At 64.6% G+C, this 53546-nt stretch carries 60 protein-coding genes and 1 pseudogene; 30 read left to right on the top strand and 31 right to left on the bottom strand.

The genetic code is table 11. The features are described from left to right. A partial coding sequence (locus Q8K99_04885; protein ID MDP2181889.1) for a PIN domain-containing protein occupies nucleotides 1-453 on the bottom strand: 453 nt, incomplete at its 3' end. Then, a complete protein-coding gene (locus Q8K99_04880) occupies nucleotides 454-615 on the bottom strand; it encodes a hypothetical protein (protein ID MDP2181888.1) in 162 nt (53 codons plus the stop codon). Nucleotides 616-754: 139 nt separating this feature from the next. Here Q8K99_04880 and Q8K99_04875 point away from each other — a divergent pair, with 139 nt between their 5' ends. Continuing rightward, nucleotides 755-1156, top strand: coding sequence for a hypothetical protein (locus tag Q8K99_04875; protein ID MDP2181887.1), 402 nt, complete (start codon nucleotides 755-757; stop codon nucleotides 1154-1156). A 222-nt stretch (nucleotides 1157-1378) separates the two neighbouring features. After that, nucleotides 1379-2668 carry an adenylosuccinate synthase gene (locus Q8K99_04870; protein MDP2181886.1) on the top strand — a complete coding sequence of 430 codons (1290 nt, stop codon included), beginning with the start codon at nucleotides 1379-1381 and terminating at the stop codon, nucleotides 2666-2668. 41 nt (nucleotides 2669-2709) lie between these two features. On the opposite strand, the gene Q8K99_04865 is transcribed toward Q8K99_04870, so the two are convergent. Beyond that, complete coding sequence (locus Q8K99_04865) at nucleotides 2710-3015, bottom strand: hypothetical protein (protein MDP2181885.1); 306 nt, start codon at nucleotides 3013-3015, stop codon at nucleotides 2710-2712. A 246-nt stretch (nucleotides 3016-3261) separates the two neighbouring features. On the opposite strand from Q8K99_04865, the gene purD reads away from it, so the two are divergent. The 12 genes and pseudogenes from purD to hisG all read left to right on the top strand — a co-directional run bounded on the left by purD (nucleotide 3262) and on the right by hisG (nucleotide 13078). Next, nucleotides 3262-4548 (top strand): phosphoribosylamine--glycine ligase, encoded by a 1287-nt coding sequence (gene purD, locus Q8K99_04860; GenBank protein MDP2181884.1) that lies wholly within the window; start codon nucleotides 3262-3264, stop codon nucleotides 4546-4548. Between the two features lie 6 nt (nucleotides 4549-4554). Beyond that, nucleotides 4555-5931, top strand: coding sequence for a coproporphyrinogen III oxidase family protein (locus Q8K99_04855; protein ID MDP2181883.1), 1377 nt, complete (start codon nucleotides 4555-4557; stop codon nucleotides 5929-5931). After that, nucleotides 5928-6995 (top strand): hypothetical protein, encoded by a 1068-nt coding sequence (locus tag Q8K99_04850; GenBank protein MDP2181882.1) that lies wholly within the window; start codon nucleotides 5928-5930, stop codon nucleotides 6993-6995. Before Q8K99_04855 ends, Q8K99_04850 begins: the two co-directional genes overlap by 4 nt. After that, entirely contained in the window at nucleotides 6988-7449 is a 462-nt protein-coding gene (purE, locus tag Q8K99_04845; GenBank protein ID MDP2181881.1) for a 5-(carboxyamino)imidazole ribonucleotide mutase, read from the top strand. The genes Q8K99_04850 and purE overlap by 8 nt, the downstream gene beginning before the upstream one ends. A gap of 40 nt (nucleotides 7450-7489) precedes the next feature. Further along, on the top strand, nucleotides 7490-7945 hold the full coding sequence (locus Q8K99_04840) for a prepilin-type N-terminal cleavage/methylation domain-containing protein (protein ID MDP2181880.1): 456 nt from the start codon (nucleotides 7490-7492) through the stop codon (nucleotides 7943-7945). A 1-nt stretch (nucleotide 7946) separates the two neighbouring features. Then, the gene (locus tag Q8K99_04835; GenBank protein MDP2181879.1) at nucleotides 7947-9170 is read left to right on the top strand and encodes a TIGR00300 family protein; all 1224 of its coding nucleotides are present in this window, start codon (nucleotides 7947-7949) and stop codon (nucleotides 9168-9170) included. Nucleotides 9171-9390: 220 nt separating this feature from the next. Next, a pseudogene (locus tag Q8K99_04830) lies at nucleotides 9391-9963 on the top strand (peptide-methionine (S)-S-oxide reductase). 16 nt (nucleotides 9964-9979) lie between these two features. Beyond that, nucleotides 9980-10387 carry a peptide-methionine (R)-S-oxide reductase MsrB gene (gene msrB / locus Q8K99_04825; protein MDP2181878.1) on the top strand — a complete coding sequence of 136 codons (408 nt, stop codon included), beginning with the start codon at nucleotides 9980-9982 and terminating at the stop codon, nucleotides 10385-10387. 95 nt (nucleotides 10388-10482) lie between these two features. After that, complete coding sequence (locus Q8K99_04820) at nucleotides 10483-10767, top strand: hypothetical protein (GenBank protein MDP2181877.1); 285 nt, start codon at nucleotides 10483-10485, stop codon at nucleotides 10765-10767. After that, entirely contained in the window at nucleotides 10764-11450 is a 687-nt protein-coding gene (locus Q8K99_04815; protein MDP2181876.1) for a hypothetical protein, read from the top strand. The genes Q8K99_04820 and Q8K99_04815 overlap by 4 nt, the downstream gene beginning before the upstream one ends. A 41-nt stretch (nucleotides 11451-11491) precedes the next feature. Then, nucleotides 11492-12166 (top strand): ribose-5-phosphate isomerase RpiA, encoded by a 675-nt coding sequence (gene rpiA / locus Q8K99_04810; protein MDP2181875.1) that lies wholly within the window; start codon nucleotides 11492-11494, stop codon nucleotides 12164-12166. A 39-nt stretch (nucleotides 12167-12205) separates the two neighbouring features. Further along, nucleotides 12206-13078 (top strand): ATP phosphoribosyltransferase, encoded by an 873-nt coding sequence (gene hisG / locus Q8K99_04805; GenBank protein ID MDP2181874.1) that lies wholly within the window; start codon nucleotides 12206-12208, stop codon nucleotides 13076-13078. Between the two features lie 34 nt (nucleotides 13079-13112). Here hisG and Q8K99_04800 read toward each other — a convergent pair whose 3' ends face one another. Both Q8K99_04800 and Q8K99_04795 read right to left on the bottom strand, forming a co-directional pair. After that, a complete protein-coding gene (locus Q8K99_04800) occupies nucleotides 13113-14021 on the bottom strand; it encodes a LysR family transcriptional regulator (GenBank protein ID MDP2181873.1) in 909 nt (302 codons plus the stop codon). Between the two features lie 291 nt (nucleotides 14022-14312). Then, nucleotides 14313-16631, bottom strand: a complete 2319-nt coding sequence (locus Q8K99_04795; GenBank protein MDP2181872.1) for a winged helix DNA-binding domain-containing protein — start codon at nucleotides 16629-16631, stop codon at nucleotides 14313-14315. A 109-nt stretch (nucleotides 16632-16740) separates the two neighbouring features. Between Q8K99_04795 and Q8K99_04790 the strand changes: the two genes are divergently transcribed. From Q8K99_04790 to Q8K99_04780, 3 genes are all read left to right on the top strand, one after another. Beyond that, nucleotides 16741-17571, top strand: a complete 831-nt coding sequence (locus Q8K99_04790; protein ID MDP2181871.1) for an aldo/keto reductase — start codon at nucleotides 16741-16743, stop codon at nucleotides 17569-17571. 98 nt (nucleotides 17572-17669) lie between these two features. Further along, complete coding sequence (mscL, locus tag Q8K99_04785; GenBank protein ID MDP2181870.1) at nucleotides 17670-18110, top strand: large-conductance mechanosensitive channel protein MscL; 441 nt, start codon at nucleotides 17670-17672, stop codon at nucleotides 18108-18110. Between the two features lie 61 nt (nucleotides 18111-18171). After that, nucleotides 18172-18633 carry a hypothetical protein gene (locus Q8K99_04780; GenBank protein ID MDP2181869.1) on the top strand — a complete coding sequence of 154 codons (462 nt, stop codon included), beginning with the start codon at nucleotides 18172-18174 and terminating at the stop codon, nucleotides 18631-18633. On the opposite strand, the gene Q8K99_04775 is transcribed toward Q8K99_04780, so the two are convergent. The 3 genes from Q8K99_04775 to Q8K99_04765 form a co-directional block, all read right to left on the bottom strand. Further along, nucleotides 18622-19380 (bottom strand): MBL fold metallo-hydrolase, encoded by a 759-nt coding sequence (locus tag Q8K99_04775; GenBank protein MDP2181868.1) that lies wholly within the window; start codon nucleotides 19378-19380, stop codon nucleotides 18622-18624. The two genes, Q8K99_04780 and Q8K99_04775, sit on opposite strands and share 12 nt — an antisense overlap. A 347-nt stretch (nucleotides 19381-19727) precedes the next feature. Continuing rightward, nucleotides 19728-20300, bottom strand: a complete 573-nt coding sequence (locus Q8K99_04770) for a rubrerythrin family protein (protein ID MDP2181867.1) — start codon at nucleotides 20298-20300, stop codon at nucleotides 19728-19730. Between the two features lie 114 nt (nucleotides 20301-20414). Next, nucleotides 20415-21278, bottom strand: coding sequence for an MBL fold metallo-hydrolase (locus Q8K99_04765; GenBank protein MDP2181866.1), 864 nt, complete (start codon nucleotides 21276-21278; stop codon nucleotides 20415-20417). 65 nt (nucleotides 21279-21343) lie between these two features. Here Q8K99_04765 and Q8K99_04760 point away from each other — a divergent pair, with 65 nt between their 5' ends. After that, the gene (locus tag Q8K99_04760) at nucleotides 21344-22468 is read left to right on the top strand and encodes a patatin-like phospholipase family protein (protein ID MDP2181865.1); all 1125 of its coding nucleotides are present in this window, start codon (nucleotides 21344-21346) and stop codon (nucleotides 22466-22468) included. 86 nt (nucleotides 22469-22554) lie between these two features. On the opposite strand, the gene Q8K99_04755 is transcribed toward Q8K99_04760, so the two are convergent. After that, nucleotides 22555-24144, bottom strand: coding sequence for a glutamate synthase-related protein (locus Q8K99_04755; protein MDP2181864.1), 1590 nt, complete (start codon nucleotides 24142-24144; stop codon nucleotides 22555-22557). 108 nt (nucleotides 24145-24252) lie between these two features. Between Q8K99_04755 and Q8K99_04750 the strand changes: the two genes are divergently transcribed. Then, entirely contained in the window at nucleotides 24253-25581 is a 1329-nt protein-coding gene (locus Q8K99_04750) for a glutamine synthetase family protein (GenBank protein MDP2181863.1), read from the top strand. 9 nt (nucleotides 25582-25590) lie between these two features. Here Q8K99_04750 and Q8K99_04745 read toward each other — a convergent pair whose 3' ends face one another. Next, nucleotides 25591-26703: a PLP-dependent cysteine synthase family protein gene (locus Q8K99_04745; protein ID MDP2181862.1), complete on the bottom strand. Its 1113-nt coding sequence runs from the start codon at nucleotides 26701-26703 to the stop codon at nucleotides 25591-25593. Nucleotides 26704-26960: 257 nt separating this feature from the next. Here Q8K99_04745 and rsgA point away from each other — a divergent pair, with 257 nt between their 5' ends. Then, nucleotides 26961-28046, top strand: coding sequence for a ribosome small subunit-dependent GTPase A (gene rsgA / locus Q8K99_04740; GenBank protein ID MDP2181861.1), 1086 nt, complete (start codon nucleotides 26961-26963; stop codon nucleotides 28044-28046). 24 nt (nucleotides 28047-28070) lie between these two features. On the opposite strand, the gene Q8K99_04735 is transcribed toward rsgA, so the two are convergent. Next, nucleotides 28071-29648 (bottom strand): fused MFS/spermidine synthase, encoded by a 1578-nt coding sequence (locus Q8K99_04735; GenBank protein ID MDP2181860.1) that lies wholly within the window; start codon nucleotides 29646-29648, stop codon nucleotides 28071-28073. Between the two features lie 173 nt (nucleotides 29649-29821). Here Q8K99_04735 and Q8K99_04730 point away from each other — a divergent pair, with 173 nt between their 5' ends. The 3 genes from Q8K99_04730 to Q8K99_04720 all read left to right on the top strand — a co-directional run bounded on the left by Q8K99_04730 (nucleotide 29822) and on the right by Q8K99_04720 (nucleotide 32031). Next, complete coding sequence (locus tag Q8K99_04730; GenBank protein ID MDP2181859.1) at nucleotides 29822-30508, top strand: CDGSH iron-sulfur domain-containing protein; 687 nt, start codon at nucleotides 29822-29824, stop codon at nucleotides 30506-30508. A gap of 133 nt (nucleotides 30509-30641) precedes the next feature. Next, nucleotides 30642-31754 carry a cytochrome c3 family protein gene (locus Q8K99_04725; GenBank protein ID MDP2181858.1) on the top strand — a complete coding sequence of 371 codons (1113 nt, stop codon included), beginning with the start codon at nucleotides 30642-30644 and terminating at the stop codon, nucleotides 31752-31754. Between the two features lie 43 nt (nucleotides 31755-31797). Further along, entirely contained in the window at nucleotides 31798-32031 is a 234-nt protein-coding gene (locus Q8K99_04720) for a hypothetical protein (GenBank protein ID MDP2181857.1), read from the top strand. Here Q8K99_04720 and Q8K99_04715 read toward each other — a convergent pair. Continuing rightward, nucleotides 32028-32360, bottom strand: a complete 333-nt coding sequence (locus Q8K99_04715; GenBank protein MDP2181856.1) for a hypothetical protein — start codon at nucleotides 32358-32360, stop codon at nucleotides 32028-32030. The genes Q8K99_04720 and Q8K99_04715 overlap by 4 nt on opposite strands. 40 nt (nucleotides 32361-32400) lie before the next feature. Continuing rightward, nucleotides 32401-32886: an adenosine-specific kinase gene (locus Q8K99_04710; protein MDP2181855.1), complete on the bottom strand. Its 486-nt coding sequence runs from the start codon at nucleotides 32884-32886 to the stop codon at nucleotides 32401-32403. Between the two features lie 140 nt (nucleotides 32887-33026). Here Q8K99_04710 and Q8K99_04705 point away from each other — a divergent pair, with 140 nt between their 5' ends. After that, nucleotides 33027-33533 (top strand): flavodoxin domain-containing protein, encoded by a 507-nt coding sequence (locus Q8K99_04705; GenBank protein MDP2181854.1) that lies wholly within the window; start codon nucleotides 33027-33029, stop codon nucleotides 33531-33533. Continuing rightward, a complete protein-coding gene (locus tag Q8K99_04700) occupies nucleotides 33530-33835 on the top strand; it encodes a hypothetical protein (GenBank protein MDP2181853.1) in 306 nt (101 codons plus the stop codon). The genes Q8K99_04705 and Q8K99_04700 overlap by 4 nt, the downstream gene beginning before the upstream one ends. Before the next feature lie 15 nt (nucleotides 33836-33850). On the opposite strand, the gene Q8K99_04695 is transcribed toward Q8K99_04700, so the two are convergent. The 4 genes from Q8K99_04695 to Q8K99_04680 all read right to left on the bottom strand — a co-directional run bounded on the left by Q8K99_04695 (nucleotide 33851) and on the right by Q8K99_04680 (nucleotide 37957). Then, the gene (locus Q8K99_04695) at nucleotides 33851-35653 is read right to left on the bottom strand and encodes a hypothetical protein (GenBank protein MDP2181852.1); all 1803 of its coding nucleotides are present in this window, start codon (nucleotides 35651-35653) and stop codon (nucleotides 33851-33853) included. Between the two features lie 78 nt (nucleotides 35654-35731). Further along, nucleotides 35732-36739 carry a DUF4065 domain-containing protein gene (locus tag Q8K99_04690; protein MDP2181851.1) on the bottom strand — a complete coding sequence of 336 codons (1008 nt, stop codon included), beginning with the start codon at nucleotides 36737-36739 and terminating at the stop codon, nucleotides 35732-35734. Continuing rightward, entirely contained in the window at nucleotides 36739-37104 is a 366-nt protein-coding gene (locus Q8K99_04685) for a hypothetical protein (GenBank protein MDP2181850.1), read from the bottom strand. The genes Q8K99_04690 and Q8K99_04685 overlap by 1 nt, the downstream gene beginning before the upstream one ends. Nucleotides 37105-37165: 61 nt before the next feature. Further along, a complete protein-coding gene (locus Q8K99_04680) occupies nucleotides 37166-37957 on the bottom strand; it encodes a nitroreductase family protein (GenBank protein ID MDP2181849.1) in 792 nt (263 codons plus the stop codon). Between the two features lie 244 nt (nucleotides 37958-38201). On the opposite strand from Q8K99_04680, the gene Q8K99_04675 reads away from it, so the two are divergent. Together Q8K99_04675 and Q8K99_04670 are read left to right on the top strand one after the other, a co-directional pair. Further along, nucleotides 38202-38735, top strand: coding sequence for a hypothetical protein (locus Q8K99_04675; GenBank protein MDP2181848.1), 534 nt, complete (start codon nucleotides 38202-38204; stop codon nucleotides 38733-38735). Between the two features lie 72 nt (nucleotides 38736-38807). Next, complete coding sequence (locus tag Q8K99_04670) at nucleotides 38808-39311, top strand: DinB family protein (protein MDP2181847.1); 504 nt, start codon at nucleotides 38808-38810, stop codon at nucleotides 39309-39311. 47 nt (nucleotides 39312-39358) lie between these two features. On the opposite strand, the gene Q8K99_04665 is transcribed toward Q8K99_04670, so the two are convergent. Both Q8K99_04665 and Q8K99_04660 read right to left on the bottom strand, forming a co-directional pair. Further along, on the bottom strand, nucleotides 39359-39727 hold the full coding sequence (locus tag Q8K99_04665) for a hypothetical protein (protein ID MDP2181846.1): 369 nt from the start codon (nucleotides 39725-39727) through the stop codon (nucleotides 39359-39361). Between the two features lie 12 nt (nucleotides 39728-39739). Continuing rightward, the gene (locus Q8K99_04660) at nucleotides 39740-40219 is read right to left on the bottom strand and encodes a GyrI-like domain-containing protein (protein ID MDP2181845.1); all 480 of its coding nucleotides are present in this window, start codon (nucleotides 40217-40219) and stop codon (nucleotides 39740-39742) included. A 365-nt stretch (nucleotides 40220-40584) separates the two neighbouring features. On the opposite strand from Q8K99_04660, the gene Q8K99_04655 reads away from it, so the two are divergent. Then, the gene (locus Q8K99_04655; GenBank protein ID MDP2181844.1) at nucleotides 40585-42195 is read left to right on the top strand and encodes a diguanylate cyclase; all 1611 of its coding nucleotides are present in this window, start codon (nucleotides 40585-40587) and stop codon (nucleotides 42193-42195) included. Nucleotides 42196-42208: 13 nt separating this feature from the next. On the opposite strand, the gene Q8K99_04650 is transcribed toward Q8K99_04655, so the two are convergent. The 12 genes from Q8K99_04650 to Q8K99_04595 form a co-directional block, all read right to left on the bottom strand. Then, a complete protein-coding gene (locus Q8K99_04650) occupies nucleotides 42209-42685 on the bottom strand; it encodes a hypothetical protein (GenBank protein ID MDP2181843.1) in 477 nt (158 codons plus the stop codon). A 46-nt stretch (nucleotides 42686-42731) separates the two neighbouring features. Then, complete coding sequence (locus Q8K99_04645) at nucleotides 42732-43952, bottom strand: ABC transporter permease (GenBank protein ID MDP2181842.1); 1221 nt, start codon at nucleotides 43950-43952, stop codon at nucleotides 42732-42734. Beyond that, nucleotides 43952-44731, bottom strand: a complete 780-nt coding sequence (locus Q8K99_04640) for an ABC transporter ATP-binding protein (GenBank protein ID MDP2181841.1) — start codon at nucleotides 44729-44731, stop codon at nucleotides 43952-43954. The genes Q8K99_04645 and Q8K99_04640 overlap by 1 nt, the downstream gene beginning before the upstream one ends. After that, complete coding sequence (locus tag Q8K99_04635; GenBank protein ID MDP2181840.1) at nucleotides 44724-46019, bottom strand: efflux RND transporter periplasmic adaptor subunit; 1296 nt, start codon at nucleotides 46017-46019, stop codon at nucleotides 44724-44726. Before Q8K99_04635 ends, Q8K99_04640 begins: the two co-directional genes overlap by 8 nt. 124 nt (nucleotides 46020-46143) lie before the next feature. After that, nucleotides 46144-46833 carry a response regulator transcription factor gene (locus Q8K99_04630; GenBank protein MDP2181839.1) on the bottom strand — a complete coding sequence of 230 codons (690 nt, stop codon included), beginning with the start codon at nucleotides 46831-46833 and terminating at the stop codon, nucleotides 46144-46146. Nucleotides 46834-46843: 10 nt separating this feature from the next. After that, nucleotides 46844-48088 carry a sensor histidine kinase gene (locus Q8K99_04625; GenBank protein ID MDP2181838.1) on the bottom strand — a complete coding sequence of 415 codons (1245 nt, stop codon included), beginning with the start codon at nucleotides 48086-48088 and terminating at the stop codon, nucleotides 46844-46846. A 76-nt stretch (nucleotides 48089-48164) separates the two neighbouring features. After that, complete coding sequence (locus tag Q8K99_04620) at nucleotides 48165-48500, bottom strand: AzlD domain-containing protein (protein ID MDP2181837.1); 336 nt, start codon at nucleotides 48498-48500, stop codon at nucleotides 48165-48167. Then, entirely contained in the window at nucleotides 48497-49198 is a 702-nt protein-coding gene (locus tag Q8K99_04615; GenBank protein ID MDP2181836.1) for an AzlC family ABC transporter permease, read from the bottom strand. Before Q8K99_04615 ends, Q8K99_04620 begins: the two co-directional genes overlap by 4 nt. Before the next feature lie 105 nt (nucleotides 49199-49303). Next, nucleotides 49304-49681, bottom strand: a complete 378-nt coding sequence (locus Q8K99_04610; protein MDP2181835.1) for a hypothetical protein — start codon at nucleotides 49679-49681, stop codon at nucleotides 49304-49306. Nucleotides 49682-49773: 92 nt separating this feature from the next. After that, nucleotides 49774-50139, bottom strand: a complete 366-nt coding sequence (locus Q8K99_04605; GenBank protein ID MDP2181834.1) for a DUF86 domain-containing protein — start codon at nucleotides 50137-50139, stop codon at nucleotides 49774-49776. Next, nucleotides 50123-50704: a nucleotidyltransferase domain-containing protein gene (locus tag Q8K99_04600; protein ID MDP2181833.1), complete on the bottom strand. Its 582-nt coding sequence runs from the start codon at nucleotides 50702-50704 to the stop codon at nucleotides 50123-50125. Before Q8K99_04600 ends, Q8K99_04605 begins: the two co-directional genes overlap by 17 nt. Nucleotides 50705-50771: 67 nt before the next feature. Further along, nucleotides 50772-51809, bottom strand: coding sequence for a hypothetical protein (locus Q8K99_04595; GenBank protein MDP2181832.1), 1038 nt, complete (start codon nucleotides 51807-51809; stop codon nucleotides 50772-50774). Nucleotides 51810-52054: 245 nt separating this feature from the next. On the opposite strand from Q8K99_04595, the gene Q8K99_04590 reads away from it, so the two are divergent. Both Q8K99_04590 and Q8K99_04585 read left to right on the top strand, forming a co-directional pair. Then, nucleotides 52055-53251 carry an ATP-binding protein gene (locus Q8K99_04590; GenBank protein MDP2181831.1) on the top strand — a complete coding sequence of 399 codons (1197 nt, stop codon included), beginning with the start codon at nucleotides 52055-52057 and terminating at the stop codon, nucleotides 53249-53251. Between the two features lie 22 nt (nucleotides 53252-53273). After that, a partial coding sequence (locus Q8K99_04585; GenBank protein ID MDP2181830.1) for an adenylosuccinate lyase occupies nucleotides 53274-53546 on the top strand: 273 nt, incomplete at its 3' end.

Below are 53546 nucleotides of genomic sequence, written 5' to 3'. Positions count from 1 at the left end.
GTACGTCAGGCAGGCGGCGTTGTCGGGGAACCAGCGAAGGAACTCACCCCACATCCGTGGGTAGTCTCTGCCGGCTACTGGGTTTCCACGCTCCTCGTCCACCACTACATCTTGGGGCGGTGGAGCTAAATGGATACCCCCCTCGCCGGTCACAAGGATGTCGGCGCGCGACACAATCGCAGCGAGCAAGACGGGACGGTCTTTGGCGGGCAGTTCTGGGTCGTCTTCGATCTCGAAGTCCGCGGGCTCCATCGGCAAGACCTTGAGCGCTGCGATCAAGCGCTCGAGGTGCGCGGCTGCGTTCGGTGCGGGAGCGTTGCGACGCGCCTCGGCGAGTACATGCGGTGACGCCAGCAGCCGCACATCCGCGATGGTCCAAAGCTCGGCGAGCCTGGAGTCGGGTTTCAGCGCCGCCGAAACCAGGATGTTGGCGTCAAGGAAGAGCCGTTCCACCTACGGCTCCGGTCGCGGCTGGTGCGGGATGGTGTCCGGGTCGAGCCCCATCGTCCGGACCTCGTCGAGTGCTTCATCGAATTCGGCTGCGGTCACTGCATTGTTCAGCAGGAACTCGGCCCCGCGCCCGGGTGTGTAGATCTCGACCTCGAGTATGCCCAAGCATGTTCATATGAAGATATGGTCAATCGTCACCGACGGTCTGGGGACAAAGAAGCGGTCGCGGAAGCTGAAATTCACATGCAACTGGAGTAGCTACGAGTAGGATGTGCAAACGTGGCGTTGGAAGTGGGTTCTGGTCGTGTCCGAGAGGGTTGCCTGGGGCCTTGCTGACTACCTTGGAACACTGGGTGTGGCGGTACCGGTACTTGCGCTGGCTGCTGCTGCTGGGCTCATTGTCGCGCGCAAGCGCAGGGTGCTATTCGCGTGGCTGGTTGCTCCGGCGACAGCAGCAGCGCTTCTCATCGGCTACGGGGTTCTCATGGAAGGGACGCCGATCAGAGAGAGCCTGTTCTCTGCTGCACTTGGACCGATTGAGTGGCTACTCGTATGGATGCCTCTGGGTGCGATGCTGATCTACCTGGCTGTCGCTGGCACGAAGGTGAGGTCGGCGGCTCTTGTCGGCATCGGCCTGGCCGTTCTGATTATCGATGTCGGCCTGCTCACGATACTGATCGCTGCGTTGAGTTCGTCGGCCACCTGACGAGCTGGTGATTCGTTGCCGACGTCGATGAACCGATGGCCCGATGAACCTGTGAACCTGTCCGCGCCCCGCGACTAGCGCGAAACGCCCTCGTCAGGCATACTTACCCGGGCGTCCGCCGTCGTGCGGGCGCAGTGCGCGTCGCCGGGCCCGGACGGCGCGACCGGTCCGGGAGCGGCGGCGAGGGTCCGCGGGATCGATTACAACAGGGAGCCTCACACCATGGCCGGAATAGTTCTTGTCGGCGCCCAATGGGGCGACGAGGGCAAGGGCAAGATCACCGACCTCATTGCGGACGATTTCGACTACGTCGTGCGCTTCCAGGGCGGAAACAACGCAGGCCACACCGTCATTCACGGTGGGCGCACGCTGAAGTTACACCTCATCCCGAGTGGCATCATGTATCCGCACATCACGCCGGTCATCGGCAACGGGTGCGTCATCGACCCCAAGGTGCTGCTCGAGGAGATGGATCAGCTCGAGGCCGACGGCCTGTCCACGCACAAGCTCCTCATCAGCTGCAACGCGCATATCATCATGCCGTATCACCGCGATCTCGACGGGGCGAGCGAGCGTCGCCTAGGCAAGCTCGAGATCGGCACCACCCGTCGCGGCATCGGCCCGGCGTACCAGGACAAGGCCTCGCGCATGGGCCTGCGCATCCAGGACCTCACCGACGAGCACATCTTCCGCAAGAAGATCGAAGCCGCGCTCCACGAGAAGAACGACATCCTCGAGAAGCTCTACGGTCTTCCCACCTACACGGTAGACCAGATCGCCGAGGAGTATCTGGAGTACGCCGAGCGCATCAAGCCGCACATCGCGGACACTTCGCTTGCGATCAACACGGCGTTGCGTGCCGACCAGTGGGTGCTTTTCGAGGGTGCCCAGGGCGTCATGCTCGACATCGATCACGGCACGTACCCGTTCGTGACCTCCTCGAGCCCTATCGCCGGCGGTGCCTGCACGGGCGCCGGCGTAGGCCCGAGGGTCATCGACCGGGTTCTCGGGATCGCGAAAGCCTACATCACGCGTGTCGGGTCGGGCCCGTTCCCGACTGAGCTCGGCGACGAGGTCGGTCGCCACCTCATCGAGGTTGGTCACGAATACGGCACGACGACCGGGCGGGAGCGCCGTGCCGGCTGGTACGACGCGGTCATCGTTCGCTACGCGGTGCAGGTCGCGGGGTTGACCGATCTCATCATCACCAAGCTTGACGTGCTTTCTGAACTCGACACGATCAAGGTCTGCGTTGCCTACGACCACGAGGGGCACCGCTACAACGATCTGCCCTGCCACCAGACGAAGTTTCACAAGGCGCGGCCCATCTACGAGGAGCTGCCCGGGTGGAAGGCCGACATCACCGGGTGTCGGGACTTCGATGAACTCCCCAAGGAAGCGCGAGACTACATCCAGTTCATCGAAGACCTTGCCGAAGTCCCGGTAGCGATGATCGCGGTCGGACCCAGCCGCGAGCAGACGATCGTGCGCCGCTGGGAGCCACGGCAGTAGCCCTGCGGAAGGGGTTGCTAGGTGCCGAGGTCGCCTAGCCGCTAGTTCCCGTGAACCGGCAAGATCGCCGTCGACGGATCCGGCAGGCTTGCGAGGTCTGCGGCGCAGATGTCGCAATTCGTCCGGACGATCACGCTGCCGTCCCTGGCCACAGACATTTCGATGCGGTGCTGGATGGTGACCTTGATGGTCACGGACCCCGACGCAAGCGACGACACGCTGCTTGCCACGTGCACGGGAGCGCTCGCTGGCGCGGGGGGTGCGGAGGCCATCGCTATCCCGCCAAGGAGCGTGGCAGCCACGATCGCCACCACCGCTGCCACTCGTGTCGCCATCCGAACCTGCATTGTGAGGATCTCCTTCAGTCCTTCCATCGACCGGACGAACGGCAACATGTGTGACCGACGGTCGCCGACGAGCGCCTAACGGACAGACGGTTAATCGTATTCCGGTGCATGCGGCTAGCATGTGGTCGCCGAGCGGACACATGCGACCTCCGAACGGTATCCCGCGCCGCAGTCTGGGTTGGGCTACAATCTGTGGGGTCTGCGCGCGCGCGGACTGACCTCATTCCGACATCTCTTGGGGGCACCATGCGCATCCTCGTCCTCGGCAGCGGCGGCCGTGAGCACGCGATAGTGACCAAGCTTGCTGAGTCCCAGAAGGCCGACACTATCTACGTCGCTCCAGGCAACGGCGGGACTGCGACAATCGCCGAGAACGTCGTGGTCGACGCGGATGATGGCCAGGCTGTGCTGGAGTTCGCACGCGGCAACGGCGTCGGACTCGTCGTGATCGGCCCCGAGGCGCCGCTTGTGGCCGGCGTTGCCGACGTGGTGCGCGACGGTGGAATCCCCGTCTTCGGCCCGGGCGCGGCAGGTGCGCGCATCGAGGGTTCGAAGGAGTTCGCGAAACAGCTCATGCACCGTCATGACATCCCCGCCGGTTTCTCCGAGGCGTTCACCGACGAGGCCGCCGCCATGGAGTACCTCGATGAGGTGAGCGCGCCGATCGTCGTCAAGGCCGATGGCCTGGCCGCGGGCAAGGGCGTCACTGTCGCGATGGACATCCACACCGCCCGCGAGGCCGTTCGGGAATGTTTCGCCGGACGGTTCGGCGATGCAGGTTCGACCGTGCTCATCGAGGAGTTCCTCCGCGGCCCCGAGTGCTCACTGCTCGCTTTCGTCGACGGCGAGGCCGTCATCCCTATGGCTCCCGCGCAGGACCACAAGCGCGCGTACGACGGCGACGAGGGTCCGAACACCGGCGGCATGGGCGTCTACTCCCCCGTGCCGATCGTCGACGAAGCGGAGCACGCCGTCATGGTGGAGCTCCTGGAGCGCACCGCGAAGGGCTTGGCCGAGGAGGGCATCGACTATCGCGGAGTCCTCTACGGCGGGTTCATCCTCACCGATGAGGGCCCCAAGCTGCTGGAGTTCAACGCGCGGTTCGGGGACCCGGAGACACAGGTTCTCCTGCCGCGCCTCGACGGTGATCTCGCAGACATCATGCTCGCCACGGCCGAAGGCCGCCTGGCCGAGGTCGACCTCGCATGGCGCGACGAGTGGGCCGTCTCGGTCGTGCTCGCCAGCGGAGGCTACCCGAACGACTACGAGACGGGCAAGGCCATCTCTGGCATCTCCGACGCGGAAGCCTTGCCTGACGTGACCGTCTACCATGCGGGTACGATGCTTGACGACAGCGGCGTGCTCGTGACCGCGGGCGGCCGCGTGCTCAACGTGACCGCTCTTGGCGCCGACTTCTCCTCGGCACGTGACCGGGCCTACGAGGCGGTCGCGAGGATCTCGTGGGACGGCATGTTCTTCCGCACCGACATCGGCGCGCGGGCAATGCGTGGCCGCGCAGCCTGGGAATCGTAGGCTGGCATGCTTGCAGAACGCCTGCTGACTGCCGTCGTACGGGACGCGAACAAGAAGTACCTGCGTCTCACGCCCACCGAGGTGCGCACCCTGCCCGACCCCGTTGCTGGCCGTGAGTACATGCTCTACGTGCACGTGCCGTTCTGCACGCGCCTGTGTCCGTACTGCTCGTTCAACCGCTTTCCCTTTTCGGTCGACCGCGCTGTGCCCTACTTCGGGCACCTGCGCCGCGAGATGCAAATGGTTGCCGACCTGGGCTATGACTTCACATCGATGTACGTCGGCGGCGGCACGCCCACGGTCATGATCGACGAGCTCTGCGACACCATCGACCGCGCGAAATCGCTCTTCTCGATCCGGGAAGTCTCCTCGGAATCGAATCCCGATCACCTGGTTCCCGAAATCGTGGACCCGCTCATTGGCCGCGTGAATCGCTTCAGCGTCGGCGTGCAGTCCTTCGACAATGAGCTGCTCAAGCAGATGGAGCGCTACGACAAGTACGGGTCTGCCGAGGATATCCTAGAGCGCCTCAAGTGGGCCGCAGGGCGCTTCCATTCGCTCAACGTTGACATGATCTTCAACTTCCCGAGCCAGACCCGCGAGATGCTTCTGCGCGATGTCGAGATGCTCAAGGCTTCCGGCACGAACCAGACGACGTTCTACCCACTCATGGCCTCGCCGGCCGTGCGCAAGTCGCTCAGGCAAACCGTAGGTGCCGTTTCATACCGGCGCGAGAACGCGTTCTACCAGGCCGTCAGTGATGCGCTCTCCGGGTCTTTTGAGCATGCGAGCGCGTGGACGTTCTCGCGGACGGGTGGCGGCATGATCGACGAGTACATAGTGGACTACGAGGACTATGTCGGCATCGGCTCGGGCGCGTTCTCGTTCCTGAACGGTGCTCTCTGGGTCAATACGTTCTCGCTCGCCGAATATGCGGAGCGCATCGACGCCGGCAAGACGGGTGCGACCGCGAAGCGAGATTTCTCCAGCAACGAACGCATGCGTTACCGCTTCATGATGGGGCTGTTCGGTCTGTCGCTCGACAAGAAGGCGTTCGAACGCGACTTCGGTGTCTCGATCGAGCGCGGCCTTCCGGTCGAGATCACCTTCATGCGCGCCGCCGGTGCGTTCGACCGCAACGATGACGAGCGCATCACGCTCACACCGCGCGGTCGCTACCTTCTCGTCGCGATGATGCGGGAGTTCTTCGTGGGCGTGAACTCGGTGCGCGACCAGGCGCGCAGCGCGCTTCCCGACGTCGAGCGTGAGCTGCTGTTCGGCGACGCGGGGGAGGCAGCGTGTGTCTCCGCGGATGCGGTTGCAGTAGCGGCGGGCCAGACCGAGGACGACGAGCACCTGCCGGTGCCGCCCGGAGCGATGTGAAGGTCGAGCGCTATTTCCCAGCCGAGGAGCGTCACGCAGCGCTCTGGCTTGCGCTTGCGGGGCCCGTCATTGGCCGAGCACTCGACGTCGACACACTGCTCTCGATGGGAATCGAGCCACCGCTTCTGATGCGATGGGGGCAGCTCTTGTGGGAGTTCGCGCTGGGCTTCCTCGTCGCAGGTGTTCTCGTGTTTGTCGCGGTGCGTGTTGCCCGGGCGCCCCGGGTGCTGGCCGCCTACGCTGCCGCTTTCGCGCTGCTCGCCACGGCGGCGGCGCTGGGGGCCGACATGATGTTTCGGCTCGTAGTGTACGGAGGCGATGCCTCCCTTGAGGTGCTGGAACTCGGTCTGCCACCAATGCAGGTCGGACAGATCTGGCATGCGCTTGGTGTGTCCGCAGGGTGCATCGCGGGAGCCTGGTTCGCTCACGTGCTGGGCGCCAGACCCGCTGAGGTGCTTGGACGTTTCCGGTCCGCGGGCCTCGAGGGGGACTCACGCGATCGCGAGTCCGACCTCGTCGATGAACGGCCAACTCCCCGGCGCATGCGTGGGCTGGCCTTTCTTGGCCTGGAAGGTGGATTGCACGCGGTCGAGACGCGCGTCGCGATGTGGTTCCTTGCGCTTGCAGCGTTCGTCGGACTCATCTCGACGCTCACTCAGGCGCCGGTCCAGTACGCGATGTTTCGACAGTCGGCGCCGCTCGGCTCGGAGCTTGCGCTCGTGAACTGGGCGATCATCGTGAACGGGGCGACATACTACCTCTCGCTTGGCCTGTTCGCATTTGTTGCGGTACGCAAGATGGGCGCGCCGAGGAGCCTATGGCTACAGCAGCCGGGGCTGTATGTGAGGGCGCTCATTGTCGCCGTAGTGATGTCGGGGTCCGCAAGCCCCATCGAACGCCTCGAATCGGCATCGACGGTCGTCTCCCTTTCTCTTGCGCTCGCAACCGTCGGCCTCGTCGCCGTGCATCTTGCCACGCGCACGCGCGCAACACCCGCTACAATGTCGGCACAGGAGGCCGGGGAAGCTCCCGGAATCGACCACACCGGAGGAGAACATGTCTGACACGCCACTCGTTGGAATCATCATGGGCTCGAAGTCCGACATGGACGTTATGGAGGGATGCGCCGCGCAGCTCGAGGAACTCGGTGTGCCCTACGAGACGCTCGTCGCTTCGGCGCATCGCAATCCTGATCGTGTGCACGAGTGGGCGGGCGGTGCTGCTGATCGCGGGCTCAAGGTCATCATCGCTGCCGCGGGCAAGGCCGCCCATCTTGGCGGGGTTGTTGCGGCATTCACGCCGCTACCGGTCGTGACGGTTCCGATGAAGACCTCCGATCTCGGCGGGCTCGACTCGCTTCTGTCGATGGTGCAGATGCCGACCGGCGTGCCCGTGGCGTGCGTTGCGATCAACGGAGCGAAGAACGCCGCGATACTGGCGACGCAGATACTGGGAACCTCCCTGCCGGAATACCGGGAGAAGGTCGTCGCGCTCAAAGCGCAGATGGCCGAGGCCTGACCTGCGGCGATGCAACATCAGGCGAGCAGAAAGGGCCACGATGCGGAGCAGGGACCCGGGGGGCTTCACAACTGTTGAGTTGATGGTTGTCGTCCTGATCATCGGGATACTGGTGGCGATCGCAATCCCGGTGTTCAATGTCGCACGCGGTCGGGCACAGGAGCGAGCGTGCTTTGCCAACCAGCGGACGATCATCGGTGCGGTGCAGCAGTGGGTGGCAGACAACACGGAGGCCGACAGGGCGGACCTGACGGGCGTTGTCGACAGACGATCATCCCCTGGTACACGATCACATCCTGGGGGCGGCCCCGCGCTGTCCCTCCTCGCCGGAACCTGCGACGCCTGCGGCGGTGGACGTTGCGACAGGGGCCTACACCCTTACTGCGACGGGTGGCCTGGAGGTTTGCACTTGGGGTACCCCGGCGCACGGAGGGCTGTAGGTGGAGTCGGGACACTCGTAGGCCCGGAAGCAGTGGCTGCCGATCTGGAGGTCTGAAGTGCCGAACCGCCCATACGAAGACATCCGCGTCGAAGGTCACCTGATCGACTCGGGAATCATGTCCGCGATCATGGATGCGGTTGTCGCGTTCGACGGAGAGTTCGAGACGCTGAGTTTCGAGGTCGGCCGCACCAACGAAGACCCCTCGACCGCCGTGATTCGCATCAAGGCCAAGGACGAGCGACATCTCGACGAGATACTCGCCGTCATTCTCGAGCACGGCGCGATTCCAGTGCACCTTGAAGATGTGCACCTTGAGGCCGCGCCTGCCGATGGCGTCTTCCCGGAGGGCTTCTACTCCACCACCAACCTCGAGACGGCCGTACGCCTAGGCGGCAAATGGGTGAATGTGGAAGGCGTCGAGATGGATCTCGGCGTTCGCGTAGATTCGGAGGCAGGTCGGGCCGAGAGCATGCCGATGGCCGACGTTCGCGAGGGGGAGCTGTATGTTGTCGGCCATGAGGGCCTTCGCGTGCGTCCGCAGGAGCGTCCACGCACGAGCCAGGCCTTCGAGTTCATGTCCTCGGCGGTTTCCTCGGAGAAGCCGAAGGCACAGGTCGTGGCCGAGGTCGCCCGCATGCTGCGCGAGGTGCGCGAGCGCGGCGAGGGAACGATCGTGGTCGCGGGACCTGCGGTGATCCATACGGGCGCTGCGCCGCACCTGGCGCGCCTGGTGGAGATGGGATACGTGAGCGTGCTGTTCGGTGGCAACGCGGTCGCCGTTCACGATATCGAGTCGGCGCTCTACGGCACCTCGTTCGGAGTCTCCATGATCCAGGGCGCCCCGATTCTTGGAGGGCACGAGCATCATCTTCGGGCCATCAACACGGTTCGGCGATATGGATCGATCGCAGCTGCTGTCGAGCAGGGCGCCATCACCAAGGGCCTGATGTACACACTGGTGAAGTCGGGAACGCCGTTCGTTCTGGCGGGGTCTGTGCGCGACGACGGGCCTCTCCCCGACGTGATCACCGACGCTATCGAGGCGCAGCGCACGATGCGGCCCTACTGCCGGAGCGCAGGTGCGTGCCTGATGCTGTCGACGATGCTGCACTCGATCGCCACGGGCAACATGCTGCCCGCAAGCGTGCAAACGGTTTGTGTCGACATCAACCCCGCCGTCGTGACGAAGCTCGCCGATCGAGGATCGTGGCAAACGATTGGGATCGTGACCGACGTGGGGCTGTTCCTGGAACGGCTCGCAAACGATCTCGAACACTAGGTCGCGACGCCAGTCCGCTGTGCGTCCCGTGCTCCTTGGCCCTCCGCTTGCTCTGGTGTGGGCGACGGAAGGAGCGAAGATGTCACTTCTTCACAAGATTCTTGCTCGCGAGTCTTCGCAGACAGCAGCGTCCCGCCGCAGTGCACCTCCACCCATCGACGAAACGCGACCGGAACACGTCGAGACAGCGACGTTCACAGCCGGTTGATTCTGGGGTCCTGATGCCCGGTTCGGACTCATGGAGGGCGTTGTTCGCACTTGCGTGGGGTACGCGGGTGGCACCGCGCAGAACCCGACGTACCGTCGCATTGGTGATCACACCGAGTCGATCCAAATCGATTTCGATCCCGAGCGCGTCTCCTACGAGGAGCTGCTCGAGGCGTTCTTCCAGATGCGCGATGCAACTCGGCCTGCCTATTCGACGCAGTACGCGTCGCTTGTCTTCTGTCACAGCGAAGAGCAGCGTCGCACTGCCGAGGAGATTCGCTCACGCTTCGAGACACTCCTTGGCAAGTTGGTGCTGACGCAGGTCAGGGTACTCGATCGCTTCTACCCTGCCGAGGACTACCACCAGAAGTATGCGCTGCGCTCAGACGCCGCGCTCATGGCGGAGTTTGCCGCACTATATCCCGATGCGAGGGACTTCCGCGATTCCACGGCTGCAGCCCGCGTCAACGGGTATGTGTATGGAGTAGGAGGCCCGGTCACACAACTTGAGCTGGAGATTGAATCGTACGGTCTATCCGATGTCGGCAGCCGAGACTTGCGGGCCACAGTGAACGGCAGCCGTTGAGCCGGAATGGCACGACATGTCGCGCAGGGTAGTCAAGTCCGAGGACGAGTGGCGGGCGCTTCTGACGCCGGAGCAGTTCAGGGTGCTTCGAAGGGCTGGCACGGAGTCTCCGTTCTCAGGGAAGTACACTGACCTCGAAGACGATGGTGTGTACCGGTGCGCGGGTTGCGGAGCGGAACTCTTTTCCTCGGCGGACAAGTTCCTCTCGGGATGCGGGTGGCCGAGTTTCGGCGGGCCGGTCGGGCCCGAGGCAATCGTGGAGAGTGTAGATTCGAGTCTCAGCATGACACGAACCGAGGTGACATGCGCGACGTGCGACGGGCACCTTGGCCACGTGTTCACGGACGGCCCTGCGCCGACCGGGTTGAGGTACTGCATCAACTCAGTGGCGCTTTCTTTCGAGCCGAGTTCTGGGCGCGGCTGAAATCTGAGACCAGCGGCGGTACAATCGGGTGCAGACGAGCGCCAGGGCGACGACGACGTGCCGTTCGTGGCTGGTATCGCGTGAGGGGAAACGCCGTGGTGCAAGCAAGTGAAGTCCTGGTACTGCTTGGCGCGGTGCTGCTGATGCCGCTGATTTGGCGGAGTCTCAGCGCGCTGAGACTCGAGGGGCGCGGCTACCTGCGTGCCGGACTCCTTGCCCTTCTGGTCGCATACGTCACGACGATCGCCGAGGGGTTCGTTGCATTCGACTTCTTCAATGCAGTCGAACACGGCGGGTATGCTGTCGCCGGGATCCTGTTCGTGCTGTTCGGTGCGGGCTGGCTCCGGCGGGTCGACAGTGGTCGGGTGGTGGGGTCGTGAACATCGAGGCGGCCTTCGACATTGTCGCGCTAGTGGCCTTCGTGGCATCTCTCGTCATAGGGGCGGCAATCTGGCTTCGCGGCGGGCGTTCGCTCGACGGGCTGTCGGCGGGACTGATGCTCGGCGCGATGTCACTGCTGACGTTTGTCGCCTGCTCGAACACGCTGCAGTACCTGGGTGTCACGTCCGCGCTGGACCCGCTCGAGGACTATGCAGAGGTGCTCATCTTCCCGCTCATGGCGTACGGGATCTATGCCATGCACTCGCATCAGCAGGTGAACGACCTTAGGCTCACGACCCGCGTAGCTCGTGCGGAGCACGACCTGATGCTCTCCATCATCGATGCGAGTCCGGTCGGCCTTGTTGTTGCCGATGAGCAAGGCCGCGTCACCTTCGCAAACGATCTTGCCCGCAGTGTGCTTCACATCGACGACAGCACCGGGGCCACGGCCTATGCCGCCCGCGCCCGCGTGGTGCCCGTGGGGGCGATTCCTGACAGCGACATGGAAGGTGTCTTCCATCCCTCCGCCCTTAGGGACGGATTGACCGGCACGGTGTTCGATGTCGTGGTGGAAGACGGCGACCGGCTGTCGATACGCGTCAGCAGCGCGGCGCTGGGCGATTCGGAGCAGCAGGGCTCTGTCGTGGTCTTCCAGTCCGCGTCTGCCGGCGCTGGTGTCTGACAGGGTTTCGCCAGCTAGTTGTGAGGGTGTGTTGGCTGTCCATGAATGCTGAGGCGCAGAAGCGGGCGGCCGCGCTCGCCGCGCTGGAATTCGTCGCACCTGATCAGATCGTGGGCATCGGCACGGGTTCCACCGCGGGGCACTTCATCACCGTTCTTGCCGAGGAGGGTCCGCCGGTGGCGGGCGCCGTGGCCTCTTCTGTGGCGACCGCGCGCCTGCTCGAGGTGCGGGGTATCCGCGTGTTGGGATTGAACGATGTCGGTGTACTCGACATCTATGTCGACGGAGCAGACGAGGCCGATCACGAGCTCAGGCTCGTGAAGGGTGGCGGTGGTGCGCTCGCCCGCGAGAAGGTGGTCGCGGCAGCAGCGAAGCGTTTCGTCTGCATCATCCACGAGGCCAAGCTCGTGGATCGGCTTGGCGCATTCCCGCTGGCTGTCGAGGTGCTGGAGATGGCGACGGGGCATGTCGCCCGTACGCTCGAGTCGCTCGGTGGCAGGGCCCGTCGACGCGACGCATTCCTCACCGACAACGGCAATCCGGTCCTGGATGTGGCAGGTCTCGACTTCGGCGATCCCGAGGGGCTTGAGACGACGCTCGACGGCATCGCCGGGGTCGTAGCATCCGGGCTGTTCGCACGACGAAGGGCCGATACCTTGCTGGTCGGCACCGCCGGCGGAGTCGTGAGGCTTCCCAAAGGCACTCCAGCACAGTAGAGTGGTGGGGTATGCACCGGACGGGACAGGAGTTCACACATGCTCTCGATAGCCTTGCCCAAAGGAAGCCTCCAGGAGCAAACGCTCCTGCTCTTCTCTCAGGCCGATCTCGAAGTCAGGAAGTCGAGTCGCGAGTACAACCCGGACATCGACGACCCCCGCATCGGCAAGGTCAAGATCCTTCGCCCGCAGGAGATCCCCGTGTTCGTGCAGGACGGCTACTTCGATCTGGGCATCTCGGGGCATGATTGGGTGCGCGAGTCGGGCGCCGACGTGATCGAGGTTGCAGAGCTCCCGTACGCCAAGACCGGCACGGGCGTTGTGAACATGGTACTGGCGGTCCCCCAGGACTCCCCGATCACAAGCGCCAGCGATATCAAGCCGGGCAGTCGCATCACGACGGAGTTTCCGAAGACCACGAAGGCATTCTTCGATGAACTCGGGATCCCGGTCGAAGTCCACTTCTCCTACGGCGCCACCGAGGCGAAGGTCCCGGAGATGATGGACGCGCTCGTCGATCTTACCGAGACCGGGTCGACGCTTCGGCGCAATGGCCTGAAGATCGTGGACACGGTTCTCGTCTCCACGACACGTCTGTTGGCGAACAAGGTCTCATGGGAGGACCCCGACAAGCGCCGCGAGATCGAAGAGGTCCGCACGCTTCTCCTGGGCGTGATCGAGGCGCGGGGGCGCGTCCTGCTTTCGATGAACGTTCCGGTGGACAAGCTAGAGGACGTCATCGGCGTGCTCCCGGCGATGAAGAGGCCCACAGTGAACAAGCTCTACGGTTCAGAGGACTACGAGATCACGACCGTTGCCGACAAGGCGACCGTCAACGTGCTGATCCCGCGGCTCAAGGCGTCGGGCGCCGAGGATATTCTGGAGATGCCCATCAGCAAGATCGTGCGGTAGAGCCTGGCCGGAGGGCGTCCAACGGGAACAAGGGCTACGGTTCGCGGAAACCCGCCGTTGATTCGATCTCCTTGGCGACATCCAGTAGCAGGTCGAGTGCAGCGGCGATCGCTGGTGCCTCGCCGCTGCCGCGGCGTATGGCCGCGACGACGCGCCGGTGGATGTTCATGTCGTCCGGAAGGCGGTAGACCACGCCCGGGTACTCGACGAAGAACGCGAGCGGCGGAACCAGGGTGACCCCCAGCCCGGCCTGCACCGCAGCCAGGATGACCTGGTAGTCGTTGCTCTGGACATCGATCCGCGGCTGGTAGCCCGCTTCGTTCGCGACCCGCACTACGACATCGAGGAATGGCGACCCGTCGCGCCCCACGACCCAGTCGGTCCCGCGGAGATCGGCGATGGTGAGCGGCCCCCGGGCGTGCGGATGAGACGCCGGCAGTGCGATGTAGATGGGTTCCGTCAGCAGGATGTGTCGCTCAACTCCGGGATCCTCGGGCTCCGGAAGGTGGTCGAACTCGTAGGTTAGAACGATGTCGAGCTCGCCGGTCTTGAGCGCGGGGATGGACTCCTCGGGCTCGAGATCGGTCATTGCAACGGCCAGACGGGGGTGCAGTTCTCTGAGCCGGGCGAGCACCGGTACCATGAGCGCGCGGGCAGCGGTGGGGAATGCGCTTGCGTGCAGTCGTCCGGCGACTCCGTGAGAGATGGCCGCGAGTTCGGCCTGCGCTTCTTCGAGGGTGGCCAGCACGCGCTCTGTGTGGCCGACCAGTCGTCTGCCGGCCTCGGTGAGCTTGACGCCTCGTCCGGAGCGCTCCAGCAGCGCGACCCCGGCCTCTCGTTCGAGGACCGACATCTGTTGGGAAACGGCCGACGGTGTCATGAACAGCGCCTCGGCCGCAGCAGCGATTCCCCCTCGAGAGGCGACCTCTCTTAGCATGCGCATGCGGTGTACGTTCAACATTGAAGCAGAGCTTAACTAAAGAATGAGTAAACGGCAATGGAACTGACGCATCGGCGGTACGATAATCGTTCTAGATGCAAAGCGCTAGATGAATGAGGTGATAGGGATGTTCCAGGACAGCTTCAGTGCGGGTGTTGTCTACTACGGAAGAGCTGTGCTCGCCGCAGGCGGCGCAATCGCGCTCGCAATCCTCTTGAGCCTTCTCTAGACGCATTCAGTCGCTTTCCCGGAGGGTCGTCGCGTCGCGCGGCGGCCCTCTTCTCGCTTCCGGCTCTAGCGCAAAGGCTTCACGACGGCGCCGAATGGGCGTCCCGCCATCGGAGTCATGCGCTTCACCGTCTCGACGCGCGCCTCTTCGTCGTGCCAGAATCGCCCGAGTTCCTCGGCTCGCTTCAGTACGAGCTCGCGCACGTCCATTGGCTCATCGCGGAACAGATGCACGTACATCCTCGGTGCCCCGCTCACGCTCGCGTCCCAGACTCCCGAGATGCGGCCGCCCACGAGAATCACCGAGGTGGCATTGCCCGAGCGGTCGAAGACGTACGGGCGGTCCTCATCGGCCAGGTAGCGCTCTTTGCGCGCGTAGCCCATCACGAGCGGATCGAGGCTCGGCAGGAGATCGACCGAGGGCGAGGCGCCCGGCCTGACCGTCTCGAGCTCGTCGAGGTCGGCTGCGTGGACGAGGTAGGGCTCCTGGGTCTGGCCAAGGAAGATCTCGACGATCTCGTCCCCGAGCACCTCCAGCGCGGGATCGACCGCACGCTTTCCGATTCCCGTCCACCAGATGACGTCACCAGCGGTCACGGGCCCGAACGCGCGGATGTATGCGCGAACGAGTGCGACGGTTGCGTCTATCTCGGAGAGCCGACCGAGCTTGATGTCAGGCAGGGCGTGATCGAATCGCACGTAGGTGAGCTTGTGGTCCTGCCAGCCCCCGACAGGACGATGCCGCAGCACGAGGCCCTGCGCGGTCATGAGGTTCACCGTGGCCGCAACATCGATGCCCGGATGCAGTCGGTCGCGGATCTGCTGAGTCGTGAGCGGCCCGTCGCCGAGGACCTCGAGGATGGAGGGCGCGACGCGTTCGTACTCCGTGCCGGTCAGCCCGCGGAACTGCGCATACAGCTTGGCGTGGCGTTCCACCGGGCGGTTGGTGGCGCCGTAGACGACGGGAAGCATCTCGCGGCGCACGACATAGGCGATTCCTCGCATGCAGCGGAACTTGACGAGCGACCGGCGCTCGTAGAGGGCGGTGTCCAGACGGCCGCGTGCAAAACCGGGAAGGCGGGCGAACAGCGAGACATACGGACCCCAGGGGTTGGTGGCCTGCAGACCGACGACATCCGCCACGACCGTCTCGAGACTCGCGGGGACCCAGGGCGTGTCGATGTGGTGACGGGCGAGGACTCGTGGCAGCGCCGCAGCATCGGGGTAGCGGCGCGTGCTTGCAGGGACAGGACAGGTGCCCGGTCCGCGCCTCCCGCTCTTGGGAGGCAACGGCGTTCCAGAGCCGCCAAGGGAGCTCGGTAGTCCCGTGACATCCACCGCAGCGATCTCCTCGGCCAGGTCGGAGACATGGGCGAGCGCGACGAGCGCGCGGGCGGTGGCAAACGGAGAGGGCTCGCGTTTCTGGCCAAAGGAGAAGCGCTCGAACCCGCGGTAGGTCCGGCGAGGTGTCACGCGACCCGCACCGTCGAAGTTGTACTCGATTAAGCAGGCGGCGAGTTCGGCGATGGCCTGGCGGTCCTGGTCGCGGGCGGCAGGACCGCGCCACAGCGCAGGGTAGCGGCCTATCGTCTCCACGAACCACAGCACGTCGTACCAGAAGTTCGGCCACTTCACGCTCTTGAACTGGTAGCCGTGGCCGAACTGGTATGGTCGCTCCTCGGTGCGGCGGCGCCAGACCTCCAGCGGTGTGCGCGCGACTTCGAGCAGCCAGTCGGGCGTGTCGGCGCCGTGCTCGTGCGCGAGGGCGCGAAGGCCCTCGAGCGTGACTTGCGGGCACACGTCGTTCTTGCGGCCGGGGCCCCGCCAGCGCGAGCGCTTCTCGGGGATACACTGCCACGAGCGCCCTTGCGGGGTGCTCGCCAGGTCCTCGCGCATGCGCGCGAGGGCGTCTTGGACGCGGGAGTCCTCGCCGAGACCGTAGCGGAAGAGCACGTCGGTGATCGCGTTGTTGTCGCACAGCATCGAGCCCCACTCCGGCTTGGGCCGCCCGGCGTAGCTGCCAAAGGACTGGAACCGACCCTTCTCGTCCTGGTGTGCGAGCATCTGGTCGAGCATCTCGTCGATGCGCGGGAAGTCGCCCCGGCAGACCCCCATGTCTGCAAGCAGGTTCAGCCTGTTCGGCGCGTACTTCGGGCTGTGATGGCCGGGGATCTCGCATGAGTCCCAAAGCGGCAGTTCGTCCACCAGCAGTTGCACGCCCGCGTCGGCGAGCGTGTCCGCGCGCGCCTCTGTCACCGCCGCGTCTGAGTTTGGCTTGCCAAGGAGCTCAGTGAGCGTCGCCCATCGAGCGTAGGGCTCATCGGCCGACAGAAGCCAAGGAATGGGATCCGCACCGAGCAGTCCTGCGATTCCGGTCGTGTCCACGCACTCTCCAGTCAGGGGCCGGTTGTAGGTGTACGTTCCCGCGGCGCTCCCGGGGAGCGCCTTCCGCCATTCGCGGGTACATCTGATGGTGGAGGCGATGGGAGGGCGCATGGGTCTCACGATCAAGTCGACTATCGCACTTGCAAACGGTGTTCAGATGCCACTTCTCGGACTCGGGACATATAAGACGACAGATCCCGATGACATCCGTCGTTCGGTGCTGGCGGCTCTCGCGGTCGGATATCGCAGCATCGACACGGCTTCGATGTACGGCAATGAGGACGGAATCGCGGCGGCTCTTGGCGAGAGTGGACTCCCGCGAGAGCAGGTCTTTCTCACGACCAAGCTCTGGAACGACGACCAGGGCTACGATACGGTTCTTGCCGCTCTGCACCATAGCCTCGAGCGGCTCGGGACTGACTACGTCGACCTGTATCTCGTCCATTGGCCGGTCCTGCAATACATGGAAGCGACATGGATGGCCATGGAGGAGATTCTAGAGAGAGGCGAGGCCCGGGCCATCGGCGTGTGCAACCACCTGCGCCACCACTTGGAGCAGCTGCTCGACCACGCCGCAATTGTCCCCATGGTCAACCAGATCGAGTACCATCCCTGGCTGCAACAGCCCGATCTCCTGCAGTATTGCGGGCGTCTGGGGATCGCGGTCGAGGCCTGGGGTCCCGTGATGCGGGGACGCCTGGCCGAGGAACCTGTGCTTGCGCAGATCGGAGCACGCTACGGCAAGACCGCGGCCCAGGTCGCGCTGAGGTGGGCGCTCCAAAACGGGGTCGCGGTGATCCCGAAATCCGTCCACGAGGAGCGTGTTCGCGAGAATGCGGCGGTCTTCGACTTCGAGCTGAGCATCAGTGAGATGACGCAGGTTGACACCCTCGACCGGGGTACGCGCCTGGGTCGCCACCCGGATGAGACGTGGGGCTAGCGCGGCCGACTCTCTTCTGTACGCCCGTGGAGGGCCGGTGTGGGTGTCGCTGCGAACGGGAAAGTCCTCACTGTCGTCCATCCTTCCCGGGAGGAGCCGTGCTCAAGGATTTCAAGGACTTCATTGCCAAGGGAAACGCGATAGACCTGGCGGTTGGCGTGGTGATCGGCGCAGCCTTCGGAGCTGTCGTCACGTCGCTCGTGAAGGACGTGATCATGCCGCCCATCGGGCTCGTCCTTGGCAAAGTCGATTTCGCGAACCTGTTCTTCGTGCTCATGGAAGGCAGCGCAGCGGGTCCCTACGCGTCTGTCGCGGCCGCGCAGGAAGCGGGGGCGGTCACACTCAACTATGGGATGTTCGTGAACGCGATCGTCATGTTCGTCATAGTCGCGTTCGTGATCTTCATGGTCGTCAAGGCCGTCAACAGGATGCGGCGCGAGGCGGAGGCCACGACCAAGGACTGCCCACACTGCATGACAGCGGTGCCGCTGGCGGCGACGCGTTGTCCGGCTTGTACGTCCGAGCTGACGGCAAGCTAGGGGGTTGTCCCGGCCCGGATTCGGCAAGCTTGCGCTGACTCGTTCGAAGGGGAGGCGTCTGATGGATCGATTCGGTCGGATGACGATGTGGCAGGTGGTCGCCGCGATCGTCGTCGTGGACGTGTTCGCGGTCGGCATGGGGATGGGGGTCCCGTTCTTCGCGATCCTCGCGGGGTTTCCCATCGGCTGGTTTCTCGCACGTCGGTTCATGAGCGCAGGCGAGGGCACGCTGTCGGTCCTTCGTGTGTGTCTACGAGGTTCTATCGCGGTGTCGGCCGGCACGTTCGTCCTCATGCTCGCGATATGGGGTCCGAGGATTCCTCTCGTCTTCGGTCCTGGGTTCGATGCCGCAGCGTGGGGTCTACCGCTGGTTCTCTACACCTCGACCGCGAGCTTCTGGGGCTGGATGGCGCTCATGATCGTCGTGTCCCCGGTGCTGCAGATGCTTGCGGCAGCGTTCGGAGTCTACCTGACCGTCCTGTCGCAAGGGAGTCGGTCGAACGCTGTGGACTCAAGCGGGTGAGGAGCCGCCTGTCCGGGGGATGGCGTGGAGACGCGTGTGGACCTCGATCGCCATGCCGTTTTCCGGAGCGATAGCCTGCACGCCGGGAACCTGTTGGCCGATCTCACGAAGACAGGCATCGAGGCTCCTTGGCAGATTGAGAATGCCGAACACAGATTGAACGTCCCGGTGGATGAAGGCGATGAGGTGGGCTCCGAGGTCACGGGCGGCCGGGCAGGCGCACGCGGCCGGCATGTTGCCGACAAGCCGCATCTGGCGCTGGGGCAGCAGGGCTACGTCGAGCGAGAAGCGGGCGCCGATGTCGGCCATGAAGGGGCCGTAGCGCGTGTCGCCTGCGAAGTAGATCGATGACCCGCCGGATTCGATAACGTAGCCTGCGGCTATGCCGGGGTGCAGCGCGGGGACTGCGGTCACTCGTACGGGACCGAAAGTCTGAGCCTCGCCCTCGGGGATTCGTATGACTCGCTCGTTCTCGGGAATCCGACCTGGCCAGCGGAAACCCAGCGGGACCACCACGGGCACGTCATCCCGGAGCATCGCAATGAAGGGCTGGTCGAAGTGGTCGTAGTGCCCGTGTGAGATGAGCACGACGTCCACGAGATCGGCGGCCCTCTCTGCGTTCATCGAGCGGGGACGATCGACCACGAATCCCGCACGCCCGGAGAGCCCGAAGAACGGGTCGGTCAGCATCCGGATGCCGTCGGCCTCGATGAGCACGGTGCAGTGACCGATCACGGTGAAGCGCACGTGTATACCTCCCCACGGCGAGTATACCCGTGGAAGCTCGCGCCCGACGGAGGAGTACCGGAAGGCCCCGACCGGCCTCGACCGTTCGTCGCAATCATCAGCCGCTCGGCGCGGAGATGTGCGAGTGCGGCCAGAAGTGGGCACAGTCATTACAACAGCGGGGGGATTTCCGGCCTTTGCGTTCTGAGGTCACCTCGACGTTGTCCCCGGCGGCATCTCCGTCCCGGTCCGTCCGGATGGGATGGAGTCCGTGGGTGACCGTGGTTGCCGGACTTCGGTCGCAAGGAGGCGAGGCACCAATCCTGACACGGTGCCTCGCCTCCGGTTCTTCTCCAGGGTCGGAGCGCCTAGTAGCTTTCGACCATAAGCTCGTAGTACGACTGCGGGTGCAGGCATGCCGGACAGAGGTCGGGCGCCTCGGGACCTTCGTGAACGTAGCCGCAGTTGCGGCACTTCCACCCCACGGGCTGATCGCGCTTGAACACACGCCCACCCTCCACGTTCGCCAGTAGTTTCCGGTAGCGACCCTCGTGATGTGCCTCGACTTCGGCGATTTCGCGGAATGATGTCGCAACATCCGCGAAACCCTCTTCGTCGGCGATGCTGGCGAACTCCGGATACAGCGTGCCCCACTCCATCTTCTCGCCTTCGGCTGCGGCGAGGAGATTGTCGGCGGTATTGCCTACTATGCCCGCCGGGTAGGATGCGGTGATCTCGACCTCGCCACCCTCAAGGTGTCGGAAGAAGACCTTCGCGTGCTCCCGTTCGTTCTCCGCTGTCTCGATGAAGAGTGCGGAGATCTGTTCGTAGCCCTCCTTCTTCGCAACACTCGCGAAGTAGGTGTATCGGTTGCGCGCCTGCGACTCGCCAGCGAATGCCTTGAGCAGGTTCGCCTCGGTCCGCGTGCCTTTGATGCTCATGCATGCTCCTTTCGGTCGGGGACAGGATGGTATCCAAGGAAGGGTACCCGAAGTCGCGGCGGCGGTCACATTTCACTGTCTCGCCGGGACTCGCAGCCCGGCCCGGCCCACGGGCTACAGCGCGTGCCACCAGCCCGAGTGCGCACGCACGTAGAACTCGATCTCTCCGCGCGAGAGCAGTCCGCCAAGGAAGCCCTTCACGGTGGTCACTGCCAGCCAGTACTGTGCCGGGTTGTCTGACAGGCAGCGGTCAGCCGAGATGAGCGCGATGATCTCCTCGGTAGAGCGCGGCTGTGTGAGCAGGGCCAGGATGAGGCTCTCGATCGCGCGGATCTGGCCGATGTGGTGGTCGATGTGGCCGAAGCTTTCGTCGCGCGAAACGGGTCGACCGTGGGCGGGCACAAGCCATTCGAAGTCGAGTGCCCGGATTCGTTCGAGTGACGAGACCACCATGTCCGGATCGATCGCATACGGCAGAGGGTGCCGCTCCCAGAGTTCCTGCAGGTAGAGCGCATCGCCGGTGAACATGACGCCATCGGCGGTAAGGAATCCGGTGTGTCCAAGGGTGTGGCCGGGGAGCGGAATCGCGGTTGCGCGCGGGTCGGACCAGTCCTCGATGTACTCGTCTACGCGACACGGTTCTCCTCGGAAGAGCTTGGTCACGAGCAGGTCGCCGGGTTTGGCCCACGAGAACATGCCGCGGATGTTGATGTCGGGGTTCTCTACCAGCGATGCGTCGTCGCGAGCGGCAGCAACGCGGGCTCCGGCTTCGCGCACCGCCGCAGCGCAGGCGAAGTGATCGGCGTGGCCGTGCGTGATGGCCAGGCGGTCGATCGCCACGTCCTCGTAGACGAGTTCCTCGGCGCCGGTGTCGATGAGCAGCCCCGAGATGAAGCCGGAGTTCGTAAGGCCGGGGACATAGTGCGTATCTCCGACGAGGTGCTGCGCGCCCTCGGGCAGTTTCGTGTGCTCGGCCATGACGGTGAGTATGGCACCTGGGGAGGTCGCGCTGGAAGCCCGGACCTTGCGGCGATAGACTGCGCGTGGAGGGAGCGGATCGACCGGGTGCGCCGGTAGGGAATCGCCGTGCGTTGTTGACTCCGGAGATCGCGGTCCGCAGAGACATGGCCGAGGAGCTGAAAGCCGATCTCGTCTTCGAGGGCGGCGGCATGAAGGGCATCGGGCTGGTAGGAGCGCTCTCGGTGCTCGAGGAGCGGGGCTATGTCGCGCAGAGGAGGGCGGGGTCCTCGGCAGGTGCGATCGTTGCGGCGCTCCATGCGGCGGGTTACTCGGCGGCAGAGCTGCGGGACATGCTCGTAGCTGTGGACTTCACCGACTTCCTGGACAAGGGGTGGGAGGACCGCATCCCGGTCGCCGACGCGCCGCTCAGCGTGCTGCTCGACTACGGCATCTACGAGGGTGATCGTCTCGAGGGGTGGTTGGCCGAGAAGCTCGCCGCCAAGGACGTGCGGACATTCGCCGACCTGCGGACCGACGACGAGGGCGATGACCCGCGGTTCTGGTGGTCGGCGCAGGTCGTGGTCTCGGACGTGACGACCCACGACATGCTCGTGCTCCCGCGCGATGCAGGCACGCACCTGGGCATCGAGCCGGACGAGCTGTCGGTCGCCCGCGCGGTGCGCGCCTCGGCCAGCATCCCCGTCTTCTTCGAGCCGGTCCGGATGACGAACCCGCGTGACAAGCGCGAACACCTGCTCGTCGATGGTGGCATGCTTTCGAACTTCCCGGTGTGGGTGTTCGACACCCACGAGCCGCGCTGGCCGACGTTCGGGTTGCTGCTTGTGGAGGCGAACACGCGGGGTGCCATCTCCAAGGGCATCACCGACCCGGCAGAGTTCGGTTTGAAGTCGATCGGGGCGGTTCGATACGCGATCTCGCTCGTGCAGACGATGGTCGAGGCGCACGACAGGCTCTACATCGAGCAGGCCGACTTCGCGCGAACGATCCCGATCGGAACGCTTGGAGTGGGGGCGACCGAGTTCGCCCTCCCGCGCCAGCGGCGCGAGGCGCTCTTCGCCTCCGGCCGTCGAGCTGCCGAGGAGTTCCTGCCATTCGACCTCGAGGCCTACCGCGCGACGTACCGCGCCGGCGTGCGGCGCACTCGCGGAGACGCGGTTGCGGCTGCGATGCGCGGAGCAGCAGGATAGCGCACCACCTCTGAACTGCGAGCTACAGCGCAAGAGGACCGCCCCCCTTGGGAGCGGCCCTCTCAACGCTAGCGGGTGTCTTCGCGCTATCCCTCGATGATGCGCATCGCTTCGTCGCGATATGCGTCCATGACGAACGGGATGCCCGAGATCTCCGCTGCCTCCGGCGTGAGTGCCATGACGTCGGCACGCGAGATGGAGTCGACGTTCATGTTGCGGCTGCCGCTCATGAGCTGCTGTAGCCCGACCTTGATCTTGTCCGCGTAGGTATAGAGCGCGATGGCTCCGAGCGGCATCTTGTCGGCATCGTCGCCGTACTCGGCCTTGACCGCCTCGTAGCCCACGAAGATCTCTTCCTTCGTACTGCCGAACTGCGAGACCGTCTTGGGCAGGTCCTCTTCCTTCATCCAGGTTTCGATGTTCTTGCCGACGAAGCCCGGAATCATCAGCGCGCGACCCATGCAGACGGCCTTGGTGTGCGGTGACCCAAGCGCGAGAACCTTGAAGACATGGTCTTCCGAGGAGAACCCGCCTGCGATGGCGATGTCGGGTACGTACGCGCCCTGCGAGGTGAGCTTCTCGGCGAGCTCGTTGGCCATACACTGCAGGTAGAAGGTCGGAACGCCCCACTCCTCCATCATGCGCCACGGGCTCATGCCGGTACCGCCGGGTGCACCGTCGATGGTGAGCAGGTCGATCTTGGCGTTGCTGGCCCACTTCATGGCCATCGCGAGTTCGCGCATGGGGTAGGCGCCGGTCTTGAGAGTCACTCGCTTGGCGCCAAGCGCGCGCAGGTGGTCGACGGCCTTGTAGAACTCGTCCTCATCGACGAAGCCCAGACGGCTGTGGCGCTCGAACTGGCGGATGGCGCCGTCCTTGAACGAGGCCTGGACTGTCGGGTTCGACGGGTCGGGAGTCACGAGATAGCCGCGGGCCTGGAGCTCGAGTGCGCGATCGAGCGAGTCGACCTTGATCTCGCCGCCGATGCACTTGGCGCCCTGGCCCCACTTGAGCTCCATCGTCTCGACACCGAGCTTTTCGACGCAGTACTCTGCCACGCCGAGGCGCGTGTCCTCGACGTTCATCTGCACGAGGATGTCGCCGTAGCCGTCGTGGTAGCGGCGATAGGTTTCGATGCGGCGCTCCATATCGGGCGAGCGCGTGACCTTGCCGTTGCTGTCACGCTCAAGCGCCGGGTCGATGCCGCAGACGTTCTCCCCGCACACGAGCGAGATGCCGCTGATTGCGGCGCCGGTAGCGAAATGCTCCCAGTTCTTGCGGGCGATCTCGGTGGAGCCGAGTGCGCCGGTGAAGATCGGCACCTTCATCTTGACTTTGTTCTGGTAGCCGAATTCGGTCTCGGTGTCGACCATCGGGAACAGCGTGTTGTCCGGGTTGCCCTCGACCCCGGCGGGCAGGCCCTTCGCGCCGAGCGCATAGCCTTGGATGTTCAGGTGCGAGTAGTCGATCGGGTAGTCCTTGTCGCCACCTGCGGTGACTTCACCGAAGGGCCCGGGATAGATGACCTCCCGGCCGCGGAACGATGCCTTGAAGACCTCGCAGTTGCCGCGACACCCGTCCACGCAGCGCGTACACAGGCCGGAGCCGGGCACGACATCGCGAGACCGGTTCGAGGTCTGGGTAGCGTCGTTTCCATTCGGACGCTGCAGATTCATGTTTCCTCCCAGTTGGTTGGAGCGCCGGATGCGGCTATTCTAGCGGAGTACGAAACACAATCGAAGTATTGCGGCAATACGCCCGAAACATATGCAAGGGGGACGCGAATGCTCGACAAGTTGCGCGCAGATGCTATCGAGGCGATCACGGAGCAGGGAGTCGAGTTCATCCATCTTTGGTTCACGGACGTCCTCGGGTTCCTCAAGACGTTCGTGATCACCATCGACGAGCTCGACACGGCAATGTCCGAAGGCATGGGCTTCGACGGTTCGTCGATTCAGGGATTCGCCCGTATCCAGGAATCCGACATGATCGCTCTGCCGGACCCTGCGACTTTGCAGATACTCCCCTGGCGCCAGGACGGCCAGCTCGTTGCCACGATGTTCTGCGACATCATGCGCCCGGACGGGACACCATACGATGGCGACCCACGCTACGTGCTCAAGCGGACGCTCGCCAAGGCATCCGAGAAGGGCTTCACGTTCTACGTTGGGCCGGAGCTAGAGTACTACTACCTTCGTGACGATCATTCGACCGAGGTGTTGGACCACGGCACGTACTTCGACATGACGACGCGCGACCTGTCCGTGGACCTGCGGAAGCAGACCGTCCGAACCCTCAAGGACTTCGACATCCGGGTGGAGTACAGCCACCACGAGGTCGGTCCGAGCCAGCACGAGATCGACCTGCGTTACGACGAAGCCCTGCGTATGGCCGACAAGGTCATGACCTATCGGCTTGTCGTCAAGGAGGTCGCCCAGCTCAACGGCGTCTACGCGACGTTCATGCCCAAGCCGATGTACGGCGAGGCGGGCAACGGCATGCACGTACACCAGTCGCTCTTCACCGGTGAGTCGAACGCGTTCTTCGACCCCGCCGACGAACACAACCTCTCGGACATCGCAAAGGGCTACGTTGCCGGTCTGCTGCACCACTCGCCGGCAATCAGCGCCGTCACCAACCAGTGGGTTAACTCCTACAAGCGACTCGTCTCCGGTTTTGAGGCCCCTGTCCACATCTGCTGGGCGCATCGCAACCGTTCGGCGCTCGTGCGCGTGCCCATGTACAAACCGGGCAAGGAAGCGGCGACCCGCGTGGAGCTGCGTTCACCCGATCCGGCCTGCAACCCCTACCTCGCGTTCGCGGTCATGCTCGCCGCCGGACTCGATGGCATCGAGCGAGGCCTCGAGCTTCCTGCCGACGTCACCGACGACGTCTACGAGATGACCCACGAGCGGCGCGCCGAACTGGGCATCGGGCAGCTTCCCGAGGACCTGCACGAGGCGATCACGGCTCTGGAGAGCAGCGCACTCATGCGCGAGACCCTTGGCGAACCGGTGTTCAACTGGTACGTGCGCAACAAGCGCATGGAGTGGCACGACTACCGCAGTCGCGTGACCGCCTGGGAGCTGGAGGAGTATCTGCCGCTGCTCTAGCTCGCGCGTTCAGCCAGTCGTGCGGCGTGGGCAGTCGACGGGTAGCGGCGCGCCGTCCTCGGCGAAGAACCTTGTGCACTCAGGGCCGTCGCAGCAAGTCGTGCACGCGCGTTTGATCGCGCGGAATCCTCGAAGCTCGATCTCGGGACTCATGAAGCGGTCGCCGACGGGCTCGTCCCGCAGCAGGCTGGTCGACAGGTACTTCTTGTTGTCGTCGGCGAATACCGTGGCCACGACAGCGTCGTCCCCAAGCCTGTCTTGCACCATGAGCGCGCCAAGGAGATTCGCCCCGCTGCTGAGGCCGACTCCCAGCCCGAGCTCGCGCCCGAGGCGCTGGGCCATGATGATTGCGTCCCCGTCGTCCACTTCGAGGATCTCGTCGAGTGCGGCCAGGTCGAGGATCGGCGGGACGAACTCGTCGGAGATGCCCTGGATGCGGTGGGAACCTACTTTGTGGCCGACCCGAAGTGTCGGGGAGTTCAGCGGCTCGAGCGGGTGGACCGAGACCGTCGGTTTCTGCGCACGAAGGTACGCCCCGACTCCCATCACGGTCCCGCCGGTTCCGACGCCGGCGACGAACCCATCGGGCTCGAGGCCTACGAACCGCAGCTGCCACCAGATCTCCGGGCCTGTGGTGAGTTCGTGGGCCTCGCTGTTGTCGAAGTTGCTGAACTGCCGCGGAAGGAAGCAGCCAGGGTTCTCCTTGGCGAAGCGATCGGCGAGTTCGATACAGGCCGGGAAGCCGCCCTCCGCCTGCGATACGAGCCGGCAGTCTGCGCCGAAGCTCCTGATGAGGTCGGTGCGCTCGCGGCTCAGCCAGTCTGGCATGAAGATCGTCACGGGATGACCCAGTGCGCGGCCGATCGCGGCGAACGAGATGCCGGTGTTTCCGCTGGTGACCTCGGCGATGGGTGCGCCAGGCGTGAGTTCTCCCCGCTCGTACGCGCTGCGCAGTACATGTGAGGCCATGCGGTCCTTGACGCTGCCTGTGAGATTGAGGTGCTCGGCCTTCGCATAGACGCGGCGCGGCTGACCGCGGTAGAGCATCTCGATGACGAGCAGCGGCGTGTTGCCGATGAGATGGCTGAGCTCTCTGAAGCGGTGCTCGATCGCGCGGTCCATGTCCTCACCCCTGGCGGACAGTATGCCATGGCGGACGAGTGGTGGCACGACCGCCTCGACATCGGGGCTGCGGAAGCACGGCCGCGCGGAAGCCGCCGCGCTCCTCGGCTATACTGGGGCTACGGACCACCGGAAGGAGGCGACGCAGATGCATGCCATAGCTCCCAGGGCGTTTGACGCGCCCATTCTGCCGTATGCCTCAATCCCGGTGCGCCGCGTCTGACCGACCGCGGGCACCTTGGCGAAAGGAACCCGCGTTGTCCTCTCACTCCGATCTCGAACCCATCGGTTTCTCCCCCCGCTGGCAGGCGCTGTTCGCGCCCTTCGCCGAGGAAGGCCTTCTTCCCGCTCGTGTGATCCGCGCCGACCGGGGCAGTGTGCTTGCTGCGACCGGTGACGGTGTCGTGCGCGCGGAGCCGTCCACTCGACTGCTGAAGCGCGCTCGCGGTGCTGCCGACTTGCCCGCCGCCGGCGACTGGGTCGCGCTCTTCGCTCCGCCCGATCTCGACGTGGCGCAGGTCGAGGCGGTACTCGATCGTTCCTCGGCGTTCATGCGAGGTGATCCGGGAACGACCTCCGATGCCCAGGTACTCGCCGCCAACATCGACACGGTGTTCGTGGTGCATCCGATTCCAGGCGACCCCAATCTGCGGCGCATCGAGCGGGAGCTGGCGCTTGCGTGGGACAGCGGTGCCGTGCCGGTCGTCGTGCTGACGAAGGCCGATCTGTCGCCTGACCCCGAAGGGGCCGTCGCCGCAGTCGAGGCAGTGGCGCTGGGCGTTGACGTGCACCTGACGAGCGCAGCCACAGGCGAGGGCGTAGACGCGCTCGGCGCGTACACGGGTGGAGCCCGCACCGTCGCGCTCATCGGCCCGTCGGGTGCCGGGAAGTCGACGCTCATCAACTCACTCCTTGGCGAGGAACGGCAGGCCACGCGCGAGGTTCGCGTCGTGGACGGCAAGGGTCGTCACGTGACCGTTGCGCGAGAGCTGATCGCGATGCCCGGCGGAGGCGTGCTCGTCGACACGCCCGGCCTGCGCGCACTCGCACTGACCGACGCCGAGGAAGGCATCGCAGCAGCATTCCCCGACATCGAGCGGTTCGCTGAGAGCTGCCGCTTTCGCGATTGCATGCATGCCGAGGAGCCTGGTTGCGCGGTCACAGCCGCTGTCGAATCCGGTGAACTGGCCGAGGGGCGGCTGATGAGCTGGCACAAGCTGCGCCGCGAGGCGGAGGTCGCCGCGATGAAGACGGATGCACGCTTGCGGGCCGAGGAGGTTCGCAAGTGGAAGATCATCTTGAAGAGCGCGAAGGATTTCAAGAAGCGGACGGGGAGGGGGTAGCCGGTGGCAGGGCGCCGCGGCCGCTCAGTTGACGGTGATGAGCGAGTCGGTCGGCGCGTGTGAGTCCGTCAGCTCGGGGACGTCCGCGACAGGGACGATCTCGGTGTAGAGATCCTCTCCGAACCTGTCGAAGCCTCCGATCGATACGCGTCCATCGACCCGGCTCGCGATGCGTTCGCGCAGGATCTCCTCGGGAATGTCGGAATCTGTGGCCTGCACGATGATATTGCGGATGAGGCCCGGGTTGTCCTGGGCGGCGATGTCGAGAGGGAAGACAGCCAGGTGGCTCCACACGCCACCGGCCGTCCGGTACATGCTTCGGAAAAGCTTGCTGTCGTCGCCCTCGACTGACGAGATGACGTTGTACGCGACCACGCCATCGGGCGCAAGGCGTGCTTTGACCTCGCCAAGGAACTCGGTCGTCGTCAGGTGGAACGGCAGGCCGTCGGCGTAGTACGCGTCGATGACGATGATGTCGTAGGTCTCGTTCGTGCGCTGGATGTAGCGTCGGGCGTCCTCGGCGAAGACGCGGATACGCGGATCGTCCGGCAGGCCGAAATAGCGCTGGGAGACCTCGACGACGACCGGGTCTATCTCCACGGCGTCGATGCTCATCTGGGGGTAGTCACGCCACATTCTCTTGACGAGCGTGCCTCCGCCCAATCCGAGGACCAGCACGCGCTTGGCGTCGGGCTTGGCCGCTACCGTCAGGTGCAGGTAGTCGGGGTATCGGATGGCGCTCTCGTATCCGTTGTCGAGGTAGATCGCGGACTGGTGGCTCCGGTCGAAGCGCAGATGGCGGACGGTCTCGTCCTCGGTCACGGTGATGCGGTGGTATTGCGTGTCAGCGCGGAAGAGGATCGTCTCGCCGGTTGCGTTGGTGGCTGAGCCTGCGCCGACATCCGACAGGACCCACCCGCCGATCGCGGTGCACGCCAGCACGAGGCCGAGGGCGGCGGACACCGCGAAACGCGAGCTGAGCCGCTCGGGAGTCGACGGCTCGCTACCCTTGGCGGCCTGTGCGATCGCGCTGCGGGCCGCGAGACCGAGCGCCGCGAGCGCTGCAAGACCGAGCAAGAACCCGGTCCACACGATGAGCGGTTCGAGCGACAGGAGCGGGATTAGCCAAAACGAGGTCGCGAGCGTACCGACGATGCTTCCTGCGGTCGATATGGAGTACAGGCTGCCAGCCGAACGCCCGATGTGCTCGAGTCCTCGGGTGGTCGCAAGGCGAACGCCGAGCGGGCTGACCATTGCGAGCAGGAGTGCCGGAACGAAGAAGATGAGCCCTGAGGCCACGAGCGAGCCGAGGCGGGGTCCCATGTCGGACGCCCACGAGAGCGTTGCTGCAGCGATGGGCGGCGCCAGGACGGTGAAGAACGCAGCGCCAGCGATGACGAGGGGAAGGAGGCGGGACGCGCCCCAGCGGTCCGCCGCGTGTCCGCCGATCCAGTAGCCGAGGCTAAGGGCCACCATCACGGTGCTGATGACGCTGCCCCATACGTAGATCGAGTTGCCCATCGCCGGCGCGAGCACGCGCGCCGCGACGAGCTCAAGTCCCATCAAAGCGGCACCACACACGAACACGATGACCTTCAGCACCAGGCAACCTCCTTGGCGGCTCCATTCTGCGCCAAGCCGCCTGCTCCTGTAGTGTGCCGCGGCGATAAGGCTCCGAGTCGCACGCGTGGATAGTCGATGCCGGGTCGCACGCGGCGGGTTCGACGCTCGCGCGGTACACTCCTTCCGGAGTTGCCGCCACAAGGGGAGAACCCGTGAAGGACACCGAAGGCATGCGCATCTCGATTACGCGGAACGGCCCCTATGTCGTGTCGGGGAGCGTCCCGCTCGTGCGCCTCGAGATCCTGACGAACGAGGCTGGCGAGTCCGTTGGCTGGCGAGAGGTCGAACGTTTTCCCGCCGCCGAACGGTACCTGCTCTGCAGGTGCGGTTCTTCGGACCGCAAGCCCTTCTGCGACGGCTCACACATGTCGGTGAGCTTCGACGGCAGCGAGACCGCCGGACACGATCCCTACGCCATGCAGGCTGTCCCGCTCGAAGGACCCGGCGTGAAGCTCCATGACGCGCGCAAGCTCTGCGCCGAAGCCCGCTTCTGCGATCGCGGTGGTGGGTTGTGGAACCTGATCGAAGAGTGTGATGACTCCCGGTCCCGTGCTCTCGCCGAGGAAGAGGCGACACTGTGCCCTTCCGGGCGTTACGTGCTGTGCGACGAAGACGGCACCGAGATCGAGCCGGAGCTGCCTGCGCGAATCGCCCTGGTCGAAGACCCGTCGGTAGGTGCCAGCGGCCCGCTGTTCGTGAGTGGGGGCATTCCGGTCACCGGCGCGGACGGTGAGGAGTACGAGGTTCGCAACAGGGTCACACTGTGCCGCTGCGGTCGCTCGACGAACAAGCCCTTCTGTGACGGATCGCACCTGGGAGCGACACCATCTGACCGGTGAGACCGGCGATCAGATTCGACAGAGACCCGCAGTTCATCCGTCACATTCGACGGTGGCGTCGCCCCCCGCCTGGATGTATTGTGGAATATTAAGGACGAAGGGCGGGTGGAGGACGTCGAGTCCAAGAGCTGACATGAAGAGCGCCGCAATCTTGCGACACTCACGGCACCTCGCGCTGGTGCTGGTGGTGGCCTGGTGTCTGATTCCGGCCCAGGCGGCTTTCGCATGGCGTGAAGGCGGGGCTACGTGGACCGGCGACACGCTGGACTGTCCCGCCTGTCACACGGAGGAGTTCCCGTTCGCGACTCGCCAAGGACCACATTCCGGCTACTTGACCACGACTCGCAAATGCCTTGCTTGCCATGCAGTCCACAACTCGCCTGCCGGTGGCATCAAGCTTCTCCCCAAGTCCACGATCAAGGCCAATTGCCTGGTGTGCCATGACGGCACCGGGGGTATGGGCGTCTATGGCGCGATTACTGCACGAGGTCTCTCCGTTGGCGCTGGGCACCGCATCGACACCACCAACACCGTTCCTGGAGGCAACGCCGCTACCGGCGGCGCGGCCACATTCGTCTTCACGGGGGAAGGCGATTTCCTCTCTTGCGATGACTGCCACAATCCCCACGATGCCGACTGCGTGGAGCCCTTCAGCGGGGAGCGGATTCGCTTCCACGCCACGGACCTTGGCTGGCTCACGGTCTGGTCCTCGGACAAGCTCCTCAAGCGGACACCCACCGGCTCGAATACGACTAGCGATGACTATGGTGCGGACTGGTGTGTCGGTTGTCATCGGGGACGCCGCTCCGGTCTCCCCACGGTGATGAACCACCCGACGGACACCTCGGCCACCCATGCAACGCCCTTCACCTACGACAACGCGGCCATCGTGAAGAGCGATGTCTCGCTTGAGACCACGATGGGGACGATGGGGCTCCTTGGCGGTGTGCCTTCAGGCATCTGGCACAACAGGGGATACGTCATGCCATATCCGAGGACGGCCGAGCAGACAGGGCACGAGCCGATCTGTCAGCAATGCCACGAGGATTCTCGTGATGTGGGGACCGTCGGTGCTGTGGCGCCTGCGCGAATCTACCGGTACGGCGACGGTCGGACCTCGGGCGACGCCGGGACGGACAACCCGCTGTTCCAGAACTTCCCTCATGAGACGCAGAATGCTCGCATGCTCGCTGAGAGCCAGGATGACCTGTGCGACAACTGCCACCCGGCGTCGCTGCTGCCATAGCAACGCATGAGGGTACATACTGTGTGCGGAAGGGTGGTGCCACATGGCACGTTCAGCCAAGAGCGCGAATCAGAGGGTCGACGCGGGCGCGGCAGCTTTAGCTGCCGGAGGTGTGGTGCTTGTCCTCGTTCTTGTACTCGGACTATCGAAGCTGCTGCCCGTCGCCGGAGTGCTGTTGCTCGTCGGTGCCGTGATGCTGCTCAGCGCCAATGTGCAACGCGGACGTGGGACAGAGGCGGTCTCCTCCGACGACTCGGGCAGTGACGCGGAGAGCTAGTCGTCATCGGTGTGGTGCCCAGGTGGCCCTGCTCCCACAGCGTCGTAGGCGTCCTTCAGCGTGGAGAGTGCCGCCTCAAGATCGGCTTCCCCGCGCAGCGGAAGGACCGGCCATCCCCGCATCTCGGTGTCGGCGTATGCGAACGCTCGCACGCCGTCGCGTGCATAGAGCGCTGCAGCGAAATCGTCGTCGTACGCCTTGACGGTAACGCCGCCGACCGCCAGGAACCCGAACAGCCTCCTGCCATGCATGTACCCGCGGTGGCCGAAGATGTTCTTGGCCCGGACGTCGGGCCAGGATCTGACGATCTCGTCGACGGTCGTTTGCATGTCTTGGGGCGCCGGGATGGCCACGTGGATCCGCGCCGCCCTACAGCTTGTAGCCGATGGCGCGCAAGAGGCCCTTGCGCCAGACGACGCCAGCTTCGTCTTCGACACCGAGCGGCGAGGAGCCATCGATGACGCCGAGCACTCCTCGGCCAAGCTCGGTCTGGGCGACGATCACTTCGACCGGGTTCGCCGTCGCGCAGAAGATGCGGCAGACCTCCGGCACCATCTTGAGGGCGTTCAGGACGTTGATCGGGTAGAAGCCTTCGCCGAGGTGGATCACGAACGTGTGGCCGGCCCCGATCGCGAGCGCGTTCCTCGTCGCGAGTTCTTGCAGGTCAGCGTCGGTCCCGCTCACGCGCACGAAGCGCTCCCCGGAAGCTTCGCAGAAGGCGATGCCAAAGGTGATGCCCGGCACCGCCCCGACGAGTGTCTCGTGGATGTCCTCGACCGTCTTGATGAAGTGCGACTGGCCAAGGATGAGGCTGACCGACTCGGGCTTGTCGATTCGAACGGTGGAGAGATTCACGGTGAGTCCTTCCCCCCAAGGGACGCGGACAGAAGCTGGAAATGACTTCGTCTAGTACTATACCGCCAGCGTTGCACATGGCCTACGCGGCCAAGGAGGAGCCGCCGGCGAGGCGGCGGGTGAGACGACAGGGAGTTGAAATGAGCAGGGTGTTGGTGGTCTACGGAACGAAGACGGGTTGCACGGCCGGCATAGCCGAGCACATCGGCCAGACGCTTGCCGATGTCGGCGTGACGGTGGACGTCGTGGCGGCGGGCGAGAAGCCGGATCCGTCCGCGTATGACGCGATCGTTGTGGGCAGCGGAGTCCGAGCGGGCAACTGGCACGGCGTGGTGAAGGCGTGGGTGAACACCAACGCAGACGCGCTCAAGTCGCGCCCGACGGCGTTCTTCACGGCAGGCTTGACGATGGCCGCAACCCCGGAGAAGGCCGATGAGGTTCGCGCGTACACCGACCCAATCATCGCCGAGACGGGCGTGGAGCCGGTCGACCTGGGTCTGTTCGCCGGGATGAACGATCTCGGCAAGTTCTCTCTGCCGGAGCGTCTCATCATGAAGGCGATGAAGGCGCCGCAGGGTGACTTCCGCGACTATGACGCGATCGCCGAGTGGACGCGCGCTGTGGCCGGGAAGCTGGTTGTGGCGTGAGCGGGTCGGACTACCGCAGGATCGCGGCCCTGTGCCTGGCGACCGCGATTGGCGTTGCCGTTGTGGCCGGTGTCGGAGTGTTCGGCTGGTGGCGACAGGGCTCCTTGGATATCTCGGCCGTGCTTGCGGTCAAGGCCATGGCGATGGCTGCGGCGATCACGTTCATGGTCGTGATGGCCGGGATTGCGGAGGGCTCTTTCGAGTGGGGCAGGGATGGCGTTCTTCGCGGCTGCGACAGTGGCGTGCCTGGCGCTGGGGGTGTGCGGGTGTGGAGGAGCGTGCGGGTGGCACAAGCCGTGTAGCCACAACGGGAGCGACTACCAGGAGGCGCGTTCCATCTGGCGAGCACTCAGCCTGCCGTTCCGCAGCGCGTTCCCTATCGGATACGTGTCGATCGGGTGGTCTTGCTGCCACTTGCGGGCGAAGCCGAGGAGGTCCTGTGCTGTGATCGCGGCAATCGGTATGTCCGATGCTGCCTGGATTTCCGCGAGTTTCTGCTCGATGTTGTCCCCGAAGCTGTGGGAAATGATGAGATACCCGCCGAGGCGATCGGCGCGGCGCGATTGGGCTATCCGGTCAATGTAGTTGCGAATCTGGAGGCGGTGCTGAATCGGAAGTGAATAGGGTGGCGACAGAACGGTCTTGCACTCGTAGCAGAAGAACCGATCATCATCGTCGGTCAGGATGCCGTCCGGTTCCTCACACCCCGCTCGTTGGGCTTTGGTATCGAGACTCAACATGTTCTTGAAGATGTATCGGGTTGCGCGCTCAAAATCCAATCCGATACGGGTTGTGCTCAGGTAGCCGCCCATTGTCCCCTGGGGGTAGGCGCGGCGATCCTGGCAGGCGATTTCAATGTAGAAGTCTAGGAGATCCTTGGGCGATATCGGGCTCTCGGTGATCGCCTCGTCTTTGAAGAAGGAGATGACGGAAGCGATCAGATCGCCCTTGTTTCCGGACTTGCGGAGGCCGAGACCTGAGGCGAGTTCGCGCAGGTCGTCGAGGCAGAGCGATTGGAGCATGGTCTCGACGTTGTATGGACTTCGTGTCAGACGTTCGATCTTGGTGGTCTTGGAGCCGGACTTCTTGAGGTCCAGGGTCTCGAGCAGGTCCGCTATGCGATCAGAACTGAGTTGGCCGAGCAGGTCCGCAACGGTCTCCTCTCGAAGAATCTCCGGTTCGCAGGTGGGTTCTTGGACCACACACGGCTCAGGATTCCGTTCGACGTCACCGTTGGACTTGAAATGATCGATGACCCTAAGTACGATAAGTACGAGATCCTCCTTCTTCCCAGTCTTGGTGAGACTGAGTCTCTCAAGGAGCGCCGCCAGCTCACGGCCGGGAAGCGAGTTGAGAACTACGCTTGGCGGAATCTCGTTCTCCATGATGCGCGTGACCAGTTCACCAGCTGAGCCAGACACGCGAATGTGGGCGGTTCTGAGAGGCTTCGCGAGCTGATTCTTCGCCAGACCGCTCAGCAATCGCGCGTATTGCGAGTGCTCCATCTCGAAACCCCACAGCTGCAGGAGGCTCTCGGCCGTTTCGTCGGACAACACGAAGTGCGTGTCTTCATCGTCTGCATAGACCAGGACGATGCCCTCGTTCGAGAGGAATGTCAGCTCCGCTTCGTATTCCGACGCATCGAATGTCAGTCGCCCGATGTCTGCATGCGCCATGATGAGCTGGTGGTTCGTGCGCGAGATACCGAGCTCCTGCCGGAGGACTCTGAGGAGATTCGCTTCGGCTGGGAGTAGGTCGCCTTCGTAGTCCCACGCTGCAGCGAGCATCGTTGCGTACAGGCGGTAGCCCTTGATCGGATTCTGGAGGTCGAGATTCCTTGAAGCGGAACGATAGGTCTTGATTCTCGCACGCACCGCAGGCTTCAAGTCGTCCACGCGGATCCTGTGGCCGTCGGCCTCAAGGAGCGTCTCAAGAATCGTGTCAGCGGGTGGTGTGCGGAACTCGACATTGCGTCTGATGCTCTCGTAGTTGCCCAACACCCGACTCAAGTCCTTGAGGATCTTGTTTGCGTCGAGGCCGACAATCTCCGAGATCTTGCCCTTGGCAAGTCGACGAAGATCCCCTCTGGAGTAGCGCTCGAGAATCTCGTAGTTGTTCACTCGACCCCTCCCCAGGTCTTGGAACACGTCGAATCAGAGTATACGCGTGTGCTGTTGGCAAGCGTGTCTCCAAGCCGGCTACAGCGACAGCTCGTCGGCCATCTCGTAGCTGATCATCTTGCGCTGAGGCGTCTTGGCCCACGCCTTCTCCGCGTGCGACCGGTCCCGAAGAGCCTTACTCGTGAGGCCTGCGAGTTCATCGGCCACGCGACGCAGGGTCGCCAGCTCCTCGGCGGAGAAGAGCGACATGTCCGGCTTGCGCAGTGATCGGAGCACGGTGCCGGAGTCGCCGCTCGGGAAGAAGACCTCTTCGATGCCCAGTTCTTCGCTTTCGACGAGATCCGCTTCGATCCACGAGTAGTGTTGAGGGACGGGACCGTGCTGGAAGGCCAAGTATGGTGACCCGGAGATTGAGACCCGGTGCCGCTTGTAGTGCGCGAAGTCCGCGTAGAAGAGCAGCTTGTTGAGTTTCGTCGCGTACATGTTCGGCATGGAGGCGTAGTACAACAGCATCTCGCGGAGCTTCGAGAGTCTCAGGGGCACCCATCCGCCGTACGCGTCTTGCTCCTCGCGTGCGACAAACCGGTCCTGAAGCTCGGGCGCACTGGCCGCGCGGACACCGTTCTCAATCGCCTGAAGGTGCGCTTCGAGCCGTGCACGCTGGCGAGCGGTGAGCTTGTGGCCATTGGCGCCAAGGAGGATGCGGATGTTCGCTGGCTCCTCGGCCAGGCGCAAGCCTGCTTCGTGCGCCGCGTCCTGTAGCGAGCCGGATTCGTAGCGATGAAGCGTGATCTCGCCCCAGCCAAGCAGAAGCGAGAAGGGGCGCACGCCGAGGCCGTACCGTTTGCGGAGGCGGTGGATCTCCTCCGGGGCCATGAGGCCGTGCTTCTGTCGGTAGCTGTTAAAGGCCGCGACGAGCGTAGCGTTGTCGAACTCCTCGACGGACATGTCTGCGCCGCACTCCGGGCAGACGCCGATCTTGGCGAGGACTTCGGTGGGCTCGTCGCGCACGGGCAGGGTCTGAAGCCGCTCTTCGATTCTGGGGGTGACGAGTCTGCCGCACTCGAAACACTCGAGCTCCTGCATCACCGGTCCACCCTTCTCTGTTCGCTGCGATAGGGGAACGCAAGCGGCCACTTGGCGTCATGAAACGAGATGCACAGGCACCGCGCGGGCTCCAGTCGGATGCTGACTTTGACGTAGACCTGGGCGCCGCGGACGTTGAGTCCGAACACCCACGCCTCCTGAGACGGGTTCTCGGGTCGCGCCGTCGGACCTTCGACGTAGTCTGCAGGCGTCAGCGCGAGCACCCGTGCGCGAGCGTCGGGAATCGTGATTCCGAGCCTGGCAAGGGTCGCCATGTTCTCGGGACGTCGCTCGAATCGAAAGCTGCAGCTCGCGCACTGACGTAGCAGCTCCAAGAACAGGGCGACCTGATCGCGTTCGACCACATCGCCTCCAGTAACGTTATCACATGGTAACGCTAGTTGGGGCTGTCGCGCAACCGTGCGTCTACGCCAGCGGCGTGAAGCGTGCCACGTCGGGGGCCTCGAGCAGCTCCCATGAGCCACGAACGCCGACGTGAAGTGCGCCGAGCTCGGCGTGTAGCATCGCGATGCCGCAGTCGATCGGGGCCGTCCAGTACGCCTTGGGCGCCTGGGCGATCACCAGGGAGTCGCCGTTCATGCGCAATCGCCAGGGCTGTCCGTTACCGCCGGACGGCGCCGGCCTGACGGCACCTGCCGCAGCCTGCGCCCACTGCGGCCAGCCGTCGGAGCCGGCCGCGATCACTGCCAGAGGCTTGCGTGTGGAGGCCCGCACCAGCGTGTGCATAGCCCACTCGGCACCGCGCATCCGCGTCGTCGCATACCCGAGGGGGGTCACGGAGTGTACGCGCTCGTCCGGTGCAAGGGCGATGTGTTCCGCGACCTTCGCGGCATCGAACATGCCGGCTACCCAGCACGTTCCAAGGCCGGCGAGCGTCGCTTCGAGGATGACGGCTTCACCGAGGTAGCCGGAATCGACTTGGGCATTCTTCGGGCCGATGAAGGCCACGAAGGACGGAGCGCCACTGACTGCGCCGTAGCTGCCGAAGAGCCCTTTGAACACAGACTCCGACGCGGCGCTCACGATCTCACAGCGGGCCCGGAGCGGCGACGTCGCGAATCGCGAGCCGGCGGCGGCCAAGCGATCCAGGACGGCGCTATCGACCGGCATGGAATCATAGCTGCGGCGAGATGTGCGGCGGGCGATGGCGTCGTACCACGCCGGGTCCGGCGAGAGGTTGATCACCTGTGGTGGCACGGTTCTCCTTGGCGGGTCGATCGAGCAGGACGGCTGTATCGCACTCACACTGGCCGAATGGGCCGGGAATCGTCAATTGTCCTGGAACGCGCAGCCCTCGCGTGGCTGCGGCCTTTGCCGTCGGTGGGCTTCTCACATCAGCGCAATATGCCGATAGTGGGGAGTAGGAGCACGGGTCGAAACTGACCGCAGGCCGCGTTTGCACGGGGGTTGCGCCGTGAACGAGCCAACACGAGGTTTCCCGTTGAGACGTCAACACCTGGTCGACGTGAGTGGCGCCATCCTTGGCACGCCGGTGATTTCGCTCGTCGACATCGATCGGGCACTCGAGGAAGAGGCGTCGTGGGTGCGCGCACTCGATCCCAGTCCCGATGGCCCTGTCGAGCGATGCGTGGAAGCGCTCCGCGAGCAGCTCGCCGACGTGTCACCTCCCAACGCGCTCATCGCGTTCGTGCGGAATGGACGGGACATGTTCATGTTGAGTGTCCGCCGAGGGAAGCCCGACCTGTCCGACGAGGACTCGTTCTACGCACACGTGACCATTCTGGAACCACTCTCAACTACGCGCGCGAAGCGCACGGTCGCGCGAGCCACCCTCAGCCGCCACAGGGATCCCGTGACGCATGCGATTGGGTATGCGGCGGCTCTCAGGGTCTCCGAGGGCGACGACGGCATCTCCTACTCCTACGAGGGTCTGCTCTTGATTGACAAGGTGTTGAGTAGGCTCTCGGTTGCGCCACACACGGAGCGCGACGTCAACGTAGCTTGGGTCGACTGAGACCGGAGCCTGCGACAGAGGCGCCTGCACGGGGTATGTTCGCACTGAGGACGCGACTCCGGAGGGCGTGCAATGACACGAGATGAGGTTCTCGCCCGGCTCGTCACCGCCCGGGCGGTATTCGACGCCAAGGTCGCCGCGGCGGGCCAAGACGGCTTCGACAAAGTTCCGCCCGGTTTCGTGCATTCCGCCAAGGACATCGTCGTGCACGTGACGGCGTATGAGCGGCTCATCGTCGAGCGGCTGCGCGCGGCCCGGAAGGGCGAAACGACAGCATTCGATCGCGATCGCGAGGGTTGGGAGCCCTACAACGAGCGAGTTTGGGCGGAAGCACGCGAAGCTGACGAGGCGGACGTGATCGAGGAAGCGCGCGCGGTCTTTGGCGATCTACTCGTCGAGGTCCGGGCGCTGTCGGACGCGGAACTTGCCGGCGACGCTGGCATCACAATGGTGCTCGATCCCGCGTGGCTCGATGGCCGGGCGCTGTGGGAGATGATCGGCATCGACGGTTTCGACCACTATCCGATGCACCACGAAACCCTCGACGCCGCTCGTGACGCTGCTATAGAGCTCTAGCTCCAAGCGCGTTCAGCCTGCGAGGGCCCTGAAGAAGAGCAGTCCTCCTACGATTCCAGCGCCCGCTGCGAGCACATGCAGCGCCATGAGTTCCAGCCGAGAGCCAGGAAGAGCGCGACCCACACGGGGACGGCGATCGTGAACCCTTTGAGACTCATGGCGCCCGTGGTGTGCAGACCGCCGAACGCCCATCCGGCGAGGATGCTCACCGGAATCACCCAGACCCAATCGGGCGCGGGGTGTTCGATCACGTAGGGGCCTCCGACGGCGACGAAGCCGGTGCCCGTCGCGAGAATCGCGCGCATGCCGAGGAACAGCGTCGTCACGCACAGCGCAAGACCGGTCGTCCCCACGAACACTGTCGCGAGCGCTCGCGTTGATATGGGGCGTTCTCGGGATCCTTCCACCTCTGACACGGGGCGTGCTCCTCAGGCGTCCCCGATGGGGAATCTAATCTCGGTGAGATAGTCCTCGGGGGCAGTATTATTCGGGTCCGAGTAGTAGAGCTCCATCGGGGGGCCAGAAACAGCGAGACCTTCGTTGGCGATGAATGCCACTACCTTCTCGTAGCTGGGGCCGACCGTGTCGTACGGTCCCTTGTGCATTAGCGACACGACCCGCGTGGCCTCAACGCGCTTGATGCCGATGCCCACCTCGTCGACCGGCAGATCCGGCGGACCGCCGTGCAGTGGAGCCCACAGCTCCCAAAGCGCGTTCTCCTCGGATGTTTCCTCGGGCATCGTCAGGTAGACTGCGGCCGGCATCTTGTCTGGCGCGGGCTTGAACCCGCGTGCCTCGACCCAGCCGTACAGGCGACCGTAGCTTTCAGGGATCTGCGAGTACGGGCCGCGCATCTCGATGAACGCGACGTTCTCGGCCTCGATGTGCTTGATCTCCGGTTCGAACATGTCCCCCACCTCCAGGTCCAACCCCCTACGCTTCCATCGACCTCACTGTCATGAGGATATCGCTCCAACAGATAAACGTGTAGGCGACCAAGAAGATCGCGGCAGCGCCATCCGCGCGACCCGGACTCCCGATAGCGCGAATGGTGTGTCGGTATGATGCGCAGGTTCCGAAGCATTCAAGCACTGGTTGTAGGGGGTGTTCCAGCATGATTTGGGCGCCCCCGCGTCGAACAAGTACAGTGAGAGGGCTTGGCGAGCCTCAGCAGGAACCGGTGAAGGTACGCAACTCGTACCCGGGGCACGGAGTCCCGCATGTCGCTCGGTACTTGCTGGACATGGCTTGACACGAGGGTGGGGGCCACGCCGTGGGCTCGACTACGACCGTACAAGGACTTCTGTACTTCGCTGCAGCGCTACAGGTGATTGCGGCTGGCGTCGCGCTTTTCATGATTCCCCTGAGCGGGCGTCGCGCATCGTGGATCATCCTCTGCGTTGGGCTCGGCGTGCAGGCGTGGCGTCGGGTTCACGCAGCGATGGCCGGCGGGGATCTCACCGAGGCATTGAGCGCGCTCGCCGTCTCGATGCTGCTGCTTGCGGGAATCATCGGGATTCACTCCGTCTTCCTCTCCCTGCGTCGCACCCGACATCAGCTGGCCGAGGAGCGCGAGCGCTCGAGCGCTTTCGTGAATCGCGTGGGTGCGGCGATGGTGGCTCTCGACACAGAGGGGCACATCCTTGACATGAACGATGAGACCGCACGATTGATCGCGGTCCCGAAGGCGGAGGCTCTCGGGCTCAACTGGTTCGACACGTTCGTCGCCGAGAACATCCGCGAGGACGTGCGGAAGAGCTTCGCGGAGCTTCTCTTGTCGCCCGACGGCAGTGACGAGTACGTCGAGTACACACTCATCGGGGCGGACGGCGAGGAGCGGATGGTCGTGTGGCATCGCCGCGTGCTCTGCGGTCCCGAGGGTCGCAACATTGGCATCCGGAGCGCGGGAATCGATCTGTCGGTGCGGCGGAAACTCCAGCAGGAGCTCGCGTTCCACTCCATGCTACTCGACAGGACCAGCGATTCCGTTCTCGTCTACCGGCATGACGGGACCATCATCTACGCGAACGACGCCGCCTGTATCTACCGCGAGTGCTCGCATGACGAGCTGGTCGGGGCCAACATCCGCGATCTCATTGGCGAGGAAGACCTGGAGGAGTTCGAGTCGCGGCTCGAGGCGGTGAAGAACGGCGCCTACACGATCTTCGAGACCGAGGCGCCACGGCCCGGAGGAGGCACACGCCCTCTTGAGTCGAACATCGCGCCAACCAGCGTCGACGGACAGGATCTCATCGTGGACGTGGCTCGCGATGTGAGCGAGCGTCGTCGCTCCGAAGCGGTGGTGCGGAGACTCGCGTACTGTGACCCGCTGACGGGTCTTGCGAACCGTGCGCTCCTTTGGGATCGTGCGGCGCTTGCGATTGCGAGAGCTGAGCGTTGTGGGGAGCGGCTTGCCGTGCTCTTCGCGGACGTGAATCAGCTCAAGACAGTCAACGACCTGCACGGTCACGCTGTAGGCGACCAGCTTCTGCGCGCGGCTGCGAAACAGCTGTCTACGGTCTTTCGCGAAGAAGACACCGTTGCCCGGGTGGGTGGGGACGAGTTCGTCGTGCTCGCCCGGGTCAAGGACGCGGCCGAGGCTTCGGAGCTCGTGGCGCGCGTTACGGCCGGCATAGCATGCGAGCTGCTCATTGGTGGAAACCGCGTGCCGCTCTCTGCGAGTGTTGGAGTTGCCGTGTTCCCTGATGACGGAGTGAACCTCGATGCCCTTATCGCCTTTGCGGACGCTTCGATGTATGCGGCCAAGCCTGGGCAGCAGGTGCCGGGAACGGCTAGCAGCGAGCTCCAACCGCTCTCTGCCGAGGTGGCAGAGAGCGAAACATGGGGGCGAGGCACTCGAGGGCAGTCTCCTCCACCAGCGTAGAGCCGCCCTGCGTCTACTTCACGACGATGGTGGTCGCGGTTGTCACGCCATCGGTCTCGGGTTCGGCGAACACGAGCACCGATGCTCCAGCTTCCAGTTTGGATGCGCCCTCGGTGTATGCCATGAGCGTGTCCGCGGTGGTGTAGACGGTCTGGGAGCTGCCGTTTGCGAGCTTGATGGTCACCGAGTCGGTGGCGATATCAAGCACCTCGCCCTCAAGCGTGCCTCCACGTCGTCCACCCATAGCGCCGATCGGCGCCTGGCTGCCGGTCTGCTCCTCAAAGAACTGCTGGCGCTCCGCGTCGGTCATGTTCTGGAACTTGGCGCGATCCTGCTCGGTCATCTGACCCATGCGCCCGTCGCTTCCACCAGGGAGGCCGCTGCGCCCGGCGGTGGTATTGTCCGACCCAAGGTCTGCGTAGACCGTGCCTCCCCAGAAGGCTGCGCCGACCAGCACGACCACGATCGCGGCGATGATTGCGTTCTTCACTGTGCGTACTCCTCTGTGCTCGGCTCGCACGCGCGAGCTGGTTGCATTACTGGTAGCGGAGCGCGTCTATCGGGCTCATCTTGGCCGCCCGTCGCGCTGGGTAGAAGCCGAACACCACGCCGATGAAGGCGCACACACCGACTGCCAGGCCGATTGCGTCCACGGACACGATCGCCTCGATGCCAAGGAGACCGCCAGCTCCTACCGCGATACCCCATCCGGCAAGGATCCCTAGCGCTCCGCCGATGAGCGTGAGCACGACGGATTCGGTCAGGAACTGCAGCGAGATGACGTTGTCGTCCGCGCCGATGGCCTTCCGCAGCCCGATCTCACGAGTGCGTTCCGTGACAGTTGTGAGCATCATGTTCATGATGCCGATACCGCCGACGAGCAGCGATATTCCCGCGATCGCCGCGAGCAGCATCGTGAACGTTCCGGTGACTGTCGAGACCGTCTCCAGGATGTCGGCCATGTTCTGGATGCGGAAATCGGCGTAGTCGGGGTCGGCGATGTTGTGACGCGAAAGCAGCAGCGAGGTGACGTCCTCCTCGGCGGCATCCATCTCATTCTCGTCGTAGACGGTGAGCGTGATGGTCGAGAGGTACTCATTGCCGGAGACATAGCGCTGCTGTGTAGACAGGGGAACGAGCGCTGAGGAATCAACGTTCGTGAACCCAGACGTTCCCTTCTCTTCGAGCACGCCGATCACGGTCAACAGCATGTTGCCTGACCGGATTCGTTCGCCGGTCGGGTCGATGTCCGCGCCGTAGAGGTCCTCGGCCAGTGTCGCGCCGAGTACCACCACCTGCGCGAACGCGCGGTTGTCGCGCTCGGTTATGAACGCGCCGTACATCGTGTTCAGGCTTTTGACGCCGAGGTAGGCGTCGGTCACGCCCAGGATCGATGCGTTCGCGTTCGTGTCACCTGCAACCAGTTGGCCGTTTCCCGAGGATTCGGGCGCTACTCCGCTGATCCGGTTCAGCTCCGTGAGAGCCTCGGCGTCCTCGACGGTGAGCGACTTGACCGAGGATGCGCCCATGTGGAAACCGCCCCCGCCGCTGCCGCCGGCAGATGGCATGACGGTGAGTAGGTTCGAGCCTGCCGACTGGATGCTGCTCTCAATCGATGCCTGGCTGCCCGCGCCAATCGCGAGCATGGCGATGACGGAGGCGATGCCCACCACGATGCCGAGGATCGTGAGTCCGCTGCGGACCTTGTTCGAGGTGAGCGAGTGCAGGGTCTCGCCGAAGAGGTCGATGATTCGCATCAGACGTCGCCCTCCTCGGCCAGGCCGTTCCCGTAGTGGCGGATGTTGGCTGCGCTTGTGGCGGCGTCCTCGACGATAAGCCCGTCCTGAAGGCGGATTACCCGCTTCGCGCGCCGCGCGATATCGGGTTCGTGCGTGATGATCACGATCGTGCGGCCTTCGTCGTTGAGTCGCGCGAAGAGCTGCATCACCGAGTCCCCGGTCGCGGTATCCAGGTTGCCCGTGGGCTCGTCGGCCATGATGAGCGAGGGGTCGTTGACGAGCGAGCGAGCGATGGCCACACGCTGCATCTGGCCGCCGGAGAGCTCGTTCGATCGGTGAGACCAGAGCTTCTCCTCGAGGTCGACCGCGCGAAGGGCCGCCGCCGCCCGCTCCTCGCGTTCGTCGCCGGGGACGCGTGTGTAGAGCATCGGCATACAGACGTTGCGCATGACGGTGGCCCGTGGCAGCAGGTTGAATGACTGGAACACGAAGCCCACGGTCGTGCGGCGGATCTCTGCGAGTTCGTAGGTTTCGAGGTCGGCGACGTCGCGTCCGGCCAGCCGGTACGTGCCCGACGTCGGCGTGTCGAGACAGCCCAGTATGTGCATGAGCGTGGACTTGCCCGAACCCGATGGCCCCATGATCGCGGCGAACTCGCCGTGACGGATCTCGAAGGTCACACCGCGCAGCGCATGGGTTTCGGCGCCGGCCCCGTCGTACACCTTGTGGAGATCGTAGGCCTCGATCACCACGCCAGTGGCGGTCGGGCTGAGTATCGGCGCCGGGGAGCTAGCCACGCGGACCGCCGCCCATGCCCGGAATCCCGAACCCGCCGCCGGGCTCGCTGTCCGAATCACTCGAGTCGCTTGTCTGCGTCACTACCATGTTGCCCTCGGACAGGCCCGAAACCACCTGGGTCTGCGTTGCGTTCCCGAGCCCGATCTCGACCGTGACCTGGCGGGGCTCGGTCGCTCCGGAATCGAGAACCTGCACGTAGGAGGTGCCGTCAGCGGCTGACTTGAGCGCTGCGTTTGGCACGAGAAGTGCGTTGCGGGCGACCTCGGTCACAATCGTCGCCGATGCTGACATGACCTCGCGCAGCGCCGGATCCGCAACATCGAGAGACAGCCACACGTCGTAGGTGATGACTCCTTGAGTATTGGTGCCCTCGCTGCCGATCTCGTATACCTTGCCCGTCGCGGTGACCTCGGGCAGGGCGGAGAACTCGATGTCGGCGCGCTGATCGAGCGCCAGGGTGGGCAGGTCGACTTCGTTTACGGTGAGGTGAATCGCGAACGGCTGCTTCGGAGCGATCACGACCGGGACGGCCGACGAGCTGCTCGCGGCGGTTCCAGAAGCACTTGAGGCCGCACTTCCGGAGCCCGGGGCTGGCGAAACCGAATCGCCCTTCGCGACGTCGAGCGACCAGATGATGCCTGACGCCGGAGCCTTCACCGTCAGATCGTCTTCGGCGTCCTTCACTTGCTCGTACGCGAGGTACGAACTCGAGCGTGACGCTTTGGCCGAGGAGACACTCGCCTTCGCGGAGGCCACATCGGCCTCGGCTGCCTCGATATCGGCGTCGGTGACCTCGGTGGTCGCTTGCGTGCCGGTGCCCGATGTCGGCGTCTCAGCGGTTGTTCCCGACTCCTGCTCCTGCTGCAGATCCTCAAGGGATTCCAACGAGTTGTTCGCTTTCAGGAGCTGCGCGTCGGCTTGGGCGACGCTCTGCTGCGACTGCCGGTAGCTCGCCAGCGCTTTGGCCGTGTTGGCCTCGGCGGTTGCTGCGTCGAGCGTGAAGAGAACAGCGCCCTTCTTGACCGACTCGCCCTCCTTCACCTTCACCGACGCAACAGTGCCCGAAGCGGCCGGGTAGACGTCCGTCGCCCCGTCGACCTCCACGTTGCCGGTGCCCGAGACGGTGACCGACAGCGTCCCGATCGTCGCGGCCTCGGTCGTGTAGGATGTCGTCGGCTCCTCGGCCTTCGAACGCTGCAGCACCGCGTACGCAGTGCCTGCGACTGCCACGAGCACGACTGCGGCGATCCAGCCTTTGTGTCGCCGCAGCTTCTTGGAAACGGCCATGCTCCACCTCCGTGGGATTCGTGTTCTCCCCTACGGTAGGCTGCGAGCGCGGCGGATTCGTCGTGCGCGGGTAGCGGTTCTGCGTACGCCCCAGGGAGTACGCCAAGGAGGTTGGTCGCGGCCTCTACTCGGCGGGCGGACCCGGCACGACGAGGCCGGACTCGTACGCCATGACCACGAGCTGGGCACGATCGCGTGCGTGCAGCTTCATCATCACGCGGGAGACGTGCGTCTTGGCGGTTGCCGGGCTGATGAACAGCTGGCCGGCGATCTCGTCGTTCGAGAGACCCTGGGCAACCAGCGAGAGGATCTCGTGCTCGCGCTCCGTGAGTGCTTCGAGGGCCTCGGGGTGAGCGCGCCGGACTTCGGGGCGGGACGCGAACTCACGGATCAGGCGTCGTGTGACGCTCGGGGCTAGGAGGGCGTCTCCCTGCGCAACGACCCTGATTGCCTCCACGAGCTGCACCGGGTCGGTATCCTTGAGCAGAAACCCGCTTGCCCCGACACGCAGTGCTTCGTAGACATATTCGTCCGCGTCGAACGTCGTGAGAACGAGAACGCGCGGGGCGGAGGGGTCCTCGGAGGGCTCGCCGTCGTCTGCAAGAATCCTTTGGGTCGCCTCGAGCCCATCCATCCGGGGCATCCGGATGTCCATGAGGATGACGTCGGGTGCGAGCTCCTCGGCAAGTTCGATTGCCTGGATGCCATTTTCGGCCTCACCGATGACGTCGATGTCGGGCGCTGCGTCGAGCAGCACGTGAAACCCGGCACGCACCAGCGCCTGGTCGTCAACGATGAGCACACGAATCGGCATGTGCGTCCTCCTACGTCGCGCTTCGGGCGAGCGGGATGCTTGCCAGCACGCGGAACCCGCCTTCGGTCGCGGGACCTGCAACCAGCGTACCGCCAAGGACGCTCACGCGCTCCGCCATACCCCGGAGCCCGTGGCTCGGGTTGTCATTCGGGTCACTCTCTCTCGCAGATGTGCTACCTACGCCATCATCGACTACCTCAAGCGTGAGTTCCGACGCCGTCACCGTCGCACAGACGCACACGTGGGATGCTCTTGCGTGACGCACGACATTCGTGAGCGCCTCTTGCACTATGCGGTAGGCAGAGACGGAGACGTACGCGGGCACCCCACCGAGGTCGCCGGCGACCGCGAGGTCGACATCGAGTCCAGCGTCTCGCAGGGGAACAACCAGACCTTCTATGTGCGTGATGTCTGCCGCTGGCGCGAGCGGCGCGTCGGCGTCACCGGTGCGCAGTACGTCCAGCATCGAGCGCAGTTCGGCGAGCGCCTGCTTGCCGGTCGCCCGCACATGCACGATCGACTCGCGCGCGCGAGCTGGGTCGTTGTCGAGCAACGCTTCGGCGGCGCTGGCCTGCACGGTAACGATTGACAGGCTGTGTGCCACGATGTCGTGCACGTCGCGCGCGATGCGAATGCGCTCGTCGTCGACGCGCCTCTTCGCTTCCTCCTCGCGCGTGCGCTCGGCTTCAGCCGCGCGGTGCTCGACTTCGGCGATGTAGTCTCGCCGGTTGCGTGTCGTCTCTCCGAGGAAGGCCGCCGCCGCAATGAGGACGAACGCGCCCACGCCTTCTGCCACCCACCTGATGCTCGAGGAGAACGCGAGCAAAGGAATCGCCGCCGCCAGCCCGACTATCAGTAGTGCAAACAAGCCCGATCTGCGGGGTCTGGCATGCGCCGCGACGGTGTAGATGGCGATCATTGGGCCGAGGGTCACGAACGCTGGCGGCGCCTGCTGGAACATGTACGCCAGTGTGCCGATGAAGCTCATCCCGAGTGCGACCCAGGGCAGCCTGCGGCGGATCGCGAGCGGGAGGAACGCTGACGCCGCAAGCAGGTACGCGAGAACGTCAGGTGCACGATCGCCCAACCGGATGAAGCGCGGCTCACCGCCAGGTGGCATCGGGAACGACGGGCGTGCGCGGGCAATGAACCAGATCTGCAAGCACGCGAGAGCAGCCAAGGCGACCGCTATCGCGACATCGAGCACCAGTGGATCGATCTGGGACAGGCGTCTTCTGACGGTGTGCGCATCCATGCACCCATCCTAGTCCGCGCATCGGAGGCTGCACAGCGACCAGGGGCGTAGGTTCGTATGCTACTGCGGGATTACGCTACAGGGCAGCGAGAACCACCTGCGCGACCCAAAGCGCGACCATTCCGGCGACGAGCGTGGCGAGAATGTTGCGGGTGCGCAGCGCTACGGCGAGCGCGATGATGCCCGCGACGGTTCGCTCGGGTGCCAAGTGATAGACACCGTTGGTCTTGAGGTACAGGATGCCAGGCACGCTGAGCGCGGTCATCGCCGCGACCGGCACGTACTTCAGGAGCCGTTCGAGCCAGTGCGGGTGTGGAATGTGCCCGTGCAGCATGATCGGCAGGCTCCGCATCGTCCAGGTCCCGAAGGCCAGCACAATGACGACAAGCCAGAACTGCGCCTGTAGGCTCACGACGACACCTCCTCGGCGGTCCGGCTGTCCTGCCAGGTCCCGAACACCATGCCAGCTACGATGGCAACCACGAGCCCGGTCTGCATAGGAAGCACGGGCACGAGAATCGCGGCGGTCAGCCCGGTGACGACCGCCGCGCCGACAGCGGTCCGGCCCATGAGCGTGGGTGCAAGCAGCGCGAGGAACACGAGTGGTACGGCGAAGTCGAGGCCCCAGGACGCGGGGATGAACGGGCCGGCGATCGCGCCAGCGATGTTTGAGAGCTGCCACGTGCCGGCGAGCGCGATCCAGGCGCCCATGTAGTAGGGGACGACATCGACATCGTCGCGGAAGCGTCCGCGCGTCATCGTTGCGGCGTAGTTCTGGTCGACGAGCATATGGCCGAGGAGCGGGCGCAGACGCCATGAGGCGCTCTCGAGGACCGGTGCCAGCGACACGCTGTAGATGAACATGCGCAAGTTGACGACCAGCGCGGTGCCCAGCGTGATCCAGATCGGCGCTCCGTCGATGAACAGCTGCGTCGCGACGATCTGGGATGCGCCGGCGTTCACGAACAGGGACATACCAAGCGCTTCGGCCAGGCCGAATCCTGCCTGGATGACGAGTGCGCCCGACACGAGCCCGAACGGCACGATGCCGACGAGAATGGGCGCGACCTCTCTCATTCCGGCCGCCATGCTGTGCCGCTTTCGCGACATTGTCGCTCCTTGTCAGGCTGTGGGTGGAGTGACCGATGATACACGGACTCTCCGTGCGTGCGGTAGTCGGCGCGAGGCCGTGGCTCGGGGCGACCTTGCCGGACCCTACCCGAGATTCGGCCAGTGATAGTAGACGGCAGTGATGATCCAGATGTCGAGAAGTGGGCCAGCGACAAACCAGGGGTGCCACCATAGCGCGCACGCGACAAGTGAGGTGACCGATCCGACGACTGCAGCGATCTCCCACACACCGGCGAACCAGCTCGCCCCGAATACGCCGAGGGCGGCAACCGTGAATGCCAACGCGGTGACGACGGGCAGCTCCAGCGAGAGATGCTTGAGTACCGGTGCCGGGACCCACGGCATCAGGCGCGAGCGGGTCGTGTCGAACGGATAGTTCGGGTCGTCGCGCTTCGGCGCCGCCCATCCGAGGTGGATCAGCCCGTGTAGCAGTAGGAACACACCAACCAGTACGCGCGTCATCGACGGCCCTTCCTCGGCGAACTGCGTTCAGCGTACACCTGCCAAGGAGCATCCGGCAGTGCCCCGAGAAGGCACGGTGGTCGAGTCGGCCGCTAGGGACTCAGGTCGGCTTCCGCGCGGAATGCATCGCGTATGGTCGTTAGACGAGGGAGCAGCGCGGGGAGGTCGTCGGAGATGATTCGGGCAACGACCTCCCAGTCGACACCCTCATAGTGATGGACGATGACGTCCCGGGTGCGCGCCATGGCACTCCAGTCGACGTCGGCGAAACGTTCTCGGCCGACAGGGGACACCCTCTTTGCAGCTTCGCCGAGCACGGTGAGGTTCCACAGGATCATCTCGCCCGTGTCTCGGTCGGGGTCCGGGGACCAGTGAGCGGACTCCCCCAGCTCAATGAGGCGTTTCGCTGCGATGACGATGTCTTTCATGACGATCGACTCGTCATGCCGTCCAGACATACACGACCTCCCCGAGAACGCGGTCGCGCAGCCTCTCGCCCAAGGTGTTGGGACGGACAAAGTCCACCTTGCGGCCGAGGACTTCCTCGGCGAACCCTGCTGCAGCGATGAATCGAAGGCCGCCTGGATCCGCGCTTTCGACCAGCAAGTCGATGTCGCTCGCCTGCGTCTGCTCGCCAGTCGCGAACGAGCCGAACACTCCGATTCGATCGAGATGGTACTCCTCGCGGAGCCGGTCGCCGTGATCGCGCAACCGCGCCACGACCTGGCCGAGATCGCGGACAGATGATGCGGCCGCAGCGGTGGGCGAAGCCGCGGAAGTGCTGTACGGAGTCCCCATCTCAGCGACGACAGGGTGGTAGTGGGACAGGTGTTCAAGCCCCAATGCCCCGGCCGCGGCGACGACCCGCTCGAGGCTTGCGGTTCCGTAGCCTGTCGCCTCCCATCGCGCCACCTGCTGTTGACGCACACCGAGGAGCTCTCCTAGCCGGCGCTGAGACATGCCTTGCGCGCGGCGAGTTCGGACAAGCTCGAAGCCGATGTCGAGGTAGGCGGTCATGGCCATAGAATACAACATCCAAGGCGTGGAGAACAACGGCGATGTTGTAACCAGCACCCAACCGTCGACCAGACTACGCGCCTGCCCATTCGAGCACCTGCAGTGCGCGCAGGGTGAGCCACTTGCTCGGTGCGCCCTTGGCCTCGATGTCGGCGAGCATTTTGCCGTTGAAGCTCGTGCGCATCTTCCAGCGCCACTGCTCGTCGGACGCTGTGCGCACGACGTCGATCGCGTGCGCGTGCTCCGGGCACGGAGTCTCGTCGACCGCGACGAGCGACGCGAGCGCCTCGAGCGCGTCGGAGTTGTACGAGAGCGGGAAGCCGAAGCGCGTCCAACCCGGCTTGTCGCCGTAGTGCAGCGGCGTGTGTTCGGCAAGGAACCGCTCCCGCGCCTCACCGACTTGCGCCTTGGGGAGCGGAATGACCTCCTCCTTGAAGTGCTTGTACTCGTCGGGAAGCGAACGCAGGACCTCCTTGTCGCGAAGCGCCTCGACGCACGCGTCGCGAAGCTCCTCGGCACCGCTCGGCCAGGCGTCGCGCGGGACCTCGCCAAGGAACAGCAGCACCTTGGGCGCGAGCATGTGGCAGTACCCGTTCAGCGAATACGGCTGCATGTCCGAGCAGCCAAGGAAGCCGAGCCGCCCGTAACCGTCCGCAATCGACTTGAGCGCCGCGATGACGCGCTCGTCGCACGGCCACCCCATGCGTGCGAGGCCGCGCCCGACGTTGGCCGTGAGGCATGGCATGTGGTAGCTCGCCTTGGGATTCGCGCTCCACGATCCGTCGGTCTTCTGACGCGAGAACGCGTAGTCTGCGGCGCATTTCACGCGAGCGTCGGCACCGTTGGCCCACAGCTCGCCAAGGAACACGAGCTGCCATAGCGACCCGCCGTACTTCTGGTAGTCGCGTCCGGGGATGTCCCAGGAGCCGTCCTCCAGCTGTGCCTCGAGGATGTGCGCGACAGGAGGGTAGGCGTTGCGCTTCGCCCACAGCGCCGTGGTGTCCGCGCTGTCAGCCTCGCCAAGGAGCGTGCGCCGCGTCAGCACCGCGACCGCTGGGGTGTCGGGCTCGAGCAGCCACTTGAGCGTGGCGGCGGGAACGCTGTCGAGCATTCGGACCCCCTCAGCTAGCCTCCCGGCAATGACTTTCACGGTCTTGCGGGTAGTGCGGGAGCATTGCGCGTGTGCTGTGTGCTGTACCCGTTCGCGCACGGGTTCTCACTTGGCTTTGGGGTTCCGGCTGCAACGGGTGGGCCACCGAGGGCACGGCCCCGGAGCGGCGCGAGCCGCCGTCTGAGGGAGTCTATTGCAGGCTTATTGAAACGCGATAAGATGTACTAAACCCTGAAAGGTGATGCGTGGATCCCCGAAGAAATCCCTATACGCCGAACGCCGGGGCCCGGCCGCCGGCACTTGTCGGTCGAGATGAGCAACTGGAGGCGTTCGACATCTTGCTGCATCGCCTCGAACTGGGGCGGCCGCAGCAGTCGATGATCGTCACGGGGCTCCGTGGGGTTGGCAAGACGGTGCTGCTCGGTGCGTTTCGCGACAAGGCGATGGAGCGACGCTGGCTTACCGTTGAGGCCGAGGTCAGCAAGAACTCGGACTTCGCGGATCGCATGTCACGACACGTTCGCAGGGCATTGCTCGGCATTTCTCCGGCAGAGAAGTGGAAGGAGCGGGCGCGGAGTGCCGCGGAAGCCCTGAAGTCCTTCAGCCTCACCTTCAGTCCCGATGGGTCCGTGGCAACCGGATTCACTGCGCAAGCTTCGCCCGGCCGCGCCGACAGCGGCGATCTCGCCAAGGATCTGACCGATCTCTTTGTTGCACTAGGAGAGGCCGCTCGAGAAGGCGACACGGGAATCGTCTTCCTCTTCGATGAGGTGCAGTACTTCTCGGTGCAGGAGTTTGAGGCCCTGATCGCTGCTCTGCACAAGACTGTGCAACGCGCGCTTCCGATCACCCTGGTAGCAGCTGGTCTGCCGCAAATCCCCAAGCTCGCGGGCGAGGCGAAATCTTACAGCGAGCGTCTGTTCACCTTCCCGGTCATCGGCAAGCTTGGCCAGGAGGATGCCGCCGCCGCCCTGGTACTGCCCGCCGAGGAGGAGGGCGCCGCGTTCGAGTCGGCGGCGGTGGCCGCAATCGTCGACTACACCGGGGGCTACCCCTACTTCATCCAGGAGTTCGGCAAGATCATCTGGGATCAAGCCACGGATTCGGCTATCACGGTGGAGGACGCGTTGAACGCCACGCCGCTGGTGGAAGACAAGCTCGACGAGAGCTTCTTCCGAGTGAGAGCGGAGCGCACTACGCCGCTGGAACTACAGTACATGCGAGCCATGGCCGAGCTGGGGCCAGGTGCTCAAAAGGCTGGAGAGGTCGCCGATCTCCTTGGTCGGACCTCGGAGCAGCTTGGCCCGACCCGTTCCAGTCTCATCGAGAAGGGGCTCCTCTATACTCCGAGCCATGGCTACGCAGCGTTCACGGTTCCACAGTTCGATCGGTACATGAAGCGGAACCACCCGCTCGATCCACCGCCTGTCCGTCGTCGCTGATGCGCACTGCTGAGGAGTCACGATGATCGATCGCTACACCCGGCCCGAAATGGGCCGCATCTGGTCGCTGCAGAACAAGTTCGAGATCTGGCGCGAGATCGAGGTGCTTGCCTGCGAGGCGCAGGCGGAGCTCGGAATCGTGCCAGCCGAAGACGTCGCGGTCATCCGCGAGCGTGCCGCCTTCGAGATCGAGCGCATCGACGAGATCGAGCGCATCACCAACCACGACGTCATCGCGTTCCTCACCAACATGGCCGAGCACATCGACGCGGGCCTTGCCGAGGACGATCCCAAG

The organism is Actinomycetota bacterium (genome assembly GCA_030682655.1).
Taxonomy (GTDB): Bacteria; Actinomycetota; Coriobacteriia; order Anaerosomatales; family JAUXNU01; genus JAUXNU01.
Note: the sequence above shows the minus strand (reverse complement) of the source record. Positions and strands in the feature narration are given on the sequence as shown.

Excerpts from the sequence above, each read along its gene's own strand:
- Q8K99_04870 (MDP2181886.1), top strand. The coding sequence starts at position 1,379 with ATGGCCGGAATAGTTCTTGTCGGCGCCCAATGGGGCGACGAGGGCAAG.
- Q8K99_04865 (MDP2181885.1), bottom strand. The coding sequence starts at position 3,015 with ATGCAGGTTCGGATGGCGACACGAGTGGCAGCGGTGGTGGCGATCGTG.
- purD (MDP2181884.1), top strand. The coding sequence starts at position 3,262 with ATGCGCATCCTCGTCCTCGGCAGCGGCGGCCGTGAGCACGCGATAGTG.
- Q8K99_04855 (MDP2181883.1), top strand. The coding sequence starts at position 4,555 with ATGCTTGCAGAACGCCTGCTGACTGCCGTCGTACGGGACGCGAACAAG.
- purE (MDP2181881.1), top strand. The coding sequence starts at position 6,988 with ATGTCTGACACGCCACTCGTTGGAATCATCATGGGCTCGAAGTCCGAC.
- Q8K99_04840 (MDP2181880.1), top strand. The coding sequence starts at position 7,490 with ATGCGGAGCAGGGACCCGGGGGGCTTCACAACTGTTGAGTTGATGGTT.
- msrB (MDP2181878.1), top strand. The coding sequence starts at position 9,980 with ATGTCGCGCAGGGTAGTCAAGTCCGAGGACGAGTGGCGGGCGCTTCTG.
- rpiA (MDP2181875.1), top strand. The coding sequence starts at position 11,492 with ATGAATGCTGAGGCGCAGAAGCGGGCGGCCGCGCTCGCCGCGCTGGAA.
- hisG (MDP2181874.1), top strand. The coding sequence starts at position 12,206 with ATGCTCTCGATAGCCTTGCCCAAAGGAAGCCTCCAGGAGCAAACGCTC.
- Q8K99_04800 (MDP2181873.1), bottom strand. The coding sequence starts at position 14,021 with ATGCGCATGCTAAGAGAGGTCGCCTCTCGAGGGGGAATCGCTGCTGCG.
- Q8K99_04790 (MDP2181871.1), top strand. The coding sequence starts at position 16,741 with ATGGGTCTCACGATCAAGTCGACTATCGCACTTGCAAACGGTGTTCAG.
- Q8K99_04780 (MDP2181869.1), top strand. The coding sequence starts at position 18,172 with ATGGATCGATTCGGTCGGATGACGATGTGGCAGGTGGTCGCCGCGATC.
- Q8K99_04770 (MDP2181867.1), bottom strand. The coding sequence starts at position 20,300 with ATGAGCATCAAAGGCACGCGGACCGAGGCGAACCTGCTCAAGGCATTC.
- Q8K99_04765 (MDP2181866.1), bottom strand. The coding sequence starts at position 21,278 with ATGGCCGAGCACACGAAACTGCCCGAGGGCGCGCAGCACCTCGTCGGA.
- Q8K99_04755 (MDP2181864.1), bottom strand. The coding sequence starts at position 24,144 with ATGAATCTGCAGCGTCCGAATGGAAACGACGCTACCCAGACCTCGAAC.
- Q8K99_04750 (MDP2181863.1), top strand. The coding sequence starts at position 24,253 with ATGCTCGACAAGTTGCGCGCAGATGCTATCGAGGCGATCACGGAGCAG.
- Q8K99_04745 (MDP2181862.1), bottom strand. The coding sequence starts at position 26,703 with ATGGACCGCGCGATCGAGCACCGCTTCAGAGAGCTCAGCCATCTCATC.
- Q8K99_04725 (MDP2181858.1), top strand. The coding sequence starts at position 30,642 with ATGAAGAGCGCCGCAATCTTGCGACACTCACGGCACCTCGCGCTGGTG.
- Q8K99_04720 (MDP2181857.1), top strand. The coding sequence starts at position 31,798 with ATGGCACGTTCAGCCAAGAGCGCGAATCAGAGGGTCGACGCGGGCGCG.
- Q8K99_04715 (MDP2181856.1), bottom strand. The coding sequence starts at position 32,360 with ATGCAAACGACCGTCGACGAGATCGTCAGATCCTGGCCCGACGTCCGG.
- Q8K99_04705 (MDP2181854.1), top strand. The coding sequence starts at position 33,027 with ATGAGCAGGGTGTTGGTGGTCTACGGAACGAAGACGGGTTGCACGGCC.
- Q8K99_04690 (MDP2181851.1), bottom strand. The coding sequence starts at position 36,739 with ATGCAGGAGCTCGAGTGTTTCGAGTGCGGCAGACTCGTCACCCCCAGA.
- Q8K99_04670 (MDP2181847.1), top strand. The coding sequence starts at position 38,808 with ATGACACGAGATGAGGTTCTCGCCCGGCTCGTCACCGCCCGGGCGGTA.
- Q8K99_04660 (MDP2181845.1), bottom strand. The coding sequence starts at position 40,219 with ATGTTCGAACCGGAGATCAAGCACATCGAGGCCGAGAACGTCGCGTTC.
- Q8K99_04645 (MDP2181842.1), bottom strand. The coding sequence starts at position 43,952 with ATGCGAATCATCGACCTCTTCGGCGAGACCCTGCACTCGCTCACCTCG.
- Q8K99_04635 (MDP2181840.1), bottom strand. The coding sequence starts at position 46,019 with ATGGCCGTTTCCAAGAAGCTGCGGCGACACAAAGGCTGGATCGCCGCA.
- Q8K99_04630 (MDP2181839.1), bottom strand. The coding sequence starts at position 46,833 with ATGCCGATTCGTGTGCTCATCGTTGACGACCAGGCGCTGGTGCGTGCC.
- Q8K99_04625 (MDP2181838.1), bottom strand. The coding sequence starts at position 48,088 with ATGGATGCGCACACCGTCAGAAGACGCCTGTCCCAGATCGATCCACTG.
- Q8K99_04615 (MDP2181836.1), bottom strand. The coding sequence starts at position 49,198 with ATGTCGCGAAAGCGGCACAGCATGGCGGCCGGAATGAGAGAGGTCGCG.
- Q8K99_04610 (MDP2181835.1), bottom strand. The coding sequence starts at position 49,681 with ATGACGCGCGTACTGGTTGGTGTGTTCCTACTGCTACACGGGCTGATC.
- Q8K99_04605 (MDP2181834.1), bottom strand. The coding sequence starts at position 50,139 with ATGTCTGGACGGCATGACGAGTCGATCGTCATGAAAGACATCGTCATC.
- Q8K99_04600 (MDP2181833.1), bottom strand. The coding sequence starts at position 50,704 with ATGGCCATGACCGCCTACCTCGACATCGGCTTCGAGCTTGTCCGAACT.
- Q8K99_04595 (MDP2181832.1), bottom strand. The coding sequence starts at position 51,809 with ATGCTCGACAGCGTTCCCGCCGCCACGCTCAAGTGGCTGCTCGAGCCC.